We start from the raw sequence: 57,671 nt of genomic DNA, 5'->3' as shown, positions 1-57,671 counted from the left end.
AGGATTGGAGGCGGGCAGGGCAGCGATTTCAGCGTTCATGGAGAGCGGAGCGTTGCGGCGGCGGGGATGGTACCCCGCGGCAATGCTTTGCGCCGCGTCGGGTGCGTTTCGGAGGTGCGTGCACAGGGCACCCCGTCGGCGCGAGCGCGCCCCGAACGAGAGGCATCGTTTCAGCCCCAGGCCTCCATCACCGCGCTGCGCACCGCCTCCACCGCCACGGGACGTTTGCCCTCCCCCCGTGCAACCCAGCACAGCCACGTATGCGACCGCCAGCCGTTCCATATCGCAAGCTCGCCGTTGCGCTCGCCCTGCTCGGCCTGGTCGAGCCGCATCAGCCCCGCGCCCATGCCGCTCGCTACCATGCTGCGGATGGCGCTCTCGCCGTCGGCCGTGCGGCCCTGGCGGTATTCGCGGCCCGCGCCGGCGAACAGTTTTTCCAGATGCACGCGCAGGATGCATGAAGGCGGCGTGCCTACCCACGGCATGTTCGTGAGCTGGTCGAGCGACAGGCCGGGGTGCGCCTCGGCGACGGGCAACGGCAGGGCCACGACGAGATCGACCGCACCGAGGCGGCGCAGTTCCAGTCCTTCGATCTGCTCGCTGTCGCTGAGCACGTAGGCGCAATCAAGGTCGCCGCGCTGCACGGCGGAAAGCGTTTCGTACGACAGCCCCTGCCTCAGCTGCAGCGCGACCTGCGGATGGCGTTCCGCCAGCTTCACCAGCACCTCGCCGAGCCGCAGCGCCACGGGATCGACCACCGTGCCGAAACGCACCACGCCCTGCGCGGCGCCGCGCAGCTGATCGGCCGCCGAGCGCATGCGCGTGGCGGAGGCCAGCGTGCGTTCGGCCTCTTCGAGCAGGCTGAGGCCGGCCTCGGTGGGTGACATGCCGCGCGGCGTGCGCTCAAACAGCTTCACGCCGAGTTCGTCTTCCAGCGCCTTGAGTTGCGCGCTGACCGCCGGCGCGCTGGTGAACACGCGCTCGGCGGCGCGGGTCAGACTGCCTTCCTTCGCGATGGCGACGAAGGTCTTGAGTTGATAGAGCTCCATGGCGATGGATTGTGAGCTTCAGGGCCGGATCGGTCCGTTCGTTTTTCTGGAGCCCCCTGTCCAAAGAAGCGAATGGCAATGGCGGCCTCCAGCACCGATTCTTGGGGCATCGATCATTGCAAGAAGAGGCTCCCCCATGTTCCAACGCCAACGCCTGGGCGGCATCGCCGCGCTGCTGCTCGCCACCTCCGGGTGGGGCTCCCTGTTCCTTGTGAGCAAGGGCGTGCTGCACCATGTCGAACCGGTGTGGTTCACGCTGATCCGCTACACCCTGTCGGCGCTGCTGTTCGTACTGCTGATCCTGCCGCGCGGCGCGGCGCCCTGGCGCAAGCTGCGGCTGCATGCGGGGCCGCTGGCGCTGCGCGGCGCGGCCGGCTTCGGCGTGTTCAGCGTGATGCTGCTGGTCGGCCTCGCGCACTCGGTGCCTTCGCACGGCGCGGTGATCATCGCCACCACGCCCATGACCGCGCAGCTGGTGCGCTGGGCGCTCGACGGCGTGCGTCCGTCGCGAGCGACCTTGCTGACCAGCGCGCTGGCGCTGGCGGGCGTGGCGATCGTGTCGGGCCTGCTGTTCGGCGCGGGTGCGTCCGCTGGGTCGACGACGCTCTTCGGCGACGCCATCGCGTTCGCCGGCACGCTGGGCTGGGTCTGGTACACGCGCGGCGCCACGCGCTTTCCCGGGCTCGACGTGATCGAGTACACCGCGCTCACGGTGCTGGCCTCGTGGCCCGTGCTGCTGGCCGCGGCAATCGGGGCCGCTGTGCTGGGCTGGTCGGCAGTGCCCAGCCTGGAAGGCCTGCGCCTGTCCTGGCAGGCCCTGTTCTTCGTGGGCGTGGTGCCTTCGGCCATCTCGGTGCTGGCTTTCAACTACGGCGTGCGCACGCTCGGGGCCGTCACGGGCACGGCGTTCCTGAACTTCGTGCCGGTGTCGGCGCTGCTGATGAGCGCGGCGCTGGGCAGGCTGCCTACGGTGAACGAGGCCGTGGGCATGGCGATGGTGGTGGTGGCGCTGCTGCTCCATACGGCGTCGAACCGCAAGGCTTCCGCGGCAAAGGCGGCGCAGGTCACACCGGCGCCGCAGACCTACCGCACCTGCGGAGCCGCCGCGCCATGATCACTGCCAGGGCCCTGTTCGATCAGCTCGCGATAGAAGAAGGTGGTGGCGCACAGCCCGCCCTGCGGCAACAGGGCAAAGCCGGGAATCGCGCCCACCCGCGTCCACCCCACGCGCGCATAGAGCCGCTCGGCCTCGGCGCTGGAGGTGTCGAGCACCAGCAGCGTCTTGCCGTGCTCGCGCGCCACCTGTTCGGCCGCCTGCATCAGCAGCGCGCCGATGCCCTTGCGGCGTGCGCGGCGGTGCACGAGCATCTTGGACACCTCGGCGCGGTGCGGCTGGTTCTCGGGCTGGGCCAGCACGAGCTGCACCGTGCCCACGATGCCTTCGGCGTCCTCGGCCACCAGCAACGCGCGTTCGCCGCGCGCCACGCCGTCGGCCACGTGGCGCCAGAAGGCCTGGGCGCGTTCTTCGGCCAGCGGCTGCATGAAGCTCACCGACGCGCCGCCCTCGACGCAATCGGCCAGCACGGCGGCAAGGCCCTGCAGCTGCGTGCCGGTGACGGTGGACAGCAGGCGGATGCGCGGCGCATCGGCAGTGAGGGTCGGCATGTTCATCTCCAGGAAAAGGGCGCGGTAGCGATCACGACGGCGTAGCGGGTGGTCTTGCGCGAGGGGTTGTAGTAGCTCATGGGGCGGTCGAGCACCATCGCCAGGCAGTCGCCGGTTTCGAGCCGGTGGCGCTCGTCGCCCAGCGTGAGTTCGATGACGCCGTCGAGCACCCACACCTGCTGGTGAATCAGGGGTTCGCGCGCCGCTGTTTCGTAGGCCACGCGGGCCTTGGGCGGGAACATCACTTCGACGATCTGGATGGGCGATGCGAAGCCGCTCGGCGACACGTTGCGCCGCACATAGCCGGAGTGCGGGTCGCGCCACTGCAGTTGGCTGGCCAGGCGCGACACCGGATCGGCGGCGGGCGCGGGCGCCTCGAACAGCGAAGCCAGCGACACGCCGAGACCGGTTGCGAGCTTCTCGAGCAGCACGGCGGTGGGGCTGCTTTCGCCGCGCTCGATCAGCGAGATCATCGAGCGGCTTACGCCGCAGTGCGTGGCCAGCGCATCGAGCGAGAGGCCTCGGGCCGCGCGCAGGTCGCGCACGCGCTGGGCGATGCGGTCGTTGAGGCCGGACGGGACTTCCGTTTCGGCCGACTCCTTGATTTCCTTCATATTGGATGAAATGTCCATCATAAAGGACATCGCGTCAAGCCCGCCGGCAGGCTGCTCGGATCAGCGAGAAGGGCCGACCAGCGCGGCGCGTGCCGCCTCGGAGGGAAACACGCAGGCCACGTCGTGCGCGCAGCCCGGCACCACCACGACCTCCCGGCGCTTGTCCGGCGCGAGCAGCTTGCGGTCGTACTGCGCGTAGGCCAGGCCGCGCTGCATGCGAAACGAGCCTTGCGCAAGCGCCGCGCAGGACTTGTCGAGCACGCGGTATGCCGTGCCCTTCGCGTCGTTGCTGTCCAGCGCGCCTTCGAGATAGCTGATGTCGGCCTGCACGTACTGCTGGCGCGCCTGCGCGGCGGTGCGCCCGAAGTAGGCGGGCAGGCCGTCGGTGCCGTATTTCCAGCGGTTCATCTGCGGGCACGCGGATGCGTCAGGCACGGAGAAGCCGGTCACGGAGGCGCCGTCAGGCGAGAGCTGCGGACGCACCGGATCGAAGTAGAGCCAGGTGCTCGGATCGGCCACCACGTAGCGCATCGCCGGATTGCCCGCCGCCGTGCCGTCGTGCTGCGTGAAGGCGATGTAGCGCTGCACGAACTGTCCGCCCGCCGAGAAACCCGCGACGGTGATGGTGCGCAGGCTGGGCCAGCGCAGCGCGATGTCGGCCACCAGCGCGTCCATCACCGCGAAGGACCCGACGCGGCTGCCCGAGGCCGAGCGCGCGCCTTCGAGCCAGGAGCCGCAGGTCCACAGCAGGTCGCCGGGCTGCGCGACGGGCACGCCCACCGTGTTGCAGCGTCCGGCCACCGCCTTGTCGGCCGCGACCTGGAAGAGCGGCGCGATCACCAGCGTGTCGCCGAGCGTATCGGCGTTGCGAAGGGTGCTCAGCGCTGCCTCGAATGTCTTGTTGGCGTCGCGCGAATGGCCGTGCATGGCGATCAGCGCTTTCGTCGGCCCGGCGGTGGCGCCTGTCGCCGGTGCATCGGGATCGAGCGAGGAGTAGTAGTGCAGCGCGCCTCCGGCTCCTGGCGGTGTGAAGCTGCGGAAGCATCCAGCGGCGGCCGAACTCAAACAGGTGGAGGCATCGGCCGTTGCCGCATGCGTCGGCCAGGGCGCGATGCACGCGGCCGCGAGGGCCAAGGAAAAGAACCATCTGTAGCTGAGCATGTTCGTGCGACTCCCGGGATGGAACGGAACGCGGATTCTCTGCCCACCGCCCGCGACGAACCTGACTTGTCCGCTGCTTTACATAGCGATTTACTCTACCGAAGCGCCGTTCTTTGAACACAAATTCGGCATCGGGACGCGGATCATCCAACAATTCCCAGCACAAACCTCCCATGAGCCCCGACCCTCTGCCCTCTTCCTTCACGGCATTCGCCGACGGACTGCCGCCCGATCCCTCGCCGCTGCGCGCCCTCATCACAGCGGCCTGTCGCCGCCCCGAACCGCAGGCACTGCCACCGCTGCTCGCGCAGGCCCGGCTGCCCAAAGGCCAGGCAGAGGAAGCACAGGAACTCGCCCACCGCGTCGCGCAGCAATTGCGCGACCGCAAGAACGCAGGCGGCCGCGCCGGCCTCGTGCAGGGCCTGCTGCAGGAATACGCGCTGTCGTCGCAGGAAGGCGTGGCGCTGATGTGCCTGGCCGAGGCGCTGCTGCGCATTCCCGATGCCGAGACGCGCAACGCGCTGATCCGCGACAAGATCGCGCACGGCCAGTGGCAATCGCATGCGGGCCGCAGCCCTTCGGTGTTCGTCAACGCCGCGACCTGGGGCCTGCTGCTGACGGGCAAGCTCGTGGCCACGCACAGCGAAACCAGCCTGTCAGCCGTGCTCACGCGCCTGATCGGCAAGGGCGGCGAGCCGCTGATCCGCAAGGGCGTGGACATGGCGATGCGCATGATGGGCGAGCAGTTCGTCACCGGCGAAACCATCGCACAGGCGCTCGGCAATGCGCGCGAGCTGGAGGCCAAGGGCTTTCGCTATTCGTACGACATGCTCGGCGAAGCGGCGCTCACCATGGAAGACGCGAAGCGCTACCGCATGGCCTACGAAGAGGCGATCCACGCGATCGGCAAGGCCTCGAACCACCGCGGCGTGTACGAAGGGCCGGGCATCTCGATCAAGCTCTCTGCGCTGCACCCGCGCTACAGCCGCGCGCAGTACGCGCGTGTGATGGCCGAGCTGTATCCGGTGCTGCGCGAGCTCGCGCTGCTGGCGCAGCAGTACGACATCGGCCTGAACATCGACGCCGAGGAAGCCGACCGCCTCGAACTCTCGCTCGACCTGCTGGAGCGGCTGTGCTTCGAGCCGGCGCTCGCGGGCTGGAACGGGATCGGCTTCGTGATCCAGGCGTACCAGAAGCGCTGCCCGTTCGTGATCGACTTCGTGGTCGATCTCGCGCGCCGCAGCCGGCACCGGCTGATGGTGCGCCTGGTGAAAGGCGCCTACTGGGACAGCGAGATCAAGCGCGCGCAGATCGACGGGCTCGGCGGCTACCCGGTCTACACGCGCAAGGCCTACACCGACGTGTCGTACCTCGCCTGCGCGCGCAAGCTGCTCGATGCGCCCGATGCCGTCTACCCGCAGTTCGCGACCCACAACGCCCACACGCTGGCCGCGATCTACACGATGGCGGAGCCGTCGCGCTATCAGCCGGGGCAATACGAGTTCCAGTGCCTGCACGGCATGGGCGAGCCGCTGTACGAACAGGTGGTCGGCCCGCTCGGGCGGCCGTGCCGCATCTACGCGCCGGTGGGCACGCACGAGACGCTGCTGGCCTACCTGGTGCGCCGCCTGCTGGAGAACGGTGCCAACACCTCGTTCGTGAACCGCATCGCGGACCCGGCGATCCCGCTCGACGCGCTGGTGGAAGACCCGGTCGCCACGGTCGAGCGCATGGCTGCGCAGGAAGGCACGATGGGCCTGCCGCATCCGGCCATTGCGCTGCCCGCGGCGCTGTACGGCCAGCAGCGCGCCAACTCGCAAGGGCTCGACCTCGCAAACGACGACAGCCTTCGCGCACTGGGCCATGCGCTGGCCGGCAGCGCCCTTGAAAACTGGCACGCGGCGCCGATGCTCGCGCAAGCCGTGCCGCACGGCGAGGCGGCCGACGTCGCCAATCCCGCCGACCATCGCGACATCGTCGGACAGGTGCAGGAAGCCACGCTGGCCGACGTCGAATCGGCCATTGCCCAGGCCCATGGCATCGCTCCGGCATGGGCCGCCACGCCACCCGCCGAACGCGCCGCCCTGCTCGAACGCGCCGCCGGCAAGCTCGAGGAAGGCATGCCCCGGCTGCTCGGCCTGCTGACGCGCGAGGCCGGAAAAACGTTCGCCAACGCCATCGCCGAAGTGCGCGAGGCTGTCGACTTCCTGCGCTACTACGCGGCGCAGGCGCGCAGCGACTTCTCGAACGACACCCACCGCGCGCTCGGCCCGATGGTCTGCATCAGCCCGTGGAACTTTCCACTGGCGATCTTCACCGGCCAGGTGGCGGCCGCGCTCGCGGCGGGCAATCCGGTGCTGGCCAAGCCAGCCGAGCAGACACCGCTCGTCGCGGCCGAGGCGGTGCGCGTGCTGTGGGAGGCCGGCGTGCCGCGCGCCGCGGTGCAGCTGCTGCCCGGCCGGGGCGAAACCGTCGGCGCCGCGCTGGTGGCGGACGCGCGCGTGCAGGGCGTGATGTTCACCGGCTCGACGGAGGTGGCGCGCATCCTGCAGAAGACGCTCTCGCAGCGGCTGGGCGCGCATGGCGCACCCGTGCCGCTCATCGCGGAGACCGGCGGGCAGAACGCGATGATCGTCGACTCGTCGGCGCTCGTGGAGCAGGTGGTCGCGGACGTGATGGCCTCGGCCTTCGACAGCGCCGGACAACGCTGCTCCGCGCTGCGCGTGCTGTGCGTGCAGGAGGAAGCTGCCGACCGGCTCGTCGAGATGCTCAAGGGCGCGATGGCCGAGGCCTCCATCGGCAACCCCGCGCGGCTGGCCGTCGACGTCGGCCCGGTGATCGACGCCGAGGCGCGCGACGGCATCGAGCGCCACATCGCGGCCATGCGCTCGAAGGGCCGCAAGGTCTTCCGCCAGGCCCGCGAATACGCGCACGACACGCGCAACGGCACCTACGTGGTGCCCACGCTGATCGAGCTCGACAGCATCGCGGAGCTACAGCGCGAGGTGTTCGGACCGGTGCTGCACCTCGTGCGCTACCGCCGCCGCGACCTGGGTGCGCTGGTCGGGCAGATCAACGGCACGGGCTACGGGCTGACGCTGGGCGTGCACACGCGCATCGACGAAACCATCGCGCAGATCGTGGAGAACGCCAAGGCGGGCAACGTCTATGTGAACCGCAACATCGTCGGCGCGGTGGTGGGCGTGCAGCCGTTCGGCGGCGAGGGCCTGTCGGGCACCGGGCCGAAGGCCGGCGGGCCGCTGTACATGCTGCGCATGCTGTCGGCGCGGCCCGACGATGCGATGGCGCGCGCGGTGGCGGATGCCGCTTCGGCGCCGCAGGCCGGACTGTCGGCGCTGTCGCGCTGGGCGCAAGCCACCGGCCGCCCCGCGCTGGCGGCGCAATGCGCGCGCTTTGCCGCGCAGTCGCGCTCGGGCAGTTCGCGCACGCTGGCCGGCCCGACCGGCGAGCGCAACGTCTACACGCTGGCGCCGCGCGAAGCGGTGCTGTGCCTGGTCGACCCGGGTGCGGATGCAGAAGCGGACCGGCTGGCGCAGCTGGCCGCCGTGCTGTCGGTCGGCAGCACCGCGATCTGGCCCGCCGACGCCGCCGCGCAGGGCCTTCGCGCTTCGCTGCCGGCCGAAGTGCAGCAGTGCGTGGCCATCGCGAACGACTGGGCGTCCGACACAGTGGTGTTCGACGCCGCGCTGCGCCACGGCAGCGCGCAAGGCCTGCCGGGCGTGATGCAGCGCATCGCGGCGCGCCCGGGCCCGATCGTCGGCGTACGCGCCTTCGCGCCCGGCGACGCGGACATACCGCTCGAAAGCCTCGTGGTGGAGCGCGCACTCAGCATCAACACGGCCGCGGCCGGAGGCAACGCGAGCCTGATGACGATCGGCTGAACGCGCGCCGCCGACACCCGCTATTTGTCGAAGGCCGGATCGACGGGCACGCGGTAGCCGTTCACCAGCCGGTTGGTCTCGTTGGCCATGCCGACCACGGCCATCAGCTCGGCGAACATCGCGGGCGTCATGCCGGCCTTCTCGGCACCGGCGTGATGGCTCGCGATGCAATAGCCGCAGCTGTTGGTGACGCTCACGGCGAGATAGACCATCTCCTTCACGACCGGGTCGAGCGCGCCGGGCGCCATCACTTCCTTGAGGCTGCTCCAGGTGCGCCTGAGCGTGGCCGGGTCGTTGGCGAGGTACTTCCAGAAATTGTTGACGTCCGGCACGTTGCGCGTGGTCCTGATGTCGTCGAAGACCGCCCTGACTTCCTCGGAAGCGGCGGCGTATTCGATGGGCTGGGGTTTCATGCAAGGCTCCTGGTGTCGAAGGCTGTTGTCCTTGAATACGCCCGAGCCTGGTTCGGGACTCTCCGGAACCAGGCTCGGGCTGTATTGCTGCTCGGCGCGGCCGCGACCGGCCGCCCGCAATCACCGCAGGTCGAAGCGATCGAGGTTCATCACCTTGGTCCAGGCGGCCACGAAGTCCCGCACGAAGACCTGTTGCGAATCGCCGGCCGCATAGACTTCCGCGACCGCGCGGAGCTGCGAGTTGGAACCGAACACGAGGTCGGCCACCGTGCCCGTCCACTTGAGCGCGCCCGTCTTGCGGTCGCGTCCCTCCAGCACGCCGTCGGTCGTCGCGGACTTCTTCCACCCGGTGTTCATGTCGAGCAGGTTCACGAAGAAGTCATTGCTCAGAGTCTCCGGGCGCTTGGTGAAGACACCGTTGCCGGACTGGCCCACGTTCGCGTTCAGCACGCGAAGGCCGCCGACCAGCACCGTCATCTCGGGCGCGGTGAGGGTCAGCAGCTGCGCCTTGTCGAGCAGCAGCCCCGCGGCGGACGCCCCGTCGATCCCCTTGCGGAGATAGTTGCGGAAACCGTCGGCCTGCGGCTCCAGCGGAGCGAAGGAGACAGCGTCGGTCTGCGCCTGCGAAGCGTCCATGCGTCCCGGCGAGAAGGGCACCGTCACGTCCTGCCCGGCCTTCTTCGCCGCGGCCTCGACCGCCGCATTGCCGGCCAGCACGATCAGGTCGGCGAGCGAGACCTTCTTGCCGCCGGACTGCGCGCCGTTGAACTCCTTCTGGATGCCTTCCAGCACCGATAGCACCCTCGACAGCTGGGCCGGCTGGTTGGCCTCCCAGTCTTTCTGCGGCGCGAGGCGGATGCGCGCACCGTTGGCGCCGCCGCGCTTGTCGCTGCCGCGGAAGGTCGAGGCCGAGGCCCAGGCCGTGCCCACGAGTTGCGATACGGTGAGGCCCGAGGCGAGGACCTTGGCCTTCAGCGCCGCGACGTCCTTGTCGTCGACCAGCGGATGGTCCACGGCGGGAATCGGGTCCTGCCAGATCAGCTCTTCCTTCGGCACCAGCGCGCCGAGGTAGCGGGCACGCGGCCCCATGTCGCGGTGCGTCAGCTTGAACCAGGCGCGGGCGAACGCATCGGCGAATTCCTGCGGGTTGGCCATGTAGCGGCGCGAGATCTTCTCGTAGGCCGGATCGACGCGCATGGCCATGTCGGCGGTGGTCATCATCGGGGCGTGGCGCCTGGCCGGGTCATGCGCATCGGGCACGGTGTCCGCGCCGGTGCTGCCCTTGGGCTTCCACTGGTGCGCGCCCGCGGGGCTCTTGGTGAGTTCCCATTCGTAGCCGAACAGCGTCTCGAAGTAGCTGTTGTCCCACTTGGTGGGCGTGGGGGTCCAGGCACCTTCGATACCGCTGGTGGTGGTGTGGACGCCGATACCGCTTTCGAAGCTGTTCTTCCAGCCCAGGCCCAGTTCCTCGATGTCGGCGCCTTCAGGCTCCGCGCCGACCTTGGCCGGGTCGCCCGCGCCATGGGCCTTGCCGAAGGTGTGGCCGCCTGCGGTCAGCGCCACGGTCTCCTCGTCGTTCATGGCCATGCGGGCGAAGGTCTCGCGGATGTCGCGCGCCGAGCCGAGCGGGTCGGGGTTGCCGTTCGGTCCTTCGGGGTTCACGTAGATCAGGCCCATCTGCACGGCGGCCAGCGGATTGGCGAGCTCGCGGTCGCCGCTGTAGCGCTCGTCGGCCAGCCACTTGCCTTCCGGTCCCCAGTAGATGTCCTCTTCGGGCTCCCAGATGTCCGGGCGGCCGCCGGCGAAACCGAAGGTCTTGAAGCCCATCGACTCCAGTGCGACGTTGCCGGTGAGGATCATCAGGTCGGCCCAGGAAATCTTGCGGCCGTATTTCTGCTTGATCGGCCACAGCAGCCGGCGCGCCTTGTCGAGGTTGCCGTTGTCGGGCCAGCTGTTGAGGGGGGCGAAGCGCTGCGCGCCGTTGCCCGCGCCGCCGCGGCCATCGGAGGTGCGGTAGGTGCCCGCGGAGTGCCAGGCCATGCGGATGAACAGCGGGCCGTAGTGGCCGTAGTCGGCGGGCCACCAATCCTGCGAATCGGTCATCAGGGCTTGGAGGTCCTTGATCACCGCGTCGAGGTCGAGGCTCTTGAACTCCTCGGCATAGTCGAACGCCTCGCCCATGGGATTGGACTTGGCGGTGTGCTGGTGCAGCAGCTTCAGGTTCAGCTGGTTGGGCCACCAGCCTGCATTTGCCGAAGCACCCGTCATGGAGTGCGTGCGCGCATGGCCCGGGAAGGGGCACTTCGTTTCATCGGACAAGGGGTTCTCCTTTGGTTGTCGATCACTCGCGATCGGAGCCAGTCTAGGTTTGGACTGTCCCTTCAACAACCAGATTGAGCATATTGATCTCATAGCGCACTGCTATGAGATCGCCTTCGGTCTTGCGGAGAACCCCTGCGCGCGAACTCAGGCCATGGCGCCGAGTTCCTCCATCAGCTCTTCCTTGCGCGCGGCCAGTTGCCCGCGCATGGCGACCAGGTCCAGGCCGCGGGCGGCGCGCGCCTTCATGCACCGCGGGGTAGAAGATCTTCGATGTCGATGTCGAAGGTAGCTGCCTGCTGGTTGACTCGCAGGCCGATGCTAGAGGCAGACATCGAACGTCTCGCAAAGCAGGTTGTCGAGCCCTTCGCGCAGCAGATGGAAACGGAACAGCTTGTGCGGTCCCGGCAGGATCTTGTTGCTCAGCGGCTCGGCCAGCCGCAGGCCGCCATCGCTGTTGGTGAACATGATGAAGCCGTCTCCAGTTCGCGGCGATGCGATCACGAAGGCTCGGTAGCCGGGGTTGTTGCCCCAGTGCCAGATGAGGGTGTCGGCCTTGTCTTGTTCGAGGCCCCAGCCCAGTCCCCAGCTCAGATTCAGCTTCGGGTTCACCGGCACTGGGGACTCGACGATCTGTCGCAGCGAGCGTTCATCGTTGAGCAGCGCCGCGAGGAAGAGGCCGTAGTCGTGCGCGCTGGTGTAGAGCGTGAACGCGGACACTGGCGTGAGGAAAGGCCGCAGCTTCATCGGTGCGCCACCCTTGCCCACGCGTGGGACGATGTATTTCTCCAGGCGCGGCTTGCTCGAGTATCCGCTGCGGGTCATGCCGAGCGGCTGGAACACCTGGCGCTCCATGAAGTCGTCGAGCTTCTCGTTCGTGACCGCCTCGACGGCGCGCTGCAGCAGCACGTAGCCTTCGCCCGAGTATTGCCACCGCTCGCCGGGCTTGCGATCGAAGCCCAGAGGTCCGCCAGCCCAGTTGGGCAGACCGGAAGTATGGTTCAGCGCCATGCGCATCGTGACCGCCTGCAGGCGCGCATCGGACACCAGATCGGCTTGCGAATCAGCGAGATGCGGTCGAAAGCGGTGCCAATACCCGTTCTGTTGGATTCCGCCGATCTCTGACCCGAGATTTCCATCGAATACTGACCCACCCGCTTTGTGAGCCTGAAGGCTTCACGGTGTGGATAAGTGCTTGGTGTTCTCCTTTTTGTGTGGATCTGCCGCAGATTGCGCCGCTGTTTCCGCGATTTGGTGGCCTCGATCGCGAGCCAGGTCGCGAGCTTCTCGGCATAGGGATCGAGCTTGCTCGAGCTCGCCCGCTTGGCGTAGCGCGGCTCTTCTTCGCCCGCTCGCAGGTACTTCTTTACGGTGTTGCGAGACAGGCCTGTACGCCTTGCGATCTCGCGGATGGACATCTGCTCGCGCAGGGCCCAGCGTCTGATGACACTCAATGTCGCCACGTCTATCACTCCTAGGATCCCCTGCTTTAAAAATGAGCAGGGTAGAGTTTTACGTGGGTCAGTCTTAGACGGAAATTACTGGCTTTAGAGGGTCAATTTTTGGTGGCAATCAACAGCGCAGCGCCCTGTCGTGCGGCGCCGCGTTGGCCACCTAAAGTTGTTCTATCTGGGACGAACTTCGACATGAACGAAGCCGGTGCCGTCTGGGGCATCGGCCACCTCGAGGTAGGCCTGCTTCCTGACAAGTTCGCTGAGCTTCTTGAAGCCCCCATGGCTGATCGATGGCAATGATCTGCGCAGACAATCCTCGCGAACGAATCCATCCCAGTGTCTCATCCCTAGACAGAGCGCGAGCGATCGAGTTTCGCCAGCTGAATTTGCGATCACCGACCGGAGGTCACTCAGTTGGTAGTAGACCCGCGAGGGAGTAGAGAGCAACTCTCCCTGAACTCGGACTTTGAACCCTTGCAGTGCTGGTGCAAGCTCTGCGAGCCGAACAACGCGATCGCCGCACGGCTGAAGCTGACCAAGCAGACGGTGGGCAAGTGGCGGGCACGGTTCATCGAGCGACGCATCGCAGGCCTGCACGACGACGTGCGCCCGGATAAGCCGCGCACGATCGACGACGAACGCGTGGAGCACCTGATCAAAACCACGCTGCTCACCAAGCCGGCCAACGGCTCGACGCACCGAGCGTGCGCACGGTGGCCGCCGAGACAGGCATCTCCAGGACCAGTTTGCAGCGCTGCGTCCAACTCTTTGGCCTGCAGCCGCACCGTACCGACAGCTTCAAGCTGTCCAACGACTCGTTCGTCATCGAGAAGCTGCGCGATGTGATCGGCCTGTATCTGATCCCACCGGACAACGCGCTGGTCATCTGCGTGGACGAGAAAAGTCAGTGCCGGGCGCTGGAGCGCACACAACCAATGCTGCCCATGGGGTTCGGCTATGTCGAGGGCGTCACCCACGACTACAAGCGCCATGGCACAACCACGCTGTTCGCGGCGCTGAACGTGCTCAACGGTGCGGTGCTTGCGGCGTGCAAGCCGCGCCATCGGCATCAGGAGTTCCCGTCGTTCCTGCGTGAGATTGACAAGGCCGTGCCGCCCGGGCTGGACATCCACTGCATCGTCGACAACTACGCCACCCACAGCCATGCGCAGATCAAGGCGTGGTTGGCGACTCGCCCGCGCTGGCACATTCACTTCATTCCGACCTACAGCTCCTGGCTCAATCAGGTCGAACGCTTCTTCGCCCTCATCACCGACAAGACCATCCGCCGCGGCTCATTCTCCAGCGTCAAGCAGCTCGTACAACGTATTGATCGCTTCGTTGCCGCCTACAACACCGAATGCCAGCCTTTCAAGTGGGCCGCCACCGCCGACTCGATCCTTGAGAAGCTGCATCGACTTTGCTCACGTATCAGCGGGACAGGGCACTAGAGCCGGCCATCTTTAGCGCTCTTCTCTTATCGCAGCGGCGAGCCTTCAGCGCGGCTGCATCCGCAGCGCTCCATCCAGCCTGAGCGTCACACCGTTTAGCATGACGCTGCGCACCATGTTGAGTGCTTGCTCGGCATACTCTTCGGACCGGCCGAGCCGCTGAGGAAACGGGGTGACTGACGCCAGATTCTTGCGCACCGATTCAGGCATCCCGGCCATCATCGGCGTCTCGAACAGGCCTGGTGCGATGGTACAGACGCGGATGCCCGCCGATGCAAATTCGCGCGCCGCCTGGAGCGTGAGTGAGACGACGCCGCCCTTCGAAGCCGCATACGCCGATTGCCCGACCTGTCCTTCGAAAGCCGCGACCGACGCTGTGTTCACGATCACGCCCCGCTCGCCATCTTCCATCGGCTCGAGCGCCATCATCTGCGCAGCGGCAAGCCGGATCATGTTGAAGGTGCCGACGAGATTGATGTCCACCGCGCGCTTGAACTCCTCCAGCGCCATCGGGCCGTTGCGCCCGACGATCTTCGCGCCCGGCGCAATGCCGGCACAGTTCACGAGGATGCGAGCAGGACCGTGCGCGGCCGCAGCGGCCGCGACGGCACGCTCCGCGGAAGGTCCATCCGACACGTCACATTCGACGGCAATGCCGTCGATCTCCATCGCGAGCCGCGAAGCCCGCTCCTTGCTCAAGTCGAGCAAGGCGACTCTTGCACCCGCCTTGGCGAGCGCCTTCGCTGTGGCTGCACCCAGCCCCGATGCCGCGCCCGTCACCAGCGCGCTATGGCCTTCAATTCGCATTCTGATCTCCTATTGATTTGAAATATTCATGGGCGCACCGACTCGAATGGTGCCCCGTGCAGCCACGCACTCTTCACCTACCTCGTCACGCATCGATCCCCGAAGCGTCACCCGCTGTGAACCGCGATCGCCGTGCGTGACCGCAATGACTTCCCATTCCATCCAGACCGTCGCATCGGCGTAGACCGGCCGGTGCAGATCGACGGAAAACGAGATGCCCACGACCGAATGCATCCGGGAAAAATGCGAAGCCGTCAGCCCCAGCAACAGCGCCGTTGTGTGCGTTCCGCTGGCGATCAATCGACCGTATCGGGAGGCCTCGGCAAATGCGATATCGTGATGCAACGGATTGGTGTCGCCCGCCGCACTCGCGAACGTGCGAACCTGGGCCTCATCGAAGGTATGGACGCCGGTGAACCGGTGACCCACTTCGACTCGGTCGAATTTCTCGCTCATCCACGCACGGAGAAATCGGCAAGGCGAGTGATGGCGGACTGGCTGCCGGCCAACTCGCGAAGTCTGAACTTTTGGATCTTCCCGGTCGCCGTCTTTGGCAACGCGGTGAACACCACCTTGCGTGGGCACTTGAAATGCGCCAGCCGTTCACGGCAGAAGGCGATGACCTCGGATTCCTGAAGACCGAGAGACTCCGGCTTGAGCTCGATGAAAGCGCATGGCACCTCCCCCCACTTCTCGTCGGGCTGCGCCACAACGGCCGCGTAGAGGATCGAAGGATGCCGGTGCAGAATGTCCTCGACTTCGACGGACGAGATGTTCTCACCGCCGGAGATGATCACGTCCTTCGATCGGTCGGTGATCTGCACGTAGCCATCGGCATGAACCACCGCGATGTCGCCGGTGCGGAACCAGCCGCCTTCGAAGGCTTTCTGCGTCGAAGCCGTATTCTTCAGATAGCCCTTCATGACGGTGTTCCCGCGGATCACCAGTTCTCCTGCAGTGGTTCCGTCGAATGGCACCGGGCGCATCGTCTCGGGGTCGACGACCTGCAAACCCTCCAGCGCCGCGGCACGAACACCCTGGCGGGCCTGGAGCCGCCCCCGTTCGGCCGCGCTCAGCCCATCCCATGCCGGTTGCCACGCACAACTGACCGGCGTTCCGCTCACCTCGGTGATGCCGTAGACATGATCGACGTCGAAGCCCATCACCGCTGCCGCCTCCAGCACAGCGGCGGGCGGAGGCGACCCGGCGGTGAGAACACGCACGCGGCCGGGGAGAGGCCGACGTTCTTCATCGCGCGCATTCACCAGCAAGCCCATGACGGTGGGCGCCGCGCAGAAGTGATCCGCCTTGTGGTCGGCGAGTGCCTTGTAAATGCCGGCCGCCGTGACCTTGCGCATGCACACGTGCGTACCCGCGGCGGCGGTGATGGCCCATGTGAAGCACCAACCGTTCGCATGAAACATCGGCAGTGTCCACAGGTAGACGGGCGCTTTGGGAACGGCCCAGTCGGTCAGCTGCAACAGGCTCATGAGATAGGTGCCGCGATGACTCGGCACCACGCCTTTCGGGTCGCCCGTGGTGCCCGATGTGTAGTTCAACGCGATGGGTTCGCACTCATCGGTAGGCCAAACGCCATCGAAGTCGGGGTCTCCTTCGGACAGGAGCGTCTCGTAGTCCAAATCACCCACGGCCTCGCCGTCCGGAGCTTCATGGTCATTGATGTCTACGAGAAATGGCGGGTTGTCCAGAAGCGCAACTGCCTGCTTCGCCAATGCACCGAACTCCCTGTCCACCAACAGCAGCCTGGACTCGCTGTGCCGCAAGATGAACGCGAGTCCCTCTACATCCAACCTCGAGTTGATCGCATTCAGCACCGCACCGGAGAGTGGAACGCCGAAATGAGCCTCCAGCATAGCCGGCGTATTCGGCGCCATGATGGAAACGGTGTCTGCGCGGCGGATGCCGCGCTTGCTCAAGGCAGATGCCAAGCGATAGCAACGCTCGCGGGTCTGCGCCCATGACCGGCGAAGCTCGCCATGAACAATTGCTGTGCGATCCGGGTAGACATCGGCAGCCCGATCGAGAAAGCGCAGCGGGCTCAGCGGAACGAAATTGGCCGCGGTGCGGTCCAGGCCTTTGTCATAGATGCTTGTGCTCATGAGCGGACCTCCTTGCGCGTATCGTCGTGAAAGGTAGTGAAGCGTTCCACCGGCTCGCGCTCCGTCACCAAGGTGTTCTCGACACGAGACATGTCTGCGTGGCCGAGGCTCATGCCGCACACCAGCATCTGGCTGTCCGGTATGCCGAGTTCGGCGGCAATCACGCGATGGAACTTCGTGAAAGCGACCTGCGGACAGGTGTCCAGCCCGCGCGCTCGCGCACTGACCATGACGCTTTGCAGGAACATGCCGTAGTCGATGAGGCTTCCTTGCTCCATCACCCGGTCCACGGTGAAAAAGAGGCCCACCGGCGCATCGAAGAACCTGTAGTTCCGCCCGTGCTGGGCGTGCATGCGCGCCTTGTCGCCCTTCTCGATCTCCAGCAGGCCATACAGGTCCCACCCCACCTTGCGGCGCCGGTCGACGAACGGCGATGTCCACGTTACCGGGTAGTACTCGTAGGGCTCCTTCAGCGCGACGCTTCTTTCCGGATCATTGTCGATCTCTGCAATAGCCGCGCTGATCCGGTCCTTGACCGCGCCGCGCACCACATGCACATGCCAGGGCTGCGTGTTCATCCCGGAAGCGGCATAGCGTGCCACGTCCAGGATGTCGGCGACCTGCTCGTTCGATACATCGCGAGGCAGAAAAGCGCGCACGCTGCGGCGCGACACGATCGCCCAGTCGACGGCAAGCCGCAGATCCTGGTCGTCGAGCGAGGGCGGATGGGATAGTCGATGCATTTGTCTCCTTGCACTTGTTCGCGAACTGCAGGAGATCCTAGGTTTGGCTGCTGTCCGTGAATGTCTTGCACAGGACATACAGGGCAGCTTCCGCCCCTGAAATTCGGGGGCACCGCACCCCTGCATGGGTAGGGTTGGTCTTGTTGCGATCCCCATCGCAGCGACAGAAAATAAAAGCAATACCGCTATATCTGTCGCAACCCATGTCCGGCACGAGTCGATTGCAGGAGTTTCTTTCGTCTTCCACCTGGAGCACCGGACTGACTGACGAGCAGTTGGCCCGCGTCAGCCGAGACGCGTTCGCACGCGAGTACCAGGCCGGCGCCACGATATGCGCTCTCGGCCAGCCCGCCGTGCATTGGATGGGCGTTGTCGAGGGCATGCTGAAGGTGGACAAGGTCGCCGAGGACGGCCGAAGCACCACGTTTTCGGGAGTTCCGTCCGGCTCATGGTTCGGTGAAGGCGCTGTCATCAAGGGCGAACCCAGGCCCTATGCGGTGGTTGCCATCCGCGACAGCTGCGTTGCATTCCTGCCGCGCGCCACGTTCCAGTGGCTCATCGACGACAGCTCATTCTTCAGCCGCTGGGTCATCGATCAACTCAATGCACGCCTCGCGTATTACGTCTCCCTGGTCGAGACCTTCAGGTTTCAGGAGGCCACGGCGCGTGTGGCTTTCTGTGTGTCGGAGCTGTTCAATCCGCAGCTCTTCCCCTCCACAAACAAGCAGCTCGCGATCTCTCAGGAAGAGATCGCGCGCCTCAGTGGTCTTGCGCGGCAGAACACCAACAAGGCCCTTCACGAACTGGAGGAGGCCGGGCTGCTGCGCGCCCGCTACGGAACCATCGAGATCCTTGACCTGCCCGGCCTGCAGCACTTCGCGCGCACGAGCTGATTCGCTCTCAAAGCGCTACAGCCCGGCCCTCCCCGGGCGGCCAGGAAACGCTAGCTTGACGCGCACACAAAGCTGGCGGCCGCATCGAGGTCGCCGCCGATGTACTTCGGATACTGGGGATACCTGCACAGAGGCCGGCTTTTGGACGTGGTGCCCGGAAGCACGAACAGCGTCGATGCGGTGATCGGCGCACTCGATGGCGCGACGCCTTGCTCGAGCCACTCGAACATGGGACCGGCCAAGTCCACCTTGTCGGCTCCATTTCCAAGTGCACAGTGACCCACCCCGGGCGCGGTGTAGTACTCGACGAACTCGTCGGCAGCAGCCTGCCCGCCGCTCCTCTGCACGACGCTTTGATAGTAGGCCGTGGCATTGTTCGCGGTGATAAGCCAGTCCGACAGGCCTGTCCACAGAATCAACTTGCCACCGCGCGCCTTGAATCTGCTGAGGTCAGGGTCGGTCGCGTCCATCATAGAGACAAGCTCGTCGATCCGCGCGGTGTACTGCGCAGGGTCGAGCTGAAGAGGGTCAATGGTGCCATCCCGGGCAACCATGTACTTGATGTAGCCCTCCATCAAGCCCTTCGATGTCGCACCGCCCCACTCCGACCCCGTGAATGAAGATCCCTCTTCGCCGCCCGGCGGAAAGGCCGGCCAGACATAGCGGCCGTTGGCCACGTTGGTCGACGAGTAGATGGTTTGCGCCGACTCGACCTGCGCCGGCGTGAGGCAGGAGTCAGTCTCTGCGCCAGTGCAAGCAAGCTCGGCAGGATCGAAGCTGCACGCATCGGGTCGACCGATGATTCTGTCGTTCAAACCATCGAGGCCATCGCACTTCGCGTACACGGCATTGGCGATGGCATTGATCTTGGGCGCAGTCAGCGCGGCACCCGGCTTCGCGAGTTGCTTGAAGACCTTTTGGTAGGAGAGGAACTGCGGGTTGAAGGCATTGGCAGGAGCCCGTGCAATGATCCCGTCGAACAACTCGGGATTGCGCTGGGCCTGCAGCAACGCCTGCCGTCCTCCGCCAGAGCAGCCTTCGAACACGATCTTGGTGTTCTGAGTGGCATTGCCATAGCGAGCCTTCAGAATCGCCTTCGCCGGCGCGAGCACTCTTGGAACCGACTGATTCGCATAGTCGCTGAACATCTGATCGTCGAGTGCCCACGAGGCATCCATTCCATTGGTGCTGTTGTGACCGTGGTTGGTCGCAATCGTCGCGTAGCGGCGAACGGCCAGATCAGGGCTCACCGAGGGATAGACGGCGGGCGAAGCAATGACGCCGTCGAAGCCCCCCCCGCCCATGAACACCGTGCGATGGTTCCAATCGGTGGGCATGCGCACCTCGAAGTCCAGGTCCTTCGCCATCTCACCAAGCACTACGCAATACTCGGGCACATTGCCGGTCGTCGGCACGAAAGTGGCTTTCGTCACAGTCGCATCCCCGAAGGTTTGGCCGACGAACGCGTGGCACTGACTCTCAGCACTGACTTGCGGAGTCTCCGGCACCACTGGCCCGGCCGGCGGTGCGGGCGATACGGGTGCCGGGGGGGTCGTTGGTAACGTCAGAGCAGGACTGCCGCCGCCACCGCCTCCACATCCGGACGCTGCTGTCAACAAGACAAACGTCGACATGGCAGCGCGTACGCGCCAGGTCGATCGCCCTGCAAGCGAACGCTTGAACGGGCCACGCGCCCTGACCATTGGGGCCGTGAGTAACGGGTTCTTCATGAAGTTGTCTCCTACTGGTTTGTGCGGCTGAATGTCAGTGCGCATAGAGACAGTAGGACGCTGGAAAAGCCTGAAATGTCTGCTGTTGGACATTTCAGGGTTTGTCCGCATCGTCGCGATCGAGACCGCTCATTGCTCTCGCAGATCATCGATCACCTTGCCGTCGTTCGGCAGGCTGTTCGGCACGACGATCTCGACCTCGCAGCGCAGCTTGGTCACCTCCCGCATGCTGGCCACCAGCGACTCGTGCAGGCCGGACGCAGCGTTAACCACTTCCACCTTCAGCGTCATGGCATCGGGCTCCCAGGCGCTTGCGCTGCTTCCGCCGATCACGAGACGGGTGCGTCCAACTTCAGGATGCCGGCGAGCAACTTCTGCCACCTGCTGGGGGCTCACGAACATGCCACGCACCTTTGCCGTCTGATTGGCCCGCCCCAGCCACCCCCGGATGCGAACGTTGGTCCGACCCGAGGGACAGGGCCCCGGCAACACCGCCGACAGGTCACCGGTGCCGAATCGGATCAACGGGCAGTCCGGGTTGAGCGATGTCACCACCACCTCGCCAATCTCTCCCTCCGCAACCGGATCCCCGGTTCCGGGTCGCACGATCTCCACGATCACCCCTTCGTCAAGGACCATGCCCTCACGCGGTGCCGTCTCGTAGGCAATCAGGCCTAGCTCGGCCGTCACGTAGCACTGGTAGGCATCGATGCCGCGCTCCTGGAGCCAGCTTCGGGCAACCGACGGAAAGGCCTCGCCCGAAACCAACGCCTTGGTGAAAGACAGGCGCGCGATGCCTTGAGCCGCTGCGCGCTCCAGCAGCACCTTCAGGAAGCTGGGCGTTCCCACATAGCAGGTCGGCCGCAGATCCACGATGGCCCGAAGCTGAAGATCCGTATTGCCGGTTCCGCCAGGAAAGACCGCGCAACCCAGGGCCAGCGCACCCGCCTCCATCATGGCGCCGGCAGGGGTCAAGTGATAGCTGAAGCTGTTGTGCACGAGCTCGCCGGGCTTGAAGCCTGCCGCGAACATCGCTCGCGCTGTGCGCTCGAAATCACCGCCGTGGCCTTCGGGCTCATACAAGGGCCCGGGTGACTGAAAGACCCGACGCACGCTGGATGGTCCGTGCACGCCGCTCCATCCAACCGCCGAGAACCCCGCAAAGGGATCGTGCGCAGTTCTCGCCGCCTGGCGTTCCATGAAGTCTTCGTGCTTTCGTACGACTGGAAGCGTGGCAAGCACTGAGCGGCTCGTCACGCAAGACGCGTTCACGTCGCGAAGAATGTGCCCCAACGCGGGAGCCGTCGTCATCGCATGAGCGATCTGCCGGGGAAGGGCCGCCATGAGCGCACGCTCGCGCTCCGAGACAGCCCGCACGTCGAGCGCGTCGAAGTACAGGCCACTGGCCCGCTTGGCCCTCGAGCCCTTTGCCACGGCCACCGGGGCCAACTTTGCTTCAGTCACGACAACCATCTCTTTCTCCGCTTGTAGCTCTTCACATCCCGGAAGCTCTTGCGATCCCCCCCACCGACGCCGAGGTAAAACTCCTTGACGTCCTCGTTCTCCCGAAGGCTGGCGGCAGGGCCGTCCATCACGATCCGGCCACTCTCGAGGATGTAGCCATAGTCTGCGTACTGCAGCGCCATGTTCGTGTTCTGCTCAGCGAGCAGGAAGGTCACATGCTCCTTGTCGTTGAGATCTTTCACGATGGCGAAGACCTCCTCGACGATCTGCGGCGCGAGCCCCATCGATGGCTCGTCGAGCAGCACCATTTTCGGGTCGGCCATCAGCGCGCGTCCGATGGCGCACATCTGCTGCTCGCCGCCGGAGGTGTAGGCGGCCTGGCTGGTCCGCCGCGTCTTGAGCCGCGGAAAGTAGGCGTAGACCTTCTCCAGGGTCTGCAGCACCGCGGCTTTGCCATCGGTGCGCGTATAGGCGCCGGTCATCAGGTTCTCTTCGATGCTCAGGTGCGCAAAGCAGTGCCGGCCTTCCATCACCTGCACCAGTCCGCGACGAACCAGATCGGCGGGCGTGAGCGCCTCGATGCGCTCGTTGCGAAGCGTGATGCTGCCCTTCGTCACAGCACCTCTCTCGCCGGCAAGCAGGTTCGAGACCGCGCGCAGCGTGGTGGTCTTGCCGGCACCGTTGCCTCCGAGCAGCGCCACGATGCCGCCTTGCGGAACGGTCAGCGACACCCCCTTGAGCACGAGGATCACATGGTTGTAGATCACCTCGATCCCATTGACGACCAGCAGCGGCTCGGCTTGCGAGCCGGCCACGGCATTTCTTTCCTTGAAAGCCACGACGCTCATTGCTGTCCTCTTCAGCTCTGGCAGTCTTCGGGCGCACGACGCGCGATCTTCTTCTCGGCGGCGTACTTGTCGGCAGCAGTCTTGATCATGGGCTTGAGGATCGTCATGTCCGCCTCGATCGGGTCGGTCACGAACTGCCACTTGGCGCCGTCCCACGTCTGGACACGCGCCGTCGCCATGCCCATGTGGTCGCTGCACGAGGTGCTGATCGGGTTCTTCAGCTTGCCGAAGCCCAGCGCATCCAGTCGCTTCTGATCCAGGTTCAGGTTCTCCAGCCCCCAGCGGACCTGCTCGCCGGTCATGGATTTGCCCTTGCCGAACCGCTCCTGTGCGCGACGAACGGCTTCGACGGTGATCATCGAAATGATCATGCCGTTGTTGTAGAGGATGGAGCCGACCTCCTCCTTCGGCCCGGTACCCTGGCCCTTGCCATGCACGTGCTTGAGGATCTCCTCGGTGGCCTTGGTACCCCCCAGAAGGTTCTGCATGTTGATCGCGCTGTAGCCCTTGGCGCCGGCGCCCACGTCCTTGACGTCGGGCTCCGTGCCGGACCAGTACACGCCGATCATCTTTTCACGCGGATAACCCGTCGCTTGTGCCTCCTTGAGGGCCGTGGAGTTCATCACCCCCCAGCCCCAGAGAACGACGTAGTCCGGCCGCGCCTGGCGGATCTGCAGCCATGTCGCTTTCTGCTCCACGCCCGGCGCGGTCACCGGGAGCAATTGCAGATCGAAGCCATGCATGCGCGCGCGCTCCTGCAGAACGGGGATCGGCTCTTTGCCGTAGGGCGAGTCGTGGTACGCGAAGGTCACCTTCTTGCCCTTCAGCTTGTCGAGCCCGCCTGCCTTGCGGCCGAGGGACTGAATCAGGATGTCGGCCGCCGTCCAGTACGAACCAGCGATCGGAAAGCTCCACTTCAGGACACCGCCATCGGCCGCTTCGGAGCGACCGTATCCCGGCGTGATGAGCGGGACCTTGTCCAGCGGTGCCTTGTCGGTCAACGCAAAGGTGATGCCCGTCGCCTGGGGATCGAATGCGGTCGCGCCCGTGGGGCCCTTGCCCTTGAGGCGCTCGTAGCACTCCACCCCGCGGTCGGTTGCGTACCCGGTTTCGCATTCCTCATAGGTGAACTTGACACCATTCACGCCGCCGTCGCGCTCGTTGACGAGCTTCAGGTAGTCCTGCTTGCCGTTGGCCCACGGCGTGCCGCTCGGTGCATACGGACCCGTCCGATACACGAGCAACGGAACGAACTGCTCCTTGACCAGCGTCGACGACGGCGCCGTCTGTGCAAGGCTGCCCTGAGCGAAGACCAGGCTCGCCGAAACGGCGATCGAAAGAGAGATGAATTGTTTCGTGAACATGGCTGTTGACTGTCTCTTGGTTTGTGTTGGAAGGAGGGGGCTCAATGCGGAAAGGGCCAGAGCCGCAATTTCTCTTTGGCGGTGCCCCACATGCGGGCGAGGCCGTGCGGTTCGACGATCAGGAAGAAGACGATCAGCGCGCCGAAAATCATCGCCTCAAGGTGCGATGCGAGCGTGGTCGAGATCGGCACACCCAGCAGGGCCGGCATCTGGTTGAGCAGAAGCGGGAGCAGCACGATGAATGCCGCGCCGAAGAAACTGCCCACGATGGAACCGAGGCCGCCGATGATCACCATGAACAGCAGTTGGAACGAACGCTCGATGCTGAACGCACTGGGTTCCCAACTGCCCAGATGGACAAAGCCCCAGAGCGCACCGGCGACACCCACGATGAAGCTGCTCACCGCAAAGGCGGTCAGCTTTGCGTACACGGGCCGGATGCCGATGACGGCAGCTGCGACGTCCATGTCCCGCATCGCCATCCACTCCCGGCCGATGGCGCCGCGCACCAGGTTCTTGGCCATCAATGCGAACAGCGCCAGGGCACTCAGGCACAGGATGTACTTCTGTGCCGGCGTGCTGATGGGCATGCCGAAGATCTGGAGGTTCGACACGCTGACAGAGCCTGATGCCGAGTAGTTGGTGAACCATTGAACCCGCAGGAAGGACCAGTCGACGAAGAACTGCGCGGCGAGCGTTGCCACCGCCAGGTACAGCCCCTTGATCCGCAGGCTTGGAATGCCGAACAGCACGCCGACCGCGGTCGAACACAGACCGCCCACCAGCAGCGAGAGGATCAGGGGCATTCCCTCCACCCGCGCCTGCATGTTGTAGGCCGCGTAGGCGCCCACCGCCATGAACGCGCCGGTCCCGAGCGAGATCTGGCCGCAGTACCCCACGAGGATGTTCAGCCCCAGCGCAGCAAGGGACAGGATGAGGAACGGAATGAGAATGGCGCGAAGCCAGTACTCGGAGGCCAGCCAGGGCATGGCCAGGAACGCGACGGCCAGAACACATGCGATGAACACGCGATCCTGGGAGATCGGCAGGATCTGCTGGTCCGCCCGGTACGTCGATTTGAATTGACCGTTTTCGTTGTAGATCATGGGGTGTGCCTCAGACGCGATCGATGATTTTTTCGCCGAACAATCCCTGCGGACGAAGCAGCAGGAATGCAAGCGCGAGCACATACGCAAACCAGATCTCGATGCCGCCACCCAGCAGAGGGCCGAGGTATATCTCGGACACCTTTTCTCCCACACCGATCAGCAGACCGCCCACGATGGCGCCGGGAATGGACGTCAGCCCGCCCAGGATCACCACCGGCAGCGCCTTGAGTGCCACGAGCGACAGCGAGAACTGCACGCCCAGCTTCGATCCCCAGATGATTCCCGCGACCAGCGCGGCGAACCCCGCAACGGACCACACGATCACCCAGATGCGGTTCAACGGAATGCCGATCGACTGCGCCGCCTGGTGATCGTCCGCCACCGCGCGCAAGGCCCGCCCGGTGGCCGTCTTCTGGAAGAAGACCGCGAGCAGGATGACCAACAAAGTGGAAATGGCAGCAGCCACTAGGTCTTCCTGGCTCAGGAGCAACCCGCCTTGAAAGGTGCTCTCAAGAACCATCAGCGGCTCCTTCGGCATGCCTACATCGATCTTGTAGATGTCGTTGCCGAACAGCGTCTGCCCGAGACCGTCAAGAAAGTAGGCAACGCCCAACGTGGCCATAAGCAAGGTGACGCCATCCTGGTTCACCAGGTGCCGCAGGGCCAGCCGCTCGATCGCCCAGGCGACCGCCACCATCACTGCCATCGCTGCCAGGAAGGCCAGCAGGTTCGCGAGGAGCTGGCTCTCGAAGCCAAGCCACTGTGGAATCCAGGTTGAGAAGCGTGCCATCGCCAGCGCCGCAAAAAGCACCATCGCTCCCTGGGCGAAGTTGAAGACGCCTGAGGCCTTGTAGATCAGCACGAAGCCGATGGCGATCAATGAATACAGCATGCCTGCCATCAAGCCGCCGAAAACCGTTTCGAGAAAGAATCCCATCTCTGTGCCTGCTCAGTGTTGTGCGCCAAGGTAGGCACGGATGACTTCTTCGTTGGCCATCACCTCGCGCGGTGTGCCGTCGCCGATCTTTTTTCCGTAGTCCAGCACCACGACCCGATCGCTGATGTCCATCACGACGCTCATGTCGTGCTCGATGAGCACCACGGTCACGCCGAGCTCCTGGTTCACCTCGAGGATGAAGCGGCACATGTCCTGCTTTTCCTCGACGTTCATGCCGGCCATGGGCTCGTCGAGTAGCAGCACCTCCGGCTCCATCGCAAGGGCTCGCCCGAGGTCGACGCGCTTTTGCAGGCCATAGGGCAGCTTGCCGACGGGCGTCTTTCTGAAGGGCTGGATCTCCAGGAAGTCGATGATTTCCTCGACGCGCTCCCGGTGCGCCAGCTCTTCCCTTTCCGCAGGGCCCCAGCGCAGCGCCTGCAGAAGCGGATTGACCTTCATCTTGAGATTCCGCCCCGTCATCAGGTTGTCGAGCACGCTCATGCCCTTGAACAATGCGAGGTTCTGGAAGGTTCGCGCGATGCCCATCTCCGCGACCTGGCGCGAGTTCATGTGCCTGAAGGTCTTGCCCTGGAAGGTGATCGATCCCTCCTGCGGCTGGTAGACGCCGTTGATGCAGTTGAGCATCGAGCTCTTGCCGGCACCGTTGGGCCCGATGATCGATCTCACCTCGTGCGCGCGAACATCGAAGCTGATGTCGGTGAGCGCCTTGACGCCACCGAATCGCAACGTGATGTTGCGGACATCCAGGATTGCGCCCTTCGACTGAGCGCCCTTGACGTCGATTGGCGCGAGCTGCGGCGCTCGTGGCACCGCCTCATCATTTCTCGAATCGTGCGAACGTCGGCTGGCAGTGGCCACCGACGCGCGCTGTACAGCTGTCAGCACGCGGTCTCCTTGTTTGTTCTGGTGGGGTTCGCGATGCGGGCTCAAGCGGCACGCTGGAGGATCGCGAAAGTCTTGGCATCGTGGATGGGCAGCGTCGCCGCGGCGAATCCCTTGCGCCCGTCCTCGAAGCTGATTTCGGTCTCGACGTATTGCGCCGAGGCGCCGCTGAAGAGGGCTTCGACCAGGACCCGATACCGGTCGGCGATGAAACCCCGCCGCACCTTGCGCGTGCGCGTCAGCTCGCCATCGTCCGGGTCCAGCTCCTTGTGAAGAATGAGAAAGCGGCTGATCTGGTTTCCAGCCACGAGGTGGTCCACCGAGAGTTCGGCGTTCGCGGCCTCGACGCAGCCCTGGATGAGTTCGGCCACTTCCGGCTTCTGGGCCAGGTCGGTGTAGCCGGAGTAGGAAAGGCTTCGCCGCTCGGCCCAGTTGCCGACGGACTCGAAGTCGATGTTGATGAAGGCGCACACCCGGTCCCTGGCGTGGCCGAAGGCCACCACCTCCTTGATGTAAGGCGAGAACTTCAGCTTGTTCTCGACGTACTTGGGTGCGAAGGTCGCGCCGTCGTGGCTGCCGCCCGCCAGGCGGCCGACGTCCTTGAGACGATCCACGATGCGCACATGCCCGTCGTCGTCGATCAGGGCCGCATCGCCGGTGTGGTACCAACCGTCGGCGTCCAGGACCTCTGCGGTCGCTTGCGAGTTCTGGTGGTACTCCTTGAGCGTGCCGGGCGATTTCACGAGTAACTCCCCACTCGCGGCAACCTTGACCTCGACGCCGGGCGCCGGAATGCCGACGGTGTCGGGCTTGACCTTGCCATCGGGCTGCAAGCAGACGAAGACGGCCGTCTCCGTCGTGCCGTACAACTGCTTGAGATTGATGCCGATAGAGCGAAAGAAGGCAAACAGGTCAGGACCGATGGCCTCGCCGGCCGTGTACGCAACGCGTATCCGGCTCATGCCCAACTGAGCGCACAAGGGGCGATAGAAAAGCACATTGCCTACCGCGTACTGCAGGCGCTCGACCAGCGTCACCGGCTCGCCCGCCATGACGTTCTGGCCGACCCTGCGCGCCACGGCCATGAAATAGTCGTACGCCTTTCGCTTCAGAAGGCTTGCATCGTTCATCCTGACCGTGACGGCCGTGAGCATCTCTTCGAACACCCGCGGAGGTGCGAAGTAGTAGGTCGGACCGATCTCCTTGAGATCGATGCCGACGGTTTCCGGCGACTCCGGGAAATTCACCGTGTAGCCGCTCGCCAGCCACATGGTGTACGAGAAGATGTTCTGGCCGAGCCATGCGGGCGGCAGAAAGGCCAACACCTCTTCGCGTTCGGAGATCCGATCAAAGGCCTTGCCCGATTGCGCGCTGAGGATCAGTGACCGATGCGTATGCACGACGCCCTTGGGCAGGTTGGTCGTGCCGGATGTGAAGAACATCGCTGCCACATCGTCGGGTCGAACCAGCGCAGCCTGCTCGTCGTAGAAGGCCGCATGCTCCGCACCGAACTGCCGCCCCGCTTCCACCAGGGCATCGAGTGAACCAAGCCACGACTGGGGGTACTTGCGCAGGCCACGTCCGTCGTCGAACCATACCCGGCTCAAGTCCGGACAACCCTCTTTCACCTCGAGCAACTTGTCGACCTGCTCCTGCTCTTCCACGATCGCGAATGCAACTTTCGCGCTGGCCAGCGGATAGGCGTACTCGGCCGCCGGCGCATCCTGATAGAGCGGCACAGGGATGGCCCCGAGCGCCTGCAGCGCCGTCAACGAGGCCTGGAGGCGGGGGCGGTTGCCACCGATCAGCGCGACGTGGTCGCCGCGGCATACGCCGGCCTGTGCCAGCCCGCAGGCCAGGTCGTGAACCAACCGCGACACGTCCAGCCAGGAGTGCGCCTGCCAGATTCCGAACTTCTTCTCGCGCATCGCAACGCGCGCACCGCTCACGCGCACTTGCGAAGCGAGCAGGGCCGGAAATGTTGTCTCGGGTTTCACGCACCAGTCTCCAAATGTCAGGCCAGGGCCCGGAGTGTTCTGCACAGCGCAGCAAGGTTTGGAGTGTTCATTCCCTGCGAGAGATGCAATGTCTTGGTCATGACAATCGAGGGTTATCCCCGGACGACTACGGACAAACCCCGAAATGTCCGGCACCAGACATTTGCCGCCTGCTCCCCTGCCTACCGTGCTACTGCGGTCCAAAGGCCGCGCCAAATCAAACGCAGGAGACAACTCATGAAATTTTCATCCCCGGCCTTGAACGCCATCCGAAGCCGCGAGCCTGCATGCCGGCCCCGCTGGCTCGCGCTCGCGACCGGTACGCTGGTCGGACTGGCCGCGGCGCTAGCGGGCTGCGGCGGCGGAAGCGGCGGCAGCAGTTTCGCGGGCGGCATCGGCGCAGTCGGCACTGTCGGCGGCAATGGCGGAGGCAGCAACGGCAGCGGCGATCCTGCACCGGTCGTGCCCGACACCCAACAAGCCAGCGCCGAGAGCCGATGCAAGGCGTTCCTCGGCCGGACCTTCGACGGCGCGACGATCACCAAGGCGACCTTCATGCCGGCCACCGATGCCGTGCCCGAGCACTGCATCGTGCGCGGCGAAATGCCGAAGGACCTGGACTTCGACGTACGGATGCCCACGGAGTGGAATCACCGCACCGTCTTCAGGGGCGGCGGCGGCTTCGATGGCTATCTGAATGTTGGCTACATCAGCGATCCTGCCGTCAGCCCGGTTGGAAGCCCAGACCTGCCCAAGCGCGGCTACGCGACCATCGCCACCAACCACGGGCACGACATGATTGCGAAACCGGGAGGATCCTTCGCGCTCGACGAGGACATGCTCGCCGACTACGCGTATGCATCCGTTCCACGGGTCCTCGTGCCGGCGAAGTCGATCCTGCGCGCGCACTACGGCGACTCGTTCGCCAACACCAAGATGGTCTACGAGGGCTGCTCTGGCGGCGGTCGCCAGGCGCTGATGCAGGCGCAACGCCATCCGGATCTCTTCGACGGCATCATCGCCCGCGCGCCGGCGAATGCCTTCACGTCGCAGTTCCTCTGGTACCAGAAGATCGGGAAGCAACTGGCGAAGCCAGGCGCGGCCCTGAGCGCCGCCAAGATCAAGACGATCGGCGATGCCGTGTATGCCAAGTGCGACGGGCTCGACGGACTGAACGACAGGATCATCGGAAAGCCCGAAGCCTGTCAGTTCGATCCCGTCGAACTCGCATGCAACGGTGCAGAAACCGATGCCTGCCTGACACCTGCGCAGGTCGAGTCCGCGCAGGCGTTCTATGCCCCCACCAGCATCGCCAACGGCCGCTACGTCTGGCCCGGCTTTCTGCCCGGTGGCGAGACCGCGGCCACATGGGGCGCATCGACCTCCAACCTGGGAGGCGACTTCATCAAGTACATGGTCGCCCAGGATGCTTCCGTGGACCCGCTCCTGCTGGATCCCGCGCAATACACGGCGCGCCTCGATCAGCTCAGTGCGATGCTCGATGCCGTCGACCCTGATCTGAGCCGGTTCAAGGCAAAAGGCGGAAAACTGGTGCTGTGGACAGGCCAGACCGACTGGCTGATTACGGCGAACAACGCCACCGAGTACTACCAGAGCGTCGTCAAGAAGAGCGGCGGCCAATCCGCGGCGGACGAATTCGTCGAGTACTACACCGCCCCCGGCGTGGAGCACTGCAACGGCGGCAACGGGGCGGACAAGGTGGATCTGGCGGGCCCCATGTTCGAGTGGATCGAGAAAGGAACCAAGCCCTCGTCTTCGACGATCGTTGCCACGCAGCGCACCGTTGCGGCAGGAGCGACGCCTGCCAGCAGGCCACTTTGCAGGTATCCGCAGTACCCCCGGTACGTTGGGGGCGATCCCAACGCCGCGGCGAGTTTTGCCTGTACGTCGCCGTAGCACCAGCGCGTTCCATGCCCACCGGCCTTGCCTTCAGGACGATGGCCGGAACCCGGAAAGGGCAGACATCCTTGCCTTGAGGGCCTCGATGAATGCGGTCACACGCGCGGGCCTGTAGATGCCCGGAGGCAGCGCGACGTGAATGGCGATCGGTTCGAGCCACCAATTCGCCAGCACCCGCTGCACCCGGCCGGTCTTGAGGTCGTCCTGGCACATCCAGGGGGCCGCCGCGCCGATGCCGGCTCCGTTGAGGATCGCGCGGTAGCTCGACAACAGGCTGTCGGTCTGGATCGGCGTGTCGAGCGTCACCATACGGGAGCGGCCCGATCGATCCAGCATGCGCACGTTGCCGGTCACGTAGGGCACGAGCCCAACGCAGGGCAACTGCGGAAGACGCGCGATGGTGACGGGCCCCAGTTTCCTGAGCAATTCGGGCGTGGCGATCAGCACGCGCTCCATCATGCCGAGCTTGCGGCTCACCAGGCCAGGATCGCGCACCTCGCCCACGCAGACCCAGCATTCCGCGCCCCATGCGGTCAGGTCGAGCACCCGATCGGTCAGCGTGAGTTCGACGCGCAGCGCCGGATGCGCCGCGCGCAGGTCGGTCACGGCATCGGTCAGGAAGCCCGTTCCGTACCCCGAAGGCCCGATCACGCGCAGCGTGCCTTCAGGTCGGCTCTGCCCGCCCTTCAGGCGTTGCGACAGGCCCGACCAACGGTCGCCGAGGTCGCGGGCCTCGACGAGCAGCGAGCGCCCTTCGTCGGTGAGCGAAAAGCTCGCGGTCGTGCGCAGCGCCAGCTTGCAGCCGAGCAGCCGCTCCAGTTCGAGCAGCCGACGGCTGACGGTGGGCTGCGTCGTGCCCAGCAGCCGCGCCGCCTTGCTGAGCGATCCGCTCTCGCCGATCTTCTGGAAAGTGTCGAGCAGGTCGAGTCGGTCATGTACGTGCTTCATGCGACGAACGTATAACACTTCATCACTCCATGCGTCTACCGCAAAGTGACCGCGATTCGTATCGTCGGGTCATGAACACCTCGAACTCCCCCGCGACTGGCATCGCCCGGATCGGCGACGCGCCGAAGGGCGGCTCCGTCCTCGGCTTCTACGCACCCAAGGGTTCGGCCCGCCCGCCGCGCGTCGCCCGCGGCGAAGGCATCTTCCTGTGGGATGCGAACGGCAAGCGCTATCTCGACGCAACCGCCGGCGCCGTCGTCGCGAACATAGGCCACGGCAATCCGCGCGTGCTGGCCGCGATGACCGAACAGGCATCGAAGGTGACCTTCGCGTACCCGCGTTTCTTCGAGAGCGAGCACAACATCGCGCTGGCCGACCGCGTCTGCGAACTCGCGGGCGAGGGCTTCGACCGCGCATTCTTCGTGTCGGGCGGGTCGGAGGCCAACGAGGCCGCGATCAAGCTGGCGCGCCAGTACGCGGTCGTGACCGGCCAGGGCGGCCGCTCGAAGGTGATCTCGCGCGATCCGAGCTACCACGGCTCGACGCTCGGCGCGCTGGCGGTCACCGGCGATGCCAACACGCTCGACCTGTACGGTCCGATGGTGCGCCCGATGCCCAAGGTGCCGGCCCCCTTGTCATACCGCGTGCCCGATGGCCACACGGTCGAGTCGCACGAGAAGGCGTGCGCCGACGCGCTCGAGCAAACCATCCTGCGCGAAGGCCCGGAGACAGTGCTGGCCTTCATCCTCGAACCCATCGGCGGCCTCTCGACCGGCGCGGTGGTTTCCTCGGCCGCCTACTTCCGACGCGTGCGCGAGATCTGCAACCGCCACGGCGTGCTGCTGATCTTCGACGAGATCATGAGCGGTGCCGGCCGCACCGGCGCCTTCCTCGCCGCGCACCACTGGGAAGACGCGCGCCCCGACCTCGTCACGCTCGCCAAGGGCCTGGCCGCCGGCTACACGCCGCTCGGTTGCCTGCTCGCACCGAACAGGATGGTCGATGCGATCGCGGGTGCCGGCGGCTTCGTGCATGGCCACACCTACTTCACGAATCCGCTGTCGTGCGCGGTCGCGCGCGCGGTGGTCGACGAGGTCGTGCGGCAAGACCTCATGGTTCGCGCACGCGACATGGGCGAACTGCTGATGGCACGCCTGCGCGACATCGCGTCGCGCTCGCCGGTCGTCGGCGACGTGCGCGGCAAGGGTCTGCTTACCGCCATCGAAATCGTCTCGGACAAGGCGAAACGCAGTCAGCTGCCGGTCGCTTTCAACGCACCCGCACGGCTTACCGAGCACGGCTTGAAGCATGGCATCGCGCTCTACAACCGCCGGGCCAACCTCGGCGCCTTCGGCGATTTCCAGATGATCACGCCGCCGCTCACGATCACCGAAGCGGAGATCGACGAGTTGGCCGAGCTGCTCGACAAGTCGCTGACCGATCTTGCCGACGAGGTCGCCCGCAAGGGCCTCGTGCGCTGAACCCGGCGACCGCACCGATTCCGCAACCCCACCCAGGAAAGCCCCCGATGAAGCTCTCTGCCACCCTCAAGGCCGCATTCGCCTGCACTGCATTGGCCTTCGCCGCCGCGGCCGCGGCGCAGATCAACACCACGCACGGTCCGCTCAAGCTCATCGTCGGCTATCCGGCCGGCGGCTCGGCCGACGTGCAGGCGCGCACGCTCGCCGACAAGCTGGCCGCCGAACTCGGCACGATCGTCGTCGTCGACAACCGCACCGGCGCAGGCGGCGCGATCGCGGCCGACTACGTTCGCACGGCGCCGGCGGACGGGCTCACCGTGCTGCTCGCCAACATGCACATGATGGTCATGCTGCCGCTCACTACGAAGTCGGTGCGCTACGACCCCGTCAAGGACTTCAAGCCCGTCGGCCGCATCGTGAGCTTCTACGAAGGCATCGCGGTGCCCGCGGAGCTGCAGGCCAGGGATGTGAAGCAGTGGCTCGACATCGCCGCCAGGGATCCGAAGAAGGCGAACTACGGCGTGCCTGCGCCGGGCAGCGTCTCGCAGTTCATGGGCTACCGCCTCGGCAGCGACGCCAAGGCGGGGCTCATGGCCGCGCCCTACCGAGGCGCCGCGCCGCTGGTGCAGGACCTGCTCGGCAACCAGATCTCGGCCGGCATCATGCCCATTGCCGATCTCGTCGCGCACCAGCAGTCGGGCAAGCTCAAGGTGCTGGCGGTGAACGGCACCCGACGCGCCGCATTGCTGCCCGACGTGCCGACGCTCAAGGAACTCGGCCAGCCGCACTTCGACAACCTGGAATGGACCGGCCTCTTCGTGCCGGCCGGCACGCCGCGGCCCATCGTCGACCAGCTGCATGCGGCGCTCGGCAAGGCACTCGCCAACAAGGACGTGCAGGAACGGCTGCTGAAGCTCAGCAGCGATCCGAATCCGAGCACGCCCGAAGAACTCTCGGCGCTCATCGTCGACGACATCAAGCGCTGGGCCCCGGTGGTGAAGGCCTCCGGCTTCACGTCGGAATGACAGCGACCGCCCCGCACCCGATCCCGCCGCACAAACCGCTGCAGCTGCCCGGCCTCCACGGCTACGCCGATGCCAAGACCGTGGCGGCGGGCGATCTCGTCCGCTTCCATGTCAGCAGCGACGTGCCTTACGAATTCGCGGTCTACCGGCTGGGCAGCGACGTCGAAGGACGCAGCGACGACGTGGCGCTCGAAGCATTCGCGCCGCATCAGGCGCGCGTTCAGCCGATCCATCCCGGCTCCTATGTGCATGTTGAACGCGGCTTGCCGGCCGGCCTGCCGCTGCGCGGGTTGAGCTTCGAATGCTGGATCAAGCCCTGGACGGTCGATGTACGGCAGGCCATCGTCAGCCAGCACGACGATCCCGCGCACCGCGGCTTTGCGCTCTTCATCGAACCAGGCGGGGCACTGTCGTTCCACCTGGGAGACAACGCCGCGCCATCGCACGGCCGGCTCGCGACGCGACGTTGGCAGCACATTGCCGCCACGTGGAACGGCGAGCTCGCAACGCTCTGCATCGATGGCGTGTGCGTCGCGGAGTGGCCCGCACTGCAGGCCGTCCAGCCCGCAACCGCGCCGCTGCGGCTCGGCGCGAGCGCCATCGGCGGCCAGGCCGACCTGTTCCTCGAAGCCGACCTCGTCATGCCGGCGTTGTACGACCGGGCGCTGTCGACCGGCGAGATCGCCGCGCGCCGCGAACAACGCGGATTGCAGATCCCGACGGGCCGCTCGGTACTCGGCTGCTGGCCGCTGCGGGAAGAACGCGGCTCGCAGGTGGCCGATGCCAGCGGGCATCAACGCACCGGCCGCATCGTCAACCACGCGACCTGGATGATCGTCGGCCCGGCCTTCGAGCCCGGCAAGGTCGGCCACTATGAAGAAGACGAATCGCCCTACGACCCGCTCCACGATCCGACGCGCGGGCACGGCCTGCGTTTCGCCGGCGATGATCTCTACGACTGCCGCTGGGACGCGGTGCACGAATTCCGCGTTCCCGGCGACGCCAGGTCCGGCGTCTACGTCGGCCGCGCGCGCTTCGACATCGAAGGCCGCAAGGCGGACTACGACATCACTTTCATCGTGCGCAAGCCCGCGCACGTGGCGCCCGCTCCTGTCCTCGTGCTGTGCGCCGTCAACAGCTGGCTCGCCTACGCCACCACGCCCTTCGCGAAGAACGTGGTCGACGATCCGGTGTGGCCGCGCCGTTCGGAGGGCCTCGAGAACAGCCATCCCGAAGCGCCGGCCTTCAGCAGCTACGTCTACCACCGCCACGGCCAGCCCTGCTACCAGGTCGGCCTGCGCATGCCCTGGCCCAATGCCAGCCCCAACGCGCTCTACGACCCGGCCGCGAGCGGCTTCAGCCAGTGGACGCGGCTCGAGCGTCACCTGCACGTATGGCTCGAGAAGCAGGGCTACGACTACGACGTGGTTGGCGACATCGACCTGCACCGCGACCCGTCGCTGCTCGCGCGCTACAAGACCGTCTTCATCAACGGCCACAGCGAATACTGGTCGCTGCCGGGCGTGGAGGGGCTCGACGATTTCCTGAAGCGCGGCGGCAGCGCGGTCGTGCTGTCGGGCAACACCATGTACCTGCGCGTGAGCTACGACGAGGACTTCTCCGTCATGGAGCAGCGGAAGGTCAACGGGCCCGATCACGACGAGGCCGGACCGCCCGTCGGCCCGCCAGCGGGCGCGTTCGGCGAGCAGTACCACAGCCAGGACTGGGCGCGCGGCGGACGGCTCAAGGCATCGGGCCGGCCGGCCGCGGACATCATCGGCCTCGAAACCGCGGGCTGGGCCTTCGCCGACGGCGACGACTTCGGCGTCTACCACGTCGAGCTGCCGGCGCATGCGCTCTTCAACGAGCCGCAGCCGCTGGGCCTCGGCAAGGGCGAAACCTTCGGCCATGCGCCCGGCGGCGGGCTGCCGCGCGCCATCGGACACGAGTGGGACCTGACCCTCTCGACCCTGGCGAAGATGACGACGCGCTGCCCTCCGGGTGCTTCCCTGCCCGTCGCGCAAGAGGGCATCGAGGTCATCGCCAAGGGCATCCGGCGCGTCCCGGGGAAGATGGACGCCTACCTCGACCACTACTCGAGACTCACCGAATCGCTCGACGGACTGTCGGCCGAGATGATCTATTGGGAGCGGCCGCAAGGCGGGCGCGTGTTTCATGCAGGCGCAGTCGGGGCGGCCTGGGTGGTTGGCAGCGACCCGCTCTTCGGAAAGTTGCTCGGCAATGTGCTGCATCGTTTCGGTGTGACACCCAGGAACCCCTCGCGAGTTCACTCCAGCAAGACTGCGCCATGACCACGCATCCAGAAATCGCCCCTCACGCCGTGTCTGCACCGTCCGATGCACCCTTGTGGACACCCACGCCGGCCCGCAAGGAGCGGGCCCTGATCACCCGCTTCGAGGCCTGGCTGGATCGCGAGCGCGGCCTTCGCTTCGAGAACTACGAGGCCCTGTGGCAATGGTCGGTGACCGACCTGGAGGGCTTCTGGAGCGCCGTCCTGGCCTTCTTCGAGCTTCCGTTGCGAGCACCGTACGAGAGTGTCCTGTCCGGCGAAGACATGCCGGGCGCCCGCTGGTTCGAAGGCGCCCGGCTCAACCTGGTCGACCAGGTGTTCCGCCACGCGCGCCTTGCCTCACCCGCGATCGTTTTCGAAAGCGAGGCCTCGGGCACCGGCGCCATGAGCTGGGTCGAGCTCCAGCGTCAGGTGGCATCGGTGGCCCAGGCCTTGCGCGACCTGGGTGTGCAGCAGGGCGACCGGGTGGCCGGCTACCTTCCCAACATCCCCCAGGCGGTCGTTGCGTTCCTGGCCGCCGCCAGCCTGGGTGCGGTGTGGTCCCTGTGCGCGCCGGACATGGGGCCGGTGAGCGTGGGCGACCGATTCCGGCAGATCGAGCCCAAGGTGCTGGTCGCGGTGGATGGCTATCGCTTCGGCGGCAAGCCGTTCGACCGCCGCGGGGCGCTGGACGAGATCCTGCGCGAGTTGCCGACGGTCACCGGCATCCTCTGGATTCCGCACCTTGACGCGGCTGCGCATCCGCCCGGACAGGCCGCGGGCCGCACGACGGTGCGCTGGCAGGAGGCCATCGCGCGCGAGGCGGCCTGGCAACCGGCGGCCCTGCCGGCGGACCACCCGCTGTGGATTCTTTACTCGTCGGGAACGACGGGGCTGCCCAAGGCCATCGTCCACGGCCACGGCGGGGTGCTTGCGAACGGCATGGTGAACATGGTTTTGCATGGCGACCTGCACCCGGGCGAGCGCGTCTTCTGGGCGGCCAACACGTCGTGGATGGTCTGGAACGCGCATGTCCTGGGGCTGCTGGGCGGCGCCACCCTCGTGCTGTACGACGGCGCCGTGACCGGCGCCGGTGCCGAGCCGGACTGGGGCCACCTGTGGAAGCTGGCAGGGCGGCTGGGCGTTCACGTGTTCGGCGCCGGCGCCGCGATCCACCACGCGTGCCTGAAGGCCGGCATCGTGCCGCGCGAGATCGCGGACCTGGGGCAGTTGCACACGGTATCGTCCACCGGCTCTCCCCTGTCCCCTGAGGCTTGCGAATGGCTGTACGGCGCCGTCAAGCGCGACCTTTGGCTCAACATCGTTTCCGGTGGAACGGACATTGCCGGCGGCTTCCTGGTGGGGCTTCCCACCCTGCCGGTGCGCACGGGCGAGATGCAATGCCGCACCTTGGGCGCCTGCGTGCAGGCGTGGAACGATGCCGGCCAACCCGTGCTGGACGAGGTGGGGGAACTGGTGTGCACCCGGCCGCTGCCTTCGATGCCGCTGTACTTCTGGGGAGATGCGGGCCATCGGCGGTACCTGGACAGCTACTTCGAGAGCTTCAAGGACAGCCAGGGCCGCAACGTCTGGCGGCATGGCGACTGGGTGCGCCTGGTGCCGCGGCCAGACGCCACGGCGGGCGTGATCTACGGCCGTTCGGACGCCACCATCAACCGCCAGGGCGTGCGCATGGGAACGTCCGAGCTGTACCGCGTGGTCCAGGGCATGGCCGAAGTGATGGACAGCCTGGTCGTGGACCTGGAGTACCTCGGGCGCGATTCGTACATGGCGTTGTTCGTCCAGCTGCAGGCCGGCATCCAGCTGGACGAGCCGCTGGAGCAGCGCATCCGGCAGGCCTTGCGCACGGGCCTGTCGGCACGCCACGTACCCAACGAAATCATCCAGGTGGACACGATCCCGAAGACCATCACCGGCAAGAAGCTGGAGCTGCCCGTCAAGAAGCTCCTGCTGGGCCACGCGCTCGAGAAGGTCGTGAGCCGCAACGCGCTGGCCGAGCCTGGAAGCATCGACTGGTACGTGGATTTCGCCGAAAGGTACCGGCGCCGCACGGGCTGATGCGATCACCAAGTGGGCGCATGCGGACGATGGCAGGCCCCATAAGGAAATGCGTCACCCCTAGAACAAGTCCGTCTTTGCGCTAGCACCGGGACGCTCCTACCGTCATGGCTCCGACATCGACACCGAAGAGGAAGTCACGTGAGCCCGTCCAGCCCGTCCCGCATTTCCAGGCGCATCCGCCGCATCAAGCCCTCCCCCAGCAGCGCCGCCGCGGACCGGTTCGCCGAGCTGCGCAGGGCCGGCAAGGACATCATCAACCTCGCCATCGGCGAGCCCGATTTCGACACGCCCGCGCACATCCGTGAAGCGGGCTGCAAGGCCATCGAACGCGGCGAAACGCGCTACACGCCCGTCGCCGGCACGCTGGCCCTGCGCGAAGCCATCGCGGCCAAGCTCCAGCGCGAGAACGGGCTGAGCTACAGCCCACGCGACATCATCGTCACGGTCGGGGCCAAGCACGCGTTGTTCAACGCGCTGTCGGTCACGCTGGACGAGGGGCACGAGGTGATCGTCCCGGCGCCGTACTGGGTGTCGTACCCCGACATGGTGCTGGCCTGCGACGGCACGCCGGTCACCGTGGCCTGCAAGGAAGAAGACGATTTCCGGCTGACGCCCGAGGCGCTCGAGGCGGCCATCACGCCGGCCACGCGCTGGCTGGTCTTCAACTCGCCCACCAATCCCACGGGCACGACCTACACCGCCGGACAGCTGCGCGCGCTGGCCGACGTGCTGATGCGCCACCCCCAGGTCATGGTGCTGACCGACGACATCTACGAGCACATCCGCTTCACCGACGCGGCGCTGCCCCATCTGCTGGCCATCGAGCCGGGCCTGCGTGACCGCACGCTGGTAGTGAACGGCGTGTCGAAGACCTACGCGATGACGGGCTGGCGCATTGGCTATGCAGCCGGCCCCGCGGACATCATCGCGGCGCTGGACATGCTGCAGTCGCAGTCGACCAGCGGCGCATCGTCGGTGAGCCAGGCCGCCGCCGTGGCGGCCCTGAACAGCGACGCGGCCTTTCTCCCCGACTGGGTTGCCACCTACAGGCAGCGCCGCGACACCGCGACCCGCCTGCTCAACGACATTCCGGGCATTCGCGCCCGCGCACCTGGCGGCGCGTTCTACCTTTATCCCCATTGCGGCGGCCTGATCGGCAAGCGAACGCCCGGGGGAAAGACTCTGGAAACCGACAACGACGTCGTGATCTACCTGCTTGAAGCGGGCGGCGTCATGGTGCTGGCGGGCACGGCGTATGGGGTATCTCCCTACTTCCGCATGTCGACGGCCACCAGCGTCGAGCAGATCGAGGAAGGCTGCCGGCGCATCGCCTCGGCAGTGGCGAAGCTCGCCTGATCCCCGGCCTGTGGGCCTGCGGACCTTGCCTATCAAGAATCCTTATAGGCGAAGGTCCATAACGTATTGGCCGCCGCAGCGCCCTCTTCCTACCATTCCTTCAACCCTTCCATGACCCGGAGAAAAGCAATGAGCTACCCCACGAACTCGAGATTGCGCGGCGCGGCCTTGGTGGCCATTGCCGCAATCGCCGGCTTCTGCACATTGGCGCCCGCCAGTGCGCAGACCGACACCTTCAAGATCGGAGTCATCGCGCCCATGAGCGGCCCCAACGCCCGCTACGGGGCCTTCGCGAACAAGGGCGCGGCGCTCGCCGCCAAGGAAATCAACGCCGCCGGCGGCGTGCTCGGCAAGCAGATCGAGCTCGTGAGCGGGGACAGCCAGTGCGTGCCCGCGGAGGGCGTTGCCGCCACGCAGCGCATGATCAGCCTCGAGAAAACGCCGGTGATCATCGGCGACGTCTGCAGCTCGGTGACGCTGGCGATGCAGCCGCTGGCCGAGGAATCGAAGGTACTGCTCGTGAATGCGGCCTCGTCGAACCCCGACATCACCTACAAGGCCGGCGTGGGCGGCTTCAAGTGGACCTTCCGCAACTACCCGACCGACGAGGTGCGGGCCGCGACGGTGCTGGAGTACGCGTCGAAGACCAAGGGCTTCAAGAAGTTCGCGGTGCTCTCGGTCGACAGCGACTACGGCCGCGGCGCCATCAAGTTCACCAAGCGCTACCTGCCGAAGTACGAAGGCGCCGAGATCCTGAGCGAGGACTACTACAAGGACTCGGAGACCGACTTCCGCTCGGTCCTGAGCAAGATCCGCCGCTCGGGTGCGCAGGCCATCATCCTCTACGGACAGGCCGACACCACGCCGATCATCGCCCGCCAGATGCTCGAACTCGGGCTGGCCGGCAAGGTGGCGCTGGTCGGCAACGGCGAGTTCAACACGAAGGAAACCATCGCCGCCGCGCCGAAGGTCATGAACGGCGCGGTCGAAGCTGCCGCGTGGCTGCCCGAGGTGCCGGCGCCGCGCAGCCTCAAGTTCGTCGAGGACTACAAGAAGGCCAACGGCGGCGAGATGCCGAACAACCATGCCTACACGCACTACGACACGCTGAACCTCGTCGTGGCTGCGATCAAGAGCGCCAACAGCCTCAAGGCCGAGGACATCCGCAACGCCCTGGCGAAGATCAGGTACGACAGCCCCATGGGCGTCGTGACCTTCGACGACCACAACCAGGCGGTGATGCCCATGGTGCTGCTCGAGATCACCGACGGCAAGCCGGCCATCAAGGGAATGATCGCGACCAAGGTCGACTACGCGGCCGGCGCGAAGTGAAGAAGAAGCACCTTCTCCGGCCTGCGAGAACACCGTGAGTTCCTTCCTCTTCGAACAGATCGTCAACGGCATCATCACCGGGTCGGTCTACGCCCTGGTGGCCGCCGGCATGACGATGATCTTCGGCGTGCTGCGGGCCATCAACTTCGCCCACGGCGAGTACTACATGCTGGGCACCTTCGCGGCCTGGTGGGTCATGTCGAAGCTGATGGCCGACTACAGCCTGGCCATCGTCGGCGGCGTGGCGATCGTCAGCGTGATCGCGGTGCTGATCGGGCGCAGCGTGATGCAGCGGCTCATCGGCCAGCCCTTCCAGGCCGGCGTGCTGGCCACGCTGGGGCTTTCGCTCATCCTGCAGAACGTGGTCATCCTGGCTTTCGGCGGCGGCTACAAGGTGTTCTCGGGCGGCTGGCTGGAGCCGATCGAGATGGGCGACTTCGGCATGTCGCAGCAGCGCGTGATCCTGGTGGTCGTCACCCTCGCGGTGTTCGCCGGGCTCGAGTGGATGGTGCGCAGCACGCGCCTGGGCCGCTCGATCCGCGCCGTGTCGCAGAACATCGAGTGCTGCCAGGTCAACGGCATCGACGTCGAGCAGGTGGTGCGCCGCACCTTCCTGATCGGCGTGGCCATTGCGGCGCTGTCGGGCATCCTGACGGGGCCGATCAACGTGAGCATCTACGGCGGCATGGGCGAGTCGATCACGCTGAAGACCTTCGCCGTGATCGTCATGGGCGGCATGGGCAACGTGCGCGGCACGCTCATCGCGGGCTGCCTGCTGGGCGTCGTCGAGAGCCTCGTTGCCGGCTTCATCGGCCTGCAGTACCGCGACTCCGTCGGCTTCATCGTGCTTCTGCTCATGCTCATGTTCCGGCCGCACGGCCTGTTCAGCAGCAAGGCCCGCTTCTGAAAGCGACAACCTCATGAAACAGGCAATCTTGTCAACCACCACGCTGGACACGCCGCGCATGCCGGCCGCCCGGGTCGCCGCGGTCAACTGGAGTGCGTGCGCCATCGGCGTGGCCGCGCTGCTTTGCGCGCCGCTCTTCCTCGGCGACTACTACCTGCACGCGATGGTCCTCGCGATGATCTTCCTGCTGCCGGCGCTGGGGCTGAATCTCATCCTCGGCTACACGGGCATGCTGTCGCTCGCGCAGGGCGTGTTCTTCGGGCTCGGCGCCTACGCGTCGGCCCTCATGTCGATCCACTTCGGCACGCCGTTCCTGGTGAATTTCCTGGTCGCGGGCCTGGTGGCCGGGCTGGTCGCGCTGCCGCTGGGCATTCCGGCGCTGCGGCTGCGCGACACCTCGTTCGTGATGTGCACGCTCGGCATGGTGGTCATCGCGCAGATGGTGTCGAAGAACTGGATCGACCTGACGCGCGGCGACATGGGACTGTCGGGCGTGGCCCGGCCGCGCCTGGGCTTTGGCGACTGGGTCTACACCGTCATCAAGGCGCCCGAGTACTTCTATCTGGTGCTCGTGCTGGCGGCACTGGCGGTGGCGGCCTTCGTGGCGTTGATCCGCTCGCCCGCGGGCCGCTGCATGGTGGCCATTCGCGACAACGAGACGCTGGCCGAATCGCTGGGCGTGCCGACCTGGACCTACAAGCTCCTGGTCTTCATGCTGAGCGCCGTCTTCGCGGGGCTCGGCGGCAGCCTCTACGCGCATTTCTCGACGGTCGTGAGCCCGCTGGTCTTCCAGGCCTACTACTCCAACACCATCCTGATCATCGTGCTGGGCGGTGGCGTGGGCAAGGTGCCGGGCGCCATCATCGGCAGCTTCGTCTTCGTGGCGGTGTCCGAGGCATTGCGCATCACGCCCGAGCTGCGCATGGTGATCTACGGCTTCGTGCTGCTGGGGCTGGTGTTCCTGTTCCCGCAAGGTCTGGCGCCGCTGTTCCAGCGTGCGGCCGAGCGCATTGCCGGTATCGGAAAGGGGCCGCGCGATGTCCGCTGAGTCCATGCTGCGCATCGAGGGCCTGCGCAAGAACTACGGCGCCGTCGCGGCGCTCCAGGGCGTGGACATCGAAGTCCGCCGCGGCGAGGTGATGGGGCTCATCGGCCCCAACGGCTCCGGCAAGTCGACCCTGTTCGACTGCTGCACCGGCCTGCAACGCAGCGACGCGGGCCGCGTGCTGCTCAAGGGCGTGGACATCACCGGCTGGCCGATGAACCGCATCGCCCGCGAGGGCCGCTTCCTGCGCAGCTTCCAGAAGACGGTGGTCTTTCCCACGCTGGACTCCGAAGAGAACCTCGTGCTGGCCGGACAGATGTCGCGCTTTCCGAACGTGCTGTCGACCTTCTGGGTCGGTCCGTCGGCCAGGAAGCGCATCCAGGCCCTGCGCGAACGCGCGAAGGAACTGATCGAGGTGACCGGGCTGGCACGCGTGGCGCACCTGCCGGCGGGCAACATGTCGGGCGGGCAGCAGAAGCTGCTGCAGTTCGCCTCGATGCTGATGCCCGAACCCGAGCTGATCCTGCTCGACGAACCGCTGGCGGGCATCAACCCCGTGCTCATCGAGAAGGTCATCCAGTGCATCGAGCATGCGAACCAGAAGCTGGGCGTGACCTTCGTGGTGATCGAGCACAACACCGACGTGCTGATGAACCTCAGCCACCGCGTGGTCGTGCTGCACCAGGGCGCAAAGCTGGCCGACGCCACGCCGGAAGAGGTCGTTCGCAACCCGGAGGTCATCGAGGCCTACCTCGGCGGTTGACACGAAAGAACAACACCATGGAACTCGAAATCGACAACCTCCGCGCCGGCTACGGCCACCTGGACATCCTGCACGGCGTGGACCTGAAGATCCGGCACGGCGAATTCGTCACGCTGCTGGGACCCAACGGGGCCGGCAAGTCGACGCTGCTGAAGTCGCTCTTCGGCATGACCACCCACAAGGGCGGTGCGATCCGCTGGAAGGGCAAGGACATCGCGGGCCTGCGCCCGCAGGCGATGCTCGGCCACGGCATTGCCTACGTGCCGCAGGGCCGCTGCAACTTCCAGCTGATGTCCATCGACGAGAACCTCGAGATGGCGGCCTACACCATCAAGGGCGGCGACCTCAAGGGTGAGCGCGAGTACGTCTACGACCTCTTCCCCATCCTGCGCAAGCGCCGCAACGAGCTCGCCGGCAACATGTCCGGCGGCGAGCAGCAGCTGCTCGAAATGGCGATGGCCGTGCTGCGCCGTCCCGAGATCCTGCTGGTGGACGAGCCCTCGGTCGGCCTCTCGCCGCAGGCCATCACGCTGGTCTTCAACGAACTCAAGCGCCTGCACAAGGGCGGCCGAACCATCCTGCTGGTCGAGCAGAACACCCGCAAGGCCATGGAGGCCGCAGAGCGCGCCGTGGTGCTGCGCCTGGGCAAGGTCATCTGGGACAGCCCGGTCGAGGCGCTGAGCACCGCCGACCTGGGCGAACTGTTCATGACGGGCAGGCGCGCATCCGACGCGGCCACGGCCTGAGCACCGCGCATCTCAACCGAACACTCAAGGAGCTGAAAGGCATGAAACTGGCATTTGACACGGGTGGCACGTTCACCGACTTCGCGATGACGCAGGACGACGGCACCATCCTGTTGCACAAGGTCCTGAGCACGCCCGACGCGCCCGCGCGCGCCGTGCTCCAGGGCGTGGACGAGCTGCTGGCCAAGGTGCGCGCCCGCGACGGCGGCAAGGCCAAAGGCAACGGCCAGCTGCAGATTCTTGGCGCGACCACGGTCGTGACCAACGCGGTGCTGGAGCGCCGCGGCGTACACACCGCCTTCATCACCACCGACGGTTTCCAGGACATGTTGCGCATCCGAACGGAAGGGCGCTACGACCTCTACGACCTGCGCATCCAGTACCCCGAGCCGCTGGTGTCGCGCGAGCTGTGCTTCGGCGTGGAAGAGCGCATTGCCGCGGACGGCACGGTGATCAAGGCGCTCGACGAAGACGGCGTGCGCACCATCGCCCGCGTGCTGCTCGACAGGGAGGTGGAGTCGGTGGCCGTGTGCCTGCTGCACGCCTACAAGTACGCGCAGCACGAGCGGCGCATCGGCGAGATCCTGGCCGAGATCGCACCGGGCATTTCCGTCTCGCTGTCGTCGACGGTGTGCCCCGAAGTGCGCGAATACGACCGTGCATCGACCACCGTCGTCAACGCCTACACCCGGCCGATGATGGTCGGGCACGTGAACCACCTCGAGCGCGAGCTGTCGCAGCGCGGTGTCGAAGGGCAGTTGCTCTGGATGACGTCGAGTGGCGGCGTGGTGCCGAGTTCTTCGGCTTCGCGCACGCCGGTGCGGTTGATCGAGTCGGGTCCCGCGGCGGGTGCCGTGGCGGCTGCAGACTACGCGCGCCAAGCCGGCGAATCGAGCGTGCTGTCGTTCGACATGGGCGGCACGACCGCCAAGCTGTGCCTGATTCCGAACGGCCAGCCCATGGTGGCCAACGACCTCGAAGTGGCCCGCCACGAGCGCTTCCGCAAGGGCAGCGGCTTTCCTCTCAAGATCCAGTCGATCCACATGATCGAGATCGGCGCGGGCGGCGGCAGCATCGCGGCGCGCAACAAGCTCGGCCTGCTGGGCGTGGGGCCGCGCAGCGCGGCCGCCGCGCCGGGGCCGGCCTGCTATGGGCGCGGCGGCACGGAGCCGACGGTGACCGATGCCGACCTGCTGCTGGGCTACCTCAACGAGAACTCCTTCCTGGGCGGCGACTTCGCGCTCGACAAGCCTGCTGCCGAATCGGCGATGGCCCGGCTCGCGAAGGAGCTCGGCATTTCGCTCGAGCGCTGCGCCTGGGGCATCCACGACATGGTCAACGAGAGCATGGCCGAGGCCGCCTCGATGCAGGCCACCGACAGCGGCGTCGACCCGCGCGCGCTGCCGCTGATCGCCTTCGGCGGGGCAGGGCCGGTGCATGCCTACGGCGTGGCCCGCAAGCTGGGCATCCGCAAGGTGATCTGCCCGCTGGGCGCCGGTGTGACCTCGGCCATCGGGCTGCTGGGCGCGCCGGTGGCGGCGGACCTGTCGGCCAGCCTGCCGATGCGCATCTCGGCCTGGAACCCGAGTGCGGTGAACGTCGTCAAGGCCACGCTCGCGGACCAGGGGCGCGAAGTGGTGCTGGCGAGCAAGGTGCCGGTGGACCACATCAGCTACTCATACACCGTGGACATGCGCCACGTGGGCCAGGGCTACGAGATCTCGGTGCCGCTGCCTGAGCTGGACCCGGCGGACCCGAAGTTCGTCGAGGAGCTGCTGGCCCGCTTCCATGCCAACTACGTGGCCCTGTACGGCCGCGCCGTGAGCGGCACCGACGCGGAGGTCATCACCTGGCGCGTGCGGGCCAGCGGGCCGAAGGCGCCTGTCTCGCTCGCGAGCCTGCGCAGCGAGTCGAATGTGGCGCGCGATGCACGCAAGGGCACGCGGCCGGTCTTCTTCTCCGAACTCGGCAAGTACGTCGACACGCCGGTCTACGACCACTATGCGCTGGTGCCCGGCGTGCCGGTCGAAGGGCCCGCGATCATCGAGCAGCGCGAGTCGACCGTGGTGATGGGGCCCAATGCCAGCGCCTCGCTCGATGCCCAACACAACCTGATCATGCTTTTGTCCTGAGGTCTTCTTGCCATGTCCATGCTCAAACCCGACTTCAACGACCCGATCACCCTGCAGGTGATGTGGGACCGCCTGGTCTTCATCGCCGACCAGGCCGACAGCGCGCTCGGCCGAACGGCCTTCTCGCCGATCGTGCGCGAGAACCACGACTACGTGAACGTGCTGCTCGACGCCAAGGGCCGCGCGCTCGCGCAGTGCACCTGGTCGATTCCTGTGTTCATCACCACGCTGCCGATGGCGGCGCAGAACTACTTCCTCAAGGCCTTTCCGCCCGAGTCGCTCGAGCCCGGCGACGTGCTCGCCACCAACGACCCGGTGATCGGCACGGGCCACCTGCCGGACATGGTCATGCTCACTCCGATCTTCCGAAAGGGAAAGATCGTGGGCTATGCGGGCAGCATCGCCCACCTGCCGGACATCGGCGGCCGGCCGCAGTCGCCGGACTCGACCGACATGTTCGAAGAGGGCATCCGCATCCCGATGCTCAAGCTGTTCAAGGCCGGCAAGCCCAACACCGATGTGTTCGCCGTCATCGAGGCCAGCGTGCGCCTGCCGCACGAGGTGCGCGGCGACATCCAGAGCATGGTGGCCGCCAACGAGGTGATGAGCCGCGAGCTCACGCGCTTCATGGACGAGTACGGCCTCGAAGACTGCGACGGCCTCGGCGAGGCGATCTTCAGCCGCTCGGAGCGCCACATGCGCAAGGCCATCGCGGCCTGGCCGAACGGCAGCTACAAGGCCGACATGACGATCGACGGCTTCGAGTCCGACGTGAAGCTGTGCGTGAGCGTGGAGGTGCGCGACGACTCCATCCATGTCGACTACACCGGCACCTCGCCCGAGGTGGCGCGCGGCATCAACGTGGTGCCGCACTACCGCGTGGCGCACAGCGTGTATGCGCTCAAATGCCTGCTCGACCCTGAGACGCCGAACAACGAGGGTTGCATGGTCGCGCTGACCGACTCGGCGCCGGCGGGCTCCATCCTCAACCCGCGGCCGCATGCGGCGGGCGCGGCGCGCAACCTCGTGGGCCATTGCATTCCGAGCCTGATCTTCAAGGCGCTGCAGCACGTCGTGCCCGATGGTGCGATGGGCGACAGCGGCGGCGCGCCGATCTGGGGCATCAACTGCCAGGGCCAGCGCTCCGACGGCACGGCCTATGGCAGCGCGCAGAACTTCCATGGCGGGCAAGGCGGCCGCTCGTCGATGGACGGCCTGGACACACTGAGCTTTCCGTCCAACTGCCGCGTGACGCCGATCGAGATGTACGAGCTCGCGGTGCCCGTGCTCACCGAGTGCAAGGAGCTCATTCCGGACTCGGGCGGCCCCGGCAAGTTTCGCGGCGGGCTGGGCCAGCGCGGCGTGATTCGCAACCTGTCGGACCGCGAGATGAACATCTACCTGAGCACCGAGCACGTGAAGTACCCCTGCCTCGGCGTGCTGGGCGGCCAGGCCGGACGCAATGGCGCGGTGCGGCACGACGGCAAGGCCGTGTTCCCGAAAGGCCGGCTGGTGCTGGCGCCGGGCGAGCGTCTCACGATCGAACTGCCGGGCGGCGGCGGCTGGGGCGATGCGCAGCAGCGCTCGCGCGACCTGGTCGAAGACGACTTGCGCCAGGGCCTCGTCAGCATGGCCGGCGCGCAGGCCGACTATGGGTACGAGGCCGAGGCGGGCTCCGAAACGCAGAAAGCGGTGGCGTGATGGCCGGCGCACTGAAGGGACAGGTCGCGCTCGTCACCGGTGGCGGCTCGGGCATTGGCCGCTCCACCGCGCTGATGCTCGCCGCCGAAGGCGCACGCGTCGTCGTGATGGGCCGGCGGGCCGAGCCGCTGCAGGCCGTGGTCGACGAGATTCGCGGCGCCGGAGGCGAGGCTTGGGCGCGCCAGGCGGACCTGCAGGAACGCGAGCAGCTCATCGCGCTGGTGCGGTGGACCGAGAAAGAGGTCGGCCCCATCGGCATCCTCGTCAACAACGCGGGCCTCACCAGCCGCGTGCGCAACATCCGCTGGATCGAGCCGGACGACTGGGAGTCGGCGGTGTCGGTCAACCTGACGGCCGTCTACGTGCTGATCCAGGCCGTGCTGCCGGGGATGCTCGATGCGGGAGCCGGCACCATCGTCACCGTGTCTTCGCTGGCTGCCGTGCGCCCGAACCTGCTGGGCGGTGCACCCTACGGCGCGGCCAAGGCGGCGGTGACGAACCTGATGGGCTTCGTGCACGTCACCTTCCGCAACAACAACATCCGCGCCACCACCATCCTTCCCGGCGAGGTCGACACGCCGATCATGGACACGCGCGTGCGCCCGCCGAGCGCGGAAGAGCGCGCCGCCATGGTCGCGCCCGACGACGTGGCGCGCGCCATCCTGCTGGCCTGCACGCTGCCGCAGGGCACCACCATCGAACAGCTGGTGATCAGCCCGACCCGCGCGCGCGACCAGGGCCCCGACATCGAGATCAGCCGCTGGCTCGGCGCCCCCGACGGAACACCCGGCAAACCCTGAACGAGACGAAGCATGAGCGACACCCTCCATCAACGCCTGGCACGCGGCGACTCCGTGCTGATGGTCAACCCCAACCATGTGTCCCCCACGCTGTGCGAGAAGCTCGTGCGCTCGGGCGTGGACTCGGTCTTCATCGACTGCGAACACGGCCTGGCCAGCTTCGAGGACATCCATCACATGGCCAAGGCTGCGCGCTATGCCGGCGGCTTCGGCATCGTGCGCCCGCAGAACCAGGAGCGCTCCACCATCACGCGCTGCCTCAACGCGGGCGCGGACGGCGTGATGGTGCCGCTGATCCACACCGCGGAGATCGCGCGCCAGGTGGTGCACACCTTCCGCTATGCCTGCCCCGACGATCACGCGACGAGGCTGCTGGTCGGCATGGTGGAGTCGGTCGAGGCCGTGCGCAACCTCGACGAGATCCTGGCGGTCGAAGGCATCGACGTGTTCTTCGTCGGGCCGGGCGACCTGTCGCAGTCGATGGGCTATTCGCCCGCGGTGGCGCCGGGCAAGCGCCGCCCGCAACCCGCGCTCGACCTGATCGACCAGACGCTGCAGCGCATCCGCGCGGCCGGAAAGATCGCGGGCACCCTGGTCGTGAAGCAGGACGTCGAGCACCTGGTGTCGATGGGCGCGCAGCTGCTGTACTACCACGCGGACCCTTTCGTGACGGAAGGCGTTGCGGCGATGCGCAACCTATCGCAGCCGGTGGCGGCCGTCGCACACTGAGCTGCGAGAAATCAGGGCTGCAGTGATACGGCTTCCGGTGCGCGGATGCCCGCGAGCCGCCCGGCGGCGAACAGGTTGTCGATCTGCTCGCGCAAGATCTCCAGCACGGCGCGCGCCTGGTCGGACATCGGCAGGTGGTCCGGCACGCACAGCGACACGGTGGCCTGCAGCACGGGCTCGACGATCCTGCGGATCATCGGTGGGTTCGCGGCCGGCGGAAAGTCCGCCAGCGCCGATGGCAGGATGGTCGCGCCCACGCCCGCCTGGATCGCCTGGCGCAGCGTTTCGGCGGATTCGATCTCGGCGCGGATGTTGGGCACCACGCCGACGCGCGCGAAGGCCTCGTCGACCATCCGCCGCAGGAAGTGCATGCGGCTCGGCAGCAGCAGGTCGATGCCGGCCAATGCGCGCAGGGCAATCGTCTGGTCGTCGTTCTGCTCCAGTTCCATGCCCGGCGGGGCAATGAGGAACAGGTCTTCGGTCAGGAGCGGCTGCAGCATGAGCCCCTTCATGGGACTGCCCGCGTAGATGATCGCCATGTCCAGGCGCCCGGTCATCACCATCTCGCTCAACACCAGGCCGAAGTTGTCGTTGATGAACAGGTTGACGCCCGGGTACGCGCTGCGCACGGCCTGCAGCAAGGGCATCGACAGTGCCGAGGCTGTGCTGTACGTGGCCAGCCCGACCGAGACGGGGCCCGAGACGAAGCTCTCGTCCGTGCGGTTCATCAGCTCGCGCTCCACCTGCTCGAGGTGGCTCAACATGATCTGCGCCTGGCGGTAGAGCTCGTTGCCCGCGGGCGTGGGCGTCACGCCCGCGTTGGAGCGGTTCAGCAGCTTGTGTTTGAAGTGTTCCTCGAGCGAGGCGATGTGCTGGCTCAGGGCCGGCTGCGCAACGCTCAGTTGCGCGGCGGCCGCGGAAAGACTGCGTGCGTCCACCGCGGTCACGAAGCTCTTGAGGGTCTTGAAATTTACCGTCATGGGAAGTCGGGTGCGAACTGATCGTAACCCCGGTTGACGCTGCCAACGCGTGGCTCGATGCTTGCTTGCAAACAGAGCAGCAAGACGACGGAGACCCGGTGAACCTCAGGCGGTTGAAATATTTCGTGAAGATTGTCGACGTGGGCAGTCTCACGCAGGCCTCGGAGGTCCTGCATGTCGCGCAGCCGGCGCTGAGCCAGCAGCTGGCCACGCTCGAAGGCGAGTTCAACCAGCGCCTGCTCCTGCGAACGCAGAAGGGCGTGGTGCCCACGGAAGCCGGCATGGTGCTGTACCGGCACGCGCAACTGATCCTGCGCCAGTTCGAGCAGGCGCGTGCCGATGTCGTCAATGCGGGGCGCAGCCTGGCGGGGCAGGTGTCGGTCGGTCTCGCGCCGGGCACCGCGGCCTCGGGCCTGGCCTTGCCGCTGCTGCAGACGGTGCAGGAGCGGCATCCGCAGCTCATGCTGCACATCAACGAGAACTTCGGCACCACGCTGTGCGACGTGGTACGCAACGGCCTCATGGACATGGCCGTTCTGTATGGCGGCGAGCATGCGGTGCGGGGCCTGTCGTTCGATCCGCTGCTCACCGAGGACCTCTGCGTCGTGGCCTCCCACGGCATGCTGCGCATGGATGGCGACGAGCTGGCGCTGGCCGAGCTGCGCGACGTGGACCTGCTCCTGCCCAGCATCGACAACCAGCTGCGCCGCAGCGTGAACCGGGCCTTCGCCTCGGCGAAGATGATTCCGCGCGTGGTGGCCGAAATGGAGTCTTCGAGCACGCTGTCCGCCGCGGTCGCATCGGGCGTGGGCGCGACGATCCTGCCCGTGTCGCTCGCGCGCTCCGTCGCGGCCACGGCCGCGGTCGATGTCAGGCGGCTGGTGTCGCCGCACATCGAGATTCCGCTGGCGCTATGCGCTTCGGATCACCTGCCCCTGTCGGAGCCTGCACAGGTTGTCAAGGGCATCCTGATGGAGCTAGTCAATCGCCTCGAGTTGGGTGGCGGCATGCACACGGTCCACTAACAAGCTGCCGAAGTACCGGCCGACCGAAGTTGCTGTTCAGTTCCCGTGAGTCCGATTTCGTGATCCGACGAAATTGGCGGATTCAGCATGCTGCAATGGCTCGTCCAAAGCGTGTATTTCAGAGCTCATCGAGCAAGCGGGCGTTATTCGTGCCGTACACGCTGGACTGGACGAGCACGACCCGATGCACACCAAGAGATGCGTGCATCTGCATCAGACTGAAGAAGCCGTGGCGGGCAGTGGCGTATAGAGGCGTAAGAGCGCCTCAACCAGCCAGCGACTCAGCAGCAATCTCATGCTGCATGACGTCTACCCAACGTGCCTTGACCAGCTGCGCCATCCGCTCAGGCACTACCCTGACACCTGCATTGTTTGCGCCGGCGGCGGGAAGTACTTCGCTGAAGCTCCGCAGCGAGACGTCGCAATAGACATCCAGCTGACTTGCAAGCCCGAAGGGCCCAACGCCTCCAATGGGGTGGCCCGTTACCTTCTCCACCTCGCTCGCCGCCAGGAAGCGGGCCTTTGCCCCAAACTGATCTTTGTACTTTCTGTTATCCAGTCGAGCATCGCCTCGGGCGACGAGCAAGATCACTTGCTCGCCTACGCTCATAGACAGCGTCTTGGCAATCTGTCCCGGAGTGACACCGAACGCCACGGCCGCCATCGCGACCGTAGCGCCACTCGTTTCCACCTCAATGATTGAAAGATCCGGGGCATGCTCGGCGAGAAACTGTTTGACGGAGTCGAGACTCATGATGAGGGTTGCGATTGAAAACCATGAATGGGCGTTGGACAGACACAGCGACGAGTGCTGCGCTCTCGCACCATGTGGGGCACGTTGCGCTCTCAGTGTTGCACCTCGCAGGTCTTGCGTACATTGGCTGAAACGCCATATTCATGACTGTTTCCGACATTCAAGTTATTACGCTGCTGATTTCGGCCAACCAGAAGATGACATCGATCTGGTCCAGGGATAGATAGATATGCCCGGGAACTGTCATCGAGCAGGCATGTATCCGGGCACTACCAAGCGTGCTGTTTGTCGTTTGGGAACGAGCCATCCTTGACCGCTACGACATACGCTGCAAAGGCGGCATCCACGGCCGACGCACCGCCCATGAAGTTCCGCACGAACTTCGCCATGCGTCCCAGATTGAGCCCCAGCATGTCGTGCATCACCAGGACTTGCCCAGCCGTTCCGCTGCCAGCACCAATGCCGATCGTGGCGCAAGACGTCATGTCACTGGTGATGCGGGCCGCAAGTTGTCCGGGCACCATCTCAAGAACCATCATCGACGCGCCGGCAGCTTCAAGTGCTGCCGCGTCGCGCCGGATCTTGTCGCCGGCCTCTTCTTGACGCCCCTGTACGCGATATCCGCCCAACGCCGACACCGTTTGCGGCGTCAATCCCAGGTGGGCGCAAACAGGAACTCCGCGCTCGACCAGAAAAGCCGCCACGTCAACGGTCCACCCACCACCCTCGAGCTTGACCATATGGGCGCCCGCTCGCATCAACAGCGCTGCCGATGCCATGGCCTGCTCCCGCGATTGCTGATAGCTGCCGAAAGGAAGATCCGCAATGATGAGAGAACTACCTTGCGAGCGTTCGAGTCCCAAGGATACGCATTTGGTGTGATATCGCATATCTTCAAGTGAAACGCCAACCGTGGTGGCCCGGCCTTGGCAAACCATCCCCAAGGAGTCGCCGACCAGCAGGCAATCAACACCCGCGGCATCTGCGACTGCCGCGAATGTGGCGTCATAGGCCGTAAGCACCGCAATCTTCTCTCCGCTTGCTCGCATTTCGGCAATTCGCGACGTGGTGACCTTCTTGCGTTTCGGGATTGTGCTGCGCTCGCTTCCATACGGCACCGCCGCATCGCTGGCGCCGCGGGAATGTGCGCCATGGCTGTCTCTGGATGCACTGTTAGTCACTGAAGTGGGCTCCCTGAACAAGAAATGGAAGAGGATTGAAGTCCAGTTGACCCCGGCCGCTCAGCTCGAGATTCACTCCTCGATTGCGCCGCCGATCGAGCGCAGATACTGGCGGAATGTCATGTTCTCGTCGGCGTTTCTTGCGGCCAGGAAATCATCGAAGCGAGCCTGTCTCCGGAAGGTTGCACCGAGTTGCATGCGTGCCGCCTGGCTGCGCTCGGTGTCCCGAATCGAGGTTGCCAGCTCCGCCACCTTTTGGGCTTGGCTCAAGGGTATGAAGATCACCCCATCGTCGTCACCCAGCACAAAGTCGTCGGGGGTGAGGACATGTTCGCCACAACCGGCAGAGATGAGAGCGTCGGCCTCCTGTGCGTCCAAACGCTGCGGCCCTGCAGGCAAGGTGCCCAGGCTGAAAATGGGCAGTCTGATGGTCCGCAATTCCGATGAATCGCGGTGCAAACCCCAGATGACGATGCCGCGCAGGCCTGCCAGGGCGGTTTCCAGAGTGACGAGGTCACCAACGCAGGCCTCGTCCAAACGCCCACCGTTGTCGACCACAAGAACATCTCCGGGCGCGGCACGGTCGATTGCTTCGAGAAAAACGTCGACGCTGCCATAGTGCCGCGCAGGACGTACCCGGCCAACGATGTGGGAACCGCTCCACAAGGCACGAATTCCAGCGGGTGCACAACGAAGCGCGATACCCAGACGCATGCATGCGTCCGCTACGTGCGGCGTCGTGAGGTCAAGGTACGTACGTTGAAGTTTCACAGAGTCCATGTCATTGCCCCTGGGACAAAGTGGTGCCGCGCAGATCGCGCAGGAGATGGTTGTTGCGGTTCGTCATCGCAATCGAATAGCGCCAGCCGCGTCCGATGCGGATGGGGCGCAGCGTGGCGAGAGGCTCGATAGGCGCGTCGTAGATCGTCAATGCCGCGTCGCCCTGCCAGACGGGGCTAGCCTGAACGCTCTCGGCCTGGAGCCGGACGAGTTCGTAGACAGCCGGTTGATCGTGCTGGCCCTCGAACATCGACGGGAAGTGCCGCAAAGCGACGATGGGCCGGCTGCCGAAAGTCACGGCGGAGCCGTCGGCAAGGGCTGACAATTTCACGTGACCTTCGGCGAGGCGCCGGTCCTTGACGGCCACCGTGCCGGCAAAGGTGGCGCCGACCTCCAGCTTGGGCGATGCAATCGAGGGCATACCCATGGACCGTGTGATCCATACCGAGCCGATCTTCTTTGGATAGCCGAGCGCCCAGCCGCGCGCCAGCGACGTGTCCTGATCAACCACGATGTAGGGGCAGTACTGCATGAGCTTGCCCTCGTACTGGACGCTCGCCAATACGATGCATTCGCGATATTGCGCGCGGATTGGGTCGAGCAGTTCGCCGCCGGTATCGGTGCAGGCTTGCCAATCGACGAAGGAAACCGTCACCAGGCCCGCCTCGTCTGGATGCAAGCTCAGGCCCGGCGGCAGCAATGCCTCGATGGCGACCGGGTCGACCCAGGTCTCGATCGTGATGAAATCAGCCGCATAGTGCCACGGTGGACTGGGGGCGATACTTGCCTGCCCATCATGGGAGAAGGGCCCCATGAAGCCTTGCGAAGCCGCGAATCGTGTCATACAGGTCTCCTGCTTTTGGTTTGAAAAAGGGCGGGGTGGCACTCCCGCAAAATTTGCGGCTTACGACAGCCGCTCCAACCAGCCGCGTGGATCTGGAGCGCGTCCGAATTGAAGGTCTGTCAGGGCGGCTTTCAGGCGCTGCGTGATGAGGCCAGGACTACCATCGCCGATGGTGAAGTGGTGATTGCGCCCTTTGACTCGCCCGATGGGAGCCACGACCGCGGCCGTGCCGCACGCGAAGGACTCCCGCAGCCGCCCGCTCGTGGCGTCTTCCTGCCACTGGTCAATGGAGTAAGGCTCCTCGCGAACAGTCATGCCGAGATCGCGGGCCATGGTGATCAGCGATTCGCGCGTGATGCCCGCCAAGATCGTGCCGGTCAGGGGCGGTGTTTGAATGGAACCATCTGCGAACACAAAGAAGATGTTCATTCCACCGAGTTCCTCAATCCAGCAGCGTTCCACAGCGTCAAGGAAGACCACCTGATCGCATTGCTCACGGATGGCCTCAGCCTGCGCGGCCAGGCTTGCAGCGTAGTTGCCGCCGCATTTGGCGTCGCCAGTTCCGCCGGGGGCGGCGCGCGTGAAATGGTCGGAAGCCCAGAGTGTCACCGCAGCAGCGCCACTCTTGAAGTACGGCCCCACCGGCGAGGCCACGACGCAGTAAAGATATTCGGCTGAAGACCTGACTCCGAGAACAGCCTCGGTGGCAACCATGAACGGCCTCAGATACAGCGCAAAGCCCGGCGCGGACGGAATCCAGTCGTTGTCCACGCGCGCCAGCGCACGCACCGATTCGGTAAACAGTTCCTCGGGCAAGAGCGGCATGGCGAGGCGCGTGGCCGAGTGGCGGAAACGGCGCGCATTCTGCTCGGGACGGAACAGGCCCGTACCTCCTCCGTCCAGCCGATAGGCCTTCATGCCTTCAAAGATCGCTTGCGCGTAGTGCAACACAAGCGCTGACGGGTCAAGGCTCAATGCCTGGCGAGGACCGATCTTTGCACCATGCCAGCCTTGGTCCTTCGAGTACTTGATGGTGGCCATGTGGTCGGTGAAAACCTCGCCAAAAACAGGACTCTCCAGCAGCCGCTGGCGTCGCCCATCACTCACCGGAGCGGGATTCTTTTCGATAGCGAAGGGCTGTATGTCAACCGAGGTCATGCTTTAACTCCGTGAACCAGAATTCCTCAAAACCCAAGAAATTCTAGGCCTCATGCTCCGCAATTGTTGTTCTTTTTGACCCTCTTATTTCCTAAAATAGGCACGCCATGCCCACATTTTCAGAAATACGAGCATTCGATTGCGAGACCATGAAATGATGAAAGATCTGGACAGAATTGATCGCCGAATCCTCCAGGCACTACAAGAAGATGGACGGATTCAAAACGTGGAACTGGCGGAGAAAGTCGGGCTGTCGCCATCGCCATGTCTGCGGCGTGTGAAGCACCTGGAGGAGTCCGGCGTCATTGAAAAGTACGTCGCGGTGCTCGATGCCCCGAAGATCGGACTGGGTCTGACCGTGTTCGTCCGCATTTGGCTGAAAAGCCAGGATGCCCAGACCATCGAGGCGTTTACGGCAGAAGTGATGCAGCTTGATGAAATTGTGGAATGCCACCTGATGGTCGGGGACTGCGACTTCCTGCTTCGCGTGGTGGCCGCAGACCTCGACGCATATAGGAAATTCCAGGGCGAGTATCTGACCCGCATCAAGGGAGTACAGAGCGTCAAGAGCGAGTTGCCCATGCAGAAGATCAAGATGACGTCGAAGCTCCCTCTCTGATCCGAATCCTCCCGCAGTTTGGAACGTGACTCCTCGCGTGCCGAACTCACAGGTGACCCTCCAAACTCTGCAAGGCGACCGACTGCTCCCATGTTCATGCTCCTCGCACCTGGGTAGTGTATGCGTCCGC

The 57,671-nt window shown here is 65.7% G+C and carries 47 protein-coding genes and 2 pseudogenes (1 of these 49 running past the window's edge); 21 read left to right on the top strand and 28 right to left on the bottom strand.

Annotated features, from left to right (window positions below):
* Positions 1-39, bottom strand: the 5' end (the start) of a protein-coding gene (locus PMI12_RS21170) for a CapA family protein (RefSeq protein WP_007836544.1). 4,713 nt of this gene lie to the left of the window's left edge; 39 of the gene's 4,752 nt are visible here — the first part of the coding sequence; it begins with the start codon at positions 37-39; its stop codon lies beyond the left edge, outside the window.
* 131 nt (positions 40-170) lie between these two features.
* On the bottom strand, positions 171-1,049 hold the full coding sequence (locus PMI12_RS21165) for a LysR family transcriptional regulator (protein WP_007836542.1): 879 nt from the start codon (positions 1,047-1,049) through the stop codon (positions 171-173).
* 136 nt (positions 1,050-1,185) lie between these two features.
* Here PMI12_RS21165 and PMI12_RS21160 point away from each other — a divergent pair, with 136 nt between their 5' ends.
* Complete coding sequence (locus tag PMI12_RS21160) at positions 1,186-2,163, top strand: DMT family transporter (RefSeq protein ID WP_007836540.1); 978 nt, start codon at positions 1,186-1,188, stop codon at positions 2,161-2,163.
* Here the strand turns inward: PMI12_RS21160 and PMI12_RS21155 are convergent.
* Genes PMI12_RS21155 through PMI12_RS21145 form a run of 3 tightly spaced genes read right to left on the bottom strand, consistent with a single transcriptional unit; the run spans position 2,133 to position 4,489 of the window.
* The gene (locus PMI12_RS21155) at positions 2,133-2,720 is read right to left on the bottom strand and encodes a GNAT family N-acetyltransferase (protein WP_042673915.1); all 588 of its coding nucleotides are present in this window, start codon (positions 2,718-2,720) and stop codon (positions 2,133-2,135) included. The genes PMI12_RS21160 and PMI12_RS21155 overlap by 31 nt on opposite strands.
* Positions 2,717-3,328 (bottom strand): helix-turn-helix domain-containing protein, encoded by a 612-nt coding sequence (locus PMI12_RS21150; RefSeq protein WP_042673914.1) that lies wholly within the window; start codon positions 3,326-3,328, stop codon positions 2,717-2,719. Before PMI12_RS21150 ends, PMI12_RS21155 begins: the two co-directional genes overlap by 4 nt.
* Positions 3,329-3,388: 60 nt before the next feature.
* Positions 3,389-4,489, bottom strand: a complete 1,101-nt coding sequence (locus tag PMI12_RS21145; protein ID WP_007836535.1) for a hypothetical protein — start codon at positions 4,487-4,489, stop codon at positions 3,389-3,391.
* 173 nt (positions 4,490-4,662) lie between these two features.
* Between PMI12_RS21145 and putA the strand changes: the two genes are divergently transcribed.
* Positions 4,663-8,391, top strand: coding sequence for a trifunctional transcriptional regulator/proline dehydrogenase/L-glutamate gamma-semialdehyde dehydrogenase (putA, locus tag PMI12_RS21140; protein ID WP_007836533.1), 3,729 nt, complete (start codon positions 4,663-4,665; stop codon positions 8,389-8,391).
* A 20-nt stretch (positions 8,392-8,411) separates the two neighbouring features.
* On the opposite strand, the gene PMI12_RS21135 is transcribed toward putA, so the two are convergent.
* From PMI12_RS21135 to PMI12_RS28345, 4 genes and pseudogenes are all read right to left on the bottom strand, one after another.
* Positions 8,412-8,804, bottom strand: coding sequence for a carboxymuconolactone decarboxylase family protein (locus PMI12_RS21135; protein WP_007836531.1), 393 nt, complete (start codon positions 8,802-8,804; stop codon positions 8,412-8,414).
* 120 nt (positions 8,805-8,924) lie between these two features.
* Positions 8,925-11,123: a catalase/peroxidase HPI gene (gene katG / locus PMI12_RS21130; protein WP_007836528.1), complete on the bottom strand. Its 2,199-nt coding sequence runs from the start codon at positions 11,121-11,123 to the stop codon at positions 8,925-8,927.
* 321 nt (positions 11,124-11,444) lie between these two features.
* Positions 11,445-12,170, bottom strand: coding sequence for a serine hydrolase domain-containing protein (locus tag PMI12_RS21125; protein WP_049965875.1), 726 nt, complete (start codon positions 12,168-12,170; stop codon positions 11,445-11,447).
* Positions 12,171-12,337: 167 nt separating this feature from the next.
* Positions 12,338-12,595: pseudogene (locus PMI12_RS28345) on the bottom strand (helix-turn-helix domain-containing protein); the annotation flags it as partial.
* Between the two features lie 480 nt (positions 12,596-13,075).
* Here PMI12_RS28345 and PMI12_RS21120 point away from each other — a divergent pair.
* Positions 13,076-14,028, top strand: a pseudogene (locus tag PMI12_RS21120) (IS630 family transposase); the annotation flags it as partial.
* Between the two features lie 45 nt (positions 14,029-14,073).
* On the opposite strand, the gene PMI12_RS21115 reads toward PMI12_RS21120, so the two are convergent.
* The 4 genes from PMI12_RS21115 to PMI12_RS21100 are packed head-to-tail and all read right to left on the bottom strand — an operon-like array spanning position 14,074 to position 17,698.
* The gene (locus PMI12_RS21115; protein WP_007836521.1) at positions 14,074-14,835 is read right to left on the bottom strand and encodes an SDR family NAD(P)-dependent oxidoreductase; all 762 of its coding nucleotides are present in this window, start codon (positions 14,833-14,835) and stop codon (positions 14,074-14,076) included.
* Between the two features lie 9 nt (positions 14,836-14,844).
* Entirely contained in the window at positions 14,845-15,291 is a 447-nt protein-coding gene (locus tag PMI12_RS21110) for a MaoC family dehydratase (protein ID WP_007836520.1), read from the bottom strand.
* Positions 15,288-16,955, bottom strand: a complete 1,668-nt coding sequence (locus PMI12_RS21105; protein WP_007836519.1) for an acyl-CoA synthetase — start codon at positions 16,953-16,955, stop codon at positions 15,288-15,290. The genes PMI12_RS21110 and PMI12_RS21105 overlap by 4 nt, the downstream gene beginning before the upstream one ends.
* Positions 16,952-17,698 (bottom strand): nitroreductase, encoded by a 747-nt coding sequence (locus PMI12_RS21100; protein WP_007836517.1) that lies wholly within the window; start codon positions 17,696-17,698, stop codon positions 16,952-16,954. The genes PMI12_RS21105 and PMI12_RS21100 overlap by 4 nt, the downstream gene beginning before the upstream one ends.
* Before the next feature lie 203 nt (positions 17,699-17,901).
* Here PMI12_RS21100 and PMI12_RS21095 point away from each other — a divergent pair, with 203 nt between their 5' ends.
* On the top strand, positions 17,902-18,591 hold the full coding sequence (locus tag PMI12_RS21095) for a Crp/Fnr family transcriptional regulator (protein WP_007836516.1): 690 nt from the start codon (positions 17,902-17,904) through the stop codon (positions 18,589-18,591).
* Positions 18,592-18,641: 50 nt separating this feature from the next.
* Here PMI12_RS21095 and PMI12_RS21090 read toward each other — a convergent pair whose 3' ends face one another.
* The 8 genes from PMI12_RS21090 to PMI12_RS21055 all read right to left on the bottom strand — a co-directional run bounded on the left by PMI12_RS21090 (position 18,642) and on the right by PMI12_RS21055 (position 28,943).
* Complete coding sequence (locus tag PMI12_RS21090; protein WP_237726145.1) at positions 18,642-20,024, bottom strand: tannase/feruloyl esterase family alpha/beta hydrolase; 1,383 nt, start codon at positions 20,022-20,024, stop codon at positions 18,642-18,644.
* Between the two features lie 426 nt (positions 20,025-20,450).
* Positions 20,451-21,794 (bottom strand): phenylacetate--CoA ligase family protein, encoded by a 1,344-nt coding sequence (locus tag PMI12_RS21085; protein ID WP_007836514.1) that lies wholly within the window; start codon positions 21,792-21,794, stop codon positions 20,451-20,453.
* Complete coding sequence (locus PMI12_RS21080) at positions 21,782-22,633, bottom strand: ABC transporter ATP-binding protein (protein ID WP_007836513.1); 852 nt, start codon at positions 22,631-22,633, stop codon at positions 21,782-21,784. The genes PMI12_RS21085 and PMI12_RS21080 overlap by 13 nt, the downstream gene beginning before the upstream one ends.
* 11 nt (positions 22,634-22,644) lie before the next feature.
* Complete coding sequence (locus PMI12_RS21075; protein WP_007836512.1) at positions 22,645-23,997, bottom strand: ABC transporter substrate-binding protein; 1,353 nt, start codon at positions 23,995-23,997, stop codon at positions 22,645-22,647.
* Between the two features lie 41 nt (positions 23,998-24,038).
* A complete protein-coding gene (locus PMI12_RS21070; protein WP_007836507.1) occupies positions 24,039-25,103 on the bottom strand; it encodes a branched-chain amino acid ABC transporter permease in 1,065 nt (354 codons plus the stop codon).
* A gap of 10 nt (positions 25,104-25,113) precedes the next feature.
* A complete protein-coding gene (locus tag PMI12_RS21065) occupies positions 25,114-26,043 on the bottom strand; it encodes a branched-chain amino acid ABC transporter permease (RefSeq protein ID WP_007836506.1) in 930 nt (309 codons plus the stop codon).
* A 12-nt stretch (positions 26,044-26,055) separates the two neighbouring features.
* Positions 26,056-26,847, bottom strand: coding sequence for an ABC transporter ATP-binding protein (locus PMI12_RS21060; RefSeq protein ID WP_042673932.1), 792 nt, complete (start codon positions 26,845-26,847; stop codon positions 26,056-26,058).
* Between the two features lie 143 nt (positions 26,848-26,990).
* A complete protein-coding gene (locus PMI12_RS21055; RefSeq protein WP_007836504.1) occupies positions 26,991-28,943 on the bottom strand; it encodes an AMP-dependent synthetase/ligase in 1,953 nt (650 codons plus the stop codon).
* Positions 28,944-29,180: 237 nt separating this feature from the next.
* Here PMI12_RS21055 and PMI12_RS21050 point away from each other — a divergent pair, with 237 nt between their 5' ends.
* Entirely contained in the window at positions 29,181-30,860 is a 1,680-nt protein-coding gene (locus PMI12_RS21050) for a tannase/feruloyl esterase family alpha/beta hydrolase (protein ID WP_007836503.1), read from the top strand.
* Positions 30,861-30,893: 33 nt separating this feature from the next.
* Here PMI12_RS21050 and PMI12_RS21045 read toward each other — a convergent pair whose 3' ends face one another.
* Positions 30,894-31,811 carry a LysR family transcriptional regulator gene (locus PMI12_RS21045; RefSeq protein ID WP_007836502.1) on the bottom strand — a complete coding sequence of 306 codons (918 nt, stop codon included), beginning with the start codon at positions 31,809-31,811 and terminating at the stop codon, positions 30,894-30,896.
* 71 nt (positions 31,812-31,882) lie between these two features.
* Here PMI12_RS21045 and PMI12_RS21040 point away from each other — a divergent pair, with 71 nt between their 5' ends.
* The 14 genes from PMI12_RS21040 to PMI12_RS20975 all read left to right on the top strand — a co-directional run bounded on the left by PMI12_RS21040 (position 31,883) and on the right by PMI12_RS20975 (position 50,200).
* Positions 31,883-33,292, top strand: a complete 1,410-nt coding sequence (locus PMI12_RS21040; RefSeq protein ID WP_007836501.1) for an aminotransferase family protein — start codon at positions 31,883-31,885, stop codon at positions 33,290-33,292.
* A 47-nt stretch (positions 33,293-33,339) separates the two neighbouring features.
* Positions 33,340-34,317, top strand: coding sequence for a Bug family tripartite tricarboxylate transporter substrate binding protein (locus PMI12_RS21035; protein WP_007836500.1), 978 nt, complete (start codon positions 33,340-33,342; stop codon positions 34,315-34,317).
* Positions 34,314-36,629: a LamG domain-containing protein gene (locus PMI12_RS21030; RefSeq protein WP_007836499.1), complete on the top strand. Its 2,316-nt coding sequence runs from the start codon at positions 34,314-34,316 to the stop codon at positions 36,627-36,629. Before PMI12_RS21035 ends, PMI12_RS21030 begins: the two co-directional genes overlap by 4 nt.
* Positions 36,626-38,686: an acetoacetate--CoA ligase gene (locus PMI12_RS21025; RefSeq protein ID WP_007836498.1), complete on the top strand. Its 2,061-nt coding sequence runs from the start codon at positions 36,626-36,628 to the stop codon at positions 38,684-38,686. The genes PMI12_RS21030 and PMI12_RS21025 overlap by 4 nt, the downstream gene beginning before the upstream one ends.
* A gap of 141 nt (positions 38,687-38,827) precedes the next feature.
* Positions 38,828-40,045: an aspartate transaminase gene (locus PMI12_RS21020; RefSeq protein WP_007836496.1), complete on the top strand. Its 1,218-nt coding sequence runs from the start codon at positions 38,828-38,830 to the stop codon at positions 40,043-40,045.
* Between the two features lie 129 nt (positions 40,046-40,174).
* Entirely contained in the window at positions 40,175-41,377 is a 1,203-nt protein-coding gene (locus PMI12_RS21015; RefSeq protein ID WP_007836495.1) for an ABC transporter substrate-binding protein, read from the top strand.
* Between the two features lie 34 nt (positions 41,378-41,411).
* Positions 41,412-42,284 carry a branched-chain amino acid ABC transporter permease gene (locus tag PMI12_RS21010; RefSeq protein WP_007836493.1) on the top strand — a complete coding sequence of 291 codons (873 nt, stop codon included), beginning with the start codon at positions 41,412-41,414 and terminating at the stop codon, positions 42,282-42,284.
* Positions 42,285-42,297: 13 nt separating this feature from the next.
* A complete protein-coding gene (locus PMI12_RS21005; RefSeq protein WP_007836491.1) occupies positions 42,298-43,332 on the top strand; it encodes a branched-chain amino acid ABC transporter permease in 1,035 nt (344 codons plus the stop codon).
* Positions 43,322-44,092, top strand: coding sequence for an ABC transporter ATP-binding protein (locus PMI12_RS21000; protein ID WP_007836489.1), 771 nt, complete (start codon positions 43,322-43,324; stop codon positions 44,090-44,092). Before PMI12_RS21005 ends, PMI12_RS21000 begins: the two co-directional genes overlap by 11 nt.
* A 17-nt stretch (positions 44,093-44,109) precedes the next feature.
* Positions 44,110-44,838 (top strand): branched-chain amino acid ABC transporter ATP-binding protein, encoded by a 729-nt coding sequence (locus PMI12_RS20995; RefSeq protein ID WP_007836487.1) that lies wholly within the window; start codon positions 44,110-44,112, stop codon positions 44,836-44,838.
* Between the two features lie 41 nt (positions 44,839-44,879).
* Positions 44,880-46,970 carry a hydantoinase/oxoprolinase family protein gene (locus PMI12_RS20990; protein ID WP_007836486.1) on the top strand — a complete coding sequence of 697 codons (2,091 nt, stop codon included), beginning with the start codon at positions 44,880-44,882 and terminating at the stop codon, positions 46,968-46,970.
* A gap of 12 nt (positions 46,971-46,982) precedes the next feature.
* A complete protein-coding gene (locus tag PMI12_RS20985; RefSeq protein WP_007836484.1) occupies positions 46,983-48,671 on the top strand; it encodes a hydantoinase B/oxoprolinase family protein in 1,689 nt (562 codons plus the stop codon).
* Positions 48,671-49,471: an SDR family oxidoreductase gene (locus tag PMI12_RS20980; RefSeq protein ID WP_007836482.1), complete on the top strand. Its 801-nt coding sequence runs from the start codon at positions 48,671-48,673 to the stop codon at positions 49,469-49,471. The genes PMI12_RS20985 and PMI12_RS20980 overlap by 1 nt, the downstream gene beginning before the upstream one ends.
* A 12-nt stretch (positions 49,472-49,483) precedes the next feature.
* Positions 49,484-50,200, top strand: a complete 717-nt coding sequence (locus PMI12_RS20975; protein WP_007836480.1) for an HpcH/HpaI aldolase family protein — start codon at positions 49,484-49,486, stop codon at positions 50,198-50,200.
* Positions 50,201-50,211: 11 nt separating this feature from the next.
* Here PMI12_RS20975 and PMI12_RS20970 read toward each other — a convergent pair whose 3' ends face one another.
* Positions 50,212-51,180 (bottom strand): LysR substrate-binding domain-containing protein, encoded by a 969-nt coding sequence (locus PMI12_RS20970; protein ID WP_007836478.1) that lies wholly within the window; start codon positions 51,178-51,180, stop codon positions 50,212-50,214.
* 98 nt (positions 51,181-51,278) lie between these two features.
* Between PMI12_RS20970 and nac the strand changes: the two genes are divergently transcribed.
* On the top strand, positions 51,279-52,205 hold the full coding sequence (nac, locus tag PMI12_RS20965) for a nitrogen assimilation transcriptional regulator NAC (protein WP_007836476.1): 927 nt from the start codon (positions 51,279-51,281) through the stop codon (positions 52,203-52,205).
* Between the two features lie 265 nt (positions 52,206-52,470).
* On the opposite strand, the gene PMI12_RS20960 is transcribed toward nac, so the two are convergent.
* From PMI12_RS20960 to PMI12_RS20940, 5 genes are all read right to left on the bottom strand, one after another.
* Positions 52,471-52,959, bottom strand: coding sequence for a YbaK/EbsC family protein (locus tag PMI12_RS20960; protein ID WP_007836474.1), 489 nt, complete (start codon positions 52,957-52,959; stop codon positions 52,471-52,473).
* Positions 52,960-53,228: 269 nt separating this feature from the next.
* Entirely contained in the window at positions 53,229-54,140 is a 912-nt protein-coding gene (gene panB, locus PMI12_RS20955) for a 3-methyl-2-oxobutanoate hydroxymethyltransferase (RefSeq protein ID WP_042673911.1), read from the bottom strand.
* A gap of 72 nt (positions 54,141-54,212) precedes the next feature.
* The gene (locus PMI12_RS20950) at positions 54,213-54,920 is read right to left on the bottom strand and encodes an RraA family protein (RefSeq protein WP_042673910.1); all 708 of its coding nucleotides are present in this window, start codon (positions 54,918-54,920) and stop codon (positions 54,213-54,215) included.
* Between the two features lies 1 nt (position 54,921).
* Positions 54,922-55,764, bottom strand: coding sequence for an acetoacetate decarboxylase family protein (locus tag PMI12_RS20945; RefSeq protein WP_007836469.1), 843 nt, complete (start codon positions 55,762-55,764; stop codon positions 54,922-54,924).
* Between the two features lie 60 nt (positions 55,765-55,824).
* Positions 55,825-56,922 carry a branched-chain amino acid aminotransferase gene (locus PMI12_RS20940; RefSeq protein WP_007836467.1) on the bottom strand — a complete coding sequence of 366 codons (1,098 nt, stop codon included), beginning with the start codon at positions 56,920-56,922 and terminating at the stop codon, positions 55,825-55,827.
* Between the two features lie 154 nt (positions 56,923-57,076).
* Here PMI12_RS20940 and PMI12_RS20935 point away from each other — a divergent pair, with 154 nt between their 5' ends.
* On the top strand, positions 57,077-57,541 hold the full coding sequence (locus PMI12_RS20935; RefSeq protein WP_007836465.1) for an Lrp/AsnC family transcriptional regulator: 465 nt from the start codon (positions 57,077-57,079) through the stop codon (positions 57,539-57,541).
* Positions 57,542-57,671: the final 130 nt, after the last annotated feature.

Source organism: Variovorax sp. CF313, from assembly GCF_000282635.1.
In the GTDB taxonomy this organism is placed as follows: domain Bacteria; phylum Pseudomonadota; class Gammaproteobacteria; order Burkholderiales; family Burkholderiaceae_C; genus Variovorax.
The sequence above is the reverse complement of the archived record's forward strand: the minus strand, read 5'-3'. Positions and strand labels throughout refer to the sequence as shown.

What these genes read in the sequence shown, in the direction of transcription:
- PMI12_RS21165 (WP_007836542.1), bottom strand. Translation starts at nt 1,049, where the DNA reads ATGGAGCTCTATCAACTCAAGACCTTCGTCGCCATCGCGAAGGAAGGC.
- PMI12_RS21160 (WP_007836540.1), top strand. Translation starts at nt 1,186, where the DNA reads ATGTTCCAACGCCAACGCCTGGGCGGCATCGCCGCGCTGCTGCTCGCC.
- PMI12_RS21155 (WP_042673915.1), bottom strand. Translation starts at nt 2,720, where the DNA reads ATGAACATGCCGACCCTCACTGCCGATGCGCCGCGCATCCGCCTGCTG.
- PMI12_RS21150 (WP_042673914.1), bottom strand. Translation starts at nt 3,328, where the DNA reads ATGAAGGAAATCAAGGAGTCGGCCGAAACGGAAGTCCCGTCCGGCCTC.
- PMI12_RS21145 (WP_007836535.1), bottom strand. Translation starts at nt 4,489, where the DNA reads ATGCTCAGCTACAGATGGTTCTTTTCCTTGGCCCTCGCGGCCGCGTGC.
- putA (WP_007836533.1), top strand. Translation starts at nt 4,663, where the DNA reads ATGAGCCCCGACCCTCTGCCCTCTTCCTTCACGGCATTCGCCGACGGA.
- PMI12_RS21135 (WP_007836531.1), bottom strand. Translation starts at nt 8,804, where the DNA reads ATGAAACCCCAGCCCATCGAATACGCCGCCGCTTCCGAGGAAGTCAGG.
- PMI12_RS21115 (WP_007836521.1), bottom strand. Translation starts at nt 14,835, where the DNA reads ATGCGAATTGAAGGCCATAGCGCGCTGGTGACGGGCGCGGCATCGGGG.
- PMI12_RS21110 (WP_007836520.1), bottom strand. Translation starts at nt 15,291, where the DNA reads ATGAGCGAGAAATTCGACCGAGTCGAAGTGGGTCACCGGTTCACCGGC.
- PMI12_RS21105 (WP_007836519.1), bottom strand. Translation starts at nt 16,955, where the DNA reads ATGAGCACAAGCATCTATGACAAAGGCCTGGACCGCACCGCGGCCAAT.
- PMI12_RS21100 (WP_007836517.1), bottom strand. Translation starts at nt 17,698, where the DNA reads ATGCATCGACTATCCCATCCGCCCTCGCTCGACGACCAGGATCTGCGG.
- PMI12_RS21095 (WP_007836516.1), top strand. Translation starts at nt 17,902, where the DNA reads ATGTCCGGCACGAGTCGATTGCAGGAGTTTCTTTCGTCTTCCACCTGG.
- PMI12_RS21085 (WP_007836514.1), bottom strand. Translation starts at nt 21,794, where the DNA reads ATGGTTGTCGTGACTGAAGCAAAGTTGGCCCCGGTGGCCGTGGCAAAG.
- PMI12_RS21080 (WP_007836513.1), bottom strand. Translation starts at nt 22,633, where the DNA reads ATGAGCGTCGTGGCTTTCAAGGAAAGAAATGCCGTGGCCGGCTCGCAA.
- PMI12_RS21075 (WP_007836512.1), bottom strand. Translation starts at nt 23,997, where the DNA reads ATGTTCACGAAACAATTCATCTCTCTTTCGATCGCCGTTTCGGCGAGC.
- PMI12_RS21070 (WP_007836507.1), bottom strand. Translation starts at nt 25,103, where the DNA reads ATGATCTACAACGAAAACGGTCAATTCAAATCGACGTACCGGGCGGAC.
- PMI12_RS21065 (WP_007836506.1), bottom strand. Translation starts at nt 26,043, where the DNA reads ATGGGATTCTTTCTCGAAACGGTTTTCGGCGGCTTGATGGCAGGCATG.
- PMI12_RS21050 (WP_007836503.1), top strand. Translation starts at nt 29,181, where the DNA reads ATGAAATTTTCATCCCCGGCCTTGAACGCCATCCGAAGCCGCGAGCCT.
- PMI12_RS21045 (WP_007836502.1), bottom strand. Translation starts at nt 31,811, where the DNA reads ATGAAGCACGTACATGACCGACTCGACCTGCTCGACACTTTCCAGAAG.
- PMI12_RS21040 (WP_007836501.1), top strand. Translation starts at nt 31,883, where the DNA reads ATGAACACCTCGAACTCCCCCGCGACTGGCATCGCCCGGATCGGCGAC.
- PMI12_RS21035 (WP_007836500.1), top strand. Translation starts at nt 33,340, where the DNA reads ATGAAGCTCTCTGCCACCCTCAAGGCCGCATTCGCCTGCACTGCATTG.
- PMI12_RS21030 (WP_007836499.1), top strand. Translation starts at nt 34,314, where the DNA reads ATGACAGCGACCGCCCCGCACCCGATCCCGCCGCACAAACCGCTGCAG.
- PMI12_RS21025 (WP_007836498.1), top strand. Translation starts at nt 36,626, where the DNA reads ATGACCACGCATCCAGAAATCGCCCCTCACGCCGTGTCTGCACCGTCC.
- PMI12_RS21015 (WP_007836495.1), top strand. Translation starts at nt 40,175, where the DNA reads ATGAGCTACCCCACGAACTCGAGATTGCGCGGCGCGGCCTTGGTGGCC.
- PMI12_RS21005 (WP_007836491.1), top strand. Translation starts at nt 42,298, where the DNA reads ATGAAACAGGCAATCTTGTCAACCACCACGCTGGACACGCCGCGCATG.
- PMI12_RS21000 (WP_007836489.1), top strand. Translation starts at nt 43,322, where the DNA reads ATGTCCGCTGAGTCCATGCTGCGCATCGAGGGCCTGCGCAAGAACTAC.
- PMI12_RS20995 (WP_007836487.1), top strand. Translation starts at nt 44,110, where the DNA reads ATGGAACTCGAAATCGACAACCTCCGCGCCGGCTACGGCCACCTGGAC.
- PMI12_RS20990 (WP_007836486.1), top strand. Translation starts at nt 44,880, where the DNA reads ATGAAACTGGCATTTGACACGGGTGGCACGTTCACCGACTTCGCGATG.
- PMI12_RS20985 (WP_007836484.1), top strand. Translation starts at nt 46,983, where the DNA reads ATGTCCATGCTCAAACCCGACTTCAACGACCCGATCACCCTGCAGGTG.
- PMI12_RS20980 (WP_007836482.1), top strand. Translation starts at nt 48,671, where the DNA reads ATGGCCGGCGCACTGAAGGGACAGGTCGCGCTCGTCACCGGTGGCGGC.
- PMI12_RS20975 (WP_007836480.1), top strand. Translation starts at nt 49,484, where the DNA reads ATGAGCGACACCCTCCATCAACGCCTGGCACGCGGCGACTCCGTGCTG.
- PMI12_RS20970 (WP_007836478.1), bottom strand. Translation starts at nt 51,180, where the DNA reads ATGACGGTAAATTTCAAGACCCTCAAGAGCTTCGTGACCGCGGTGGAC.
- PMI12_RS20960 (WP_007836474.1), bottom strand. Translation starts at nt 52,959, where the DNA reads ATGAGTCTCGACTCCGTCAAACAGTTTCTCGCCGAGCATGCCCCGGAT.
- PMI12_RS20950 (WP_042673910.1), bottom strand. Translation starts at nt 54,920, where the DNA reads ATGGACTCTGTGAAACTTCAACGTACGTACCTTGACCTCACGACGCCG.
- PMI12_RS20945 (WP_007836469.1), bottom strand. Translation starts at nt 55,764, where the DNA reads ATGACACGATTCGCGGCTTCGCAAGGCTTCATGGGGCCCTTCTCCCAT.
- PMI12_RS20940 (WP_007836467.1), bottom strand. Translation starts at nt 56,922, where the DNA reads ATGACCTCGGTTGACATACAGCCCTTCGCTATCGAAAAGAATCCCGCT.
- PMI12_RS20935 (WP_007836465.1), top strand. Translation starts at nt 57,077, where the DNA reads ATGATGAAAGATCTGGACAGAATTGATCGCCGAATCCTCCAGGCACTA.